This window comes from Streptomyces sp. RLA012, assembly GCF_056270325.1.
In genome coordinates this window covers 4642677-4698153 of record NZ_JBWDPA010000002.1, presented here as the reverse complement: position 1 = coordinate 4698153, position 55477 = coordinate 4642677, and the positions used below count along the sequence as shown (strand labels likewise).

Below are 55477 nucleotides of genomic sequence, written 5' to 3'. Positions count from 1 at the left end.
CAGCCCCGCGCCCCTACGGGGCGCGGGTCTTCCGGTGCCTTGAAAAAGGTGGCCGGATCTCCGACGGGTGACCGCCCGCTCGGACACTGACTCCGGTACCTGATACGGCCGGGGCAGACACCTAGGAGAAACACCATGCCGAAGCCCACCAAGGGTGCCCGTCTGGGCGGCAGTGCCGCGCACGAGAAGCTGCTTCTCGCGAACCTCGCGAAGTCGCTCTTCGAGCACGGCCGCATCACCACCACCGAGGCGAAGGCCCGTCGCCTGCGCCCGTACGCGGAGCGTCTGGTCACCAAGGCGAAGAAGGGTGACCTTCACAACCGCCGTCAGGTGCTCTCGGTGATCACGGACAAGAGCATCGTGCACACGCTCTTCACGGAGATCGGCCCGCGCTACGAGAACCGCCCGGGTGGCTACACCCGTATCACCAAGATCGGTAACCGCCGTGGCGACAACGCGCCCATGGCCGTCATCGAGCTGGTGGAGGCCCTGACCGTGGCCCAGGAGGCCACCGGTGAGGCCGAGGCGGCGACCAAGCGTGCCGTCAAGGAAGACGTCCTCAAGAAGGACGAGGCCGTCGAGGCCCCGGCCGCCGAAGAGGTCGTCGAGGACGCGAAGCCGGCCGAGGCCGAGGACGAGTCCAAGGACGCCTGAGGCACTGCCCGGCTGTGAGCGGGTCCGTCCCTTCGGGGGCGGGCCCGCTTTCGCGTTCTGAGGAGGATCAGGTGTGGGAGAGGATCTAGGGGTGAGTGACGAAGCACGGCCCGGGTTCGTACGGGTGCGGATGGATCTGTCGTACGACGGGACCGAGTTCTCCGGATGGGCCAAGCAGGCCGGGGGACGGCGGACCGTACAGGGGGAGATCGAGGACGCCCTCAGGACCGTCACGCGGTCGAAGGACACCACGTACGAGCTGACCGTCGCCGGGCGGACCGATGCCGGGGTGCACGCGCGCGGCCAGGTGGCGCATGTCGATCTGCCCGTCGAGCTGTGGGCCGAGCACGAGGAGAAGCTCCTCAAGCGGCTGGCCGGGCGGCTGCCCAAGGACGTACGGATCTGGTCCCTCGCCGAGGCACCCGCGGGCTTCGACGCGCGTTTCTCGGCGATCTGGCGGCGTTACGCCTACCGCGTCACCGACAGCCCCGGGGGAGTGGATCCCCTGCTGCGCAATCATGTCCTGTGGCACGACTGGCCGTTGGACGTGGACGCCATGAACGAGGCCGCCCGGCGGCTTGTCGGCGAGCACGACTTCGCCGCCTACTGCAAGAAGCGCGAGGGGGCCACGACCATCCGTACCCTCCAGGAACTGAGCCTCGCGCGCGGGGCGGACGGGGTCATCACCGCCACCGTCCGCGCGGACGCCTTCTGCCACAACATGGTGCGCTCGCTCATCGGCGCGCTGCTGTTCGTGGGGGACGGGCACCGGGGACCCGACTGGCCGGGGAAGGTGCTCGCGGTCGGCGTACGGGATTCGGCCGTTCACGTCGTACGGCCGCACGGGCTGACCCTGGAGGAAGTCGGTTACCCGGCCGACGAGTTGCTCGCCGCCCGCAACAAGGAGGCGCGGAACAGGCGGACGCTCCCCGCGGCGGGCTGCTGCTGACCGCATGTCGGCCAGCAGCTTGCCGGTGGGTGCCGGGCGGTGCCGGCGGTTACTGGGCGGCCGCCGCCGACGCCTGGGCCTCGCCGCGGCGGCGGATCTGGCGGAAGGCGAACTCGGCCAGGTCGTCGCCGGTCGTGAAGACCGTGGCGTCCTTCGTCGTCACGTCCTTGCCGTTGGTGAATCCGGCGAGCGTGAAGTAGGCGTAACGGCCGTAGGAGTTGGTGGTCGAGCGGCAGATCGACGTACGGCAGAAGGTGGCGACACTCTGGTCGGTCAGCGAGGTGATGATGCTCTTGCTGTCCGCCTCGCTCTTCGCCTTGGCCGCCTGGGCCTCGGTGTCGAAGATCGCGACGCCGACGGTCACCGCCACGCCGTCCTTGCTGTAGGTGACGCGCATCAGCCGGGTGCAGTCGTTCTTGGTGAGGACCTTGGGGAGCGTGCCCTGCACGGCCGTCGCACAGTTCCCCGTGGAGGCCGTCGGACCCTTGCGGTAGACGTGGTCACCCATCGTCAGCTGCGAGCCCGGGAAGAGGATGTCCGGGCTGATCGGCGCGGTGTCCTTCTTCACACTGGATATGAAGTCCATCGGATCCAGCGGGGGCGGCGCCGAGGTCGGCGCGAACGACGGCACCGACGCGCTGGTGTCGCTCGGGATGTCCGCGGTGGCGGGCAGCTTGCTGGGCGCGTTGGCGGCCTGGCTGTCGCCGTTCGCCGACACCAAGGCCATGGCGACGGCAGTGCCGACCGCCAGTGTGGCCACCGCGGCGCCGCCGATCACCAGCAGCCTGCGCCGCCGGTTGCGCGTCTCGGACGCTTCCGCGAGCGCCGCCCAGTCCGGAGACTGGTTCGGCCGACCCCAATCGGGTTGCTGAGAACCAGGCTTCCAGGGATCCCACGGGGGTTCCCCCTGCCCACCCTGCCCATAACTCATGGGCCGCATCTTAGACGGGGAGCGGGGGGTGGTGTTCCGCAAGGGAGGGCACTTGAGCCCCTAGCGTGACCTGAGTGCGCACGGCAAAACTGACATCTCCGGGTGGTTGGTGCGTCACGCTCCCGGTCATGTGCGGGCCGGTCCCCGTCCCGGCGGTCTTTCAGAGGACTGCTTTATCCTGTGTGTACTGACTGGCTGCTTGCGTGGCCCTGCGTGCCGAGGCATCCGGGGCGCGAACCCACGTTTTGACCCATCCAGGGCGACGCGGGTAGGCTTGCAGTTCGTTATGTGTATTGGCTTGCTCATTCTCACGTGAGGGGCCCTTACACCGGTCCACCGGGGCCGATGACCAGCGACCAGCACTCGGTATGCGTCACCGAGGTGCGGTCAGGGCTGTCGTGATCGTCCGTGGTGGCCATGTCAGGACCCACTCACTGAAGAAGCGAAGGCTACGACCGTGCGTACGTACAGCCCCAAGCCCGGCGACATCACTCGCCAGTGGTACGTCATCGACGCCCAGGATGTCGTCCTGGGTCGTCTGGCGACCACTGCCGCGAACATCCTGCGGGGCAAGCACAAGCCGATCTACGCGCCCCACGTCGACGCTGGTGACTTCGTCATCATCATCAACGCCGACAAGGTGCACCTCTCCGGCAACAAGCGGACCCAGAAGCTGGCGTACCGCCACTCGGGCTACCCCGGTGGTCTGCGCTCCGTCCGCTACGACGAGCTGCTTGCCAAGAACCCCGAGAAGGCCATCGAGAAGGCCATCAAGGGCATGATCCCCAAGAACACCCTGGGCCGTCAGGTGCTCTCGAAGCTGAAGGTCTACGCGGGCGAGAACCACCCGCACGCCGCTCAGCAGCCGGTCCCGTTCGAGATCACCCAGGTCGCGCAGTAGTTCCGGCCACCACCCCCTAAGACAGAAAAGAATCTGAGGAGAATCGTGGCCGAGACCACCGTTGAGCAGCCGGTCGAAGAGACTGAGCTCGTCGACATCGAGAACTACACCACCGAGTCCGAGGTCCCCGTCGAGGGCGAGTACACCTCGGAGTCGCTGGCGTCCCGCTTCGGCGACCCGCAGCCGGCCGCCGGCCTGGGCCGTCGCAAGAACGCCATCGCCCGCGTCCGGATCGTCCCGGGCACCGGCAAGTGGAAGATCAACGGTCGCACCCTTGAGGACTACTTCCCCAACAAGGTGCACCAGCAGGAAGTCAACGAGCCCTTCAAGGTGCTCGAACTGGACAACCGCTACGACGTCGTCGCCCGCATCTCCGGCGGCGGTGTCTCCGGTCAGGCCGGTGCGCTCCGTCTCGGTGTCGCCCGTGCGCTGAACGAGGCGGACGTGGACAACAACCGCCCGGCCCTGAAGAAGGCCGGCTTCCTCAAGCGCGACGACCGTGCGGTCGAGCGCAAGAAGGCCGGTCTCAAGAAGGCCCGTAAGGCCCCGCAGTACAGCAAGCGTTAATCGCTCGCTGCTGCACATTCGTACGACCGTTCGCCCCGGCGGCACGCTGTGTGCCGCCGGGGCGTTCGTTTATCACAGCTCAGGGCGTATAACGGCACAAGGCGCTCAAAGGCTTGCATGATCGGATGACTTCCGAAAACTGAGCTTCATCAGGAGGACACCAGTGGGACGACTCTTCGGCACGGACGGCGTGCGCGGTGTCGCCAACGCGGATCTGACGGCCGAGCTCGCGCTCGGCCTCTCCGTAGCGGCGGCCCATGTGCTGGCCGAGGCGGGTACGTTCGCGGGCCACCGGCCGGTGGCAGTGGTCGGGCGGGACCCGCGCGCGTCCGGGGAGTTCCTGGAGGCCGCCGTGGTCGCGGGCCTGGCCAGCGCGGGCGTGGACGTCCTGCGCGTCGGTGTGCTGCCCACCCCCGCGGTGGCGTACCTCACCGGTGCGCTGGGCGCCGACCTCGGCGTGATGCTCTCGGCCAGCCACAACGCCATGCCGGACAACGGCGTGAAGTTCCTCGCGCGCGGCGGGCACAAGCTCGACGACGAGCTGGAGGACAGGATCGAGGCCGTCTACGAGGAGCACCGCACCGGCGCTCCCTGGGACCGGCCCACCGGCGCCGGCGTCGGCCGGGTGCGCTCGTACGACGAGGGATTCGACCAGTACGTCGCCCATCTCGTCGGCGTGCTCCCGAACCGCATCGACGGGCTGAAGATCGTCCTCGACGAGGCGCACGGTGCCGCCTCCCTGGTGTCGCCGCAGGCCTTCTCGCGGGCCGGCGCCGAGATCATCACGATCGGCGCGGAGCCCGACGGCCTCAACATCAACGACGGCTGCGGCTCCACCCACCTCGGCCTCCTGAAGGCCGCCGTCATCGAGCACGGCGCCGACCTCGGCATCGCGCACGACGGCGACGCCGACCGCTGCCTCGCCGTGGACCACACGGGTGCCGAGGTGGACGGCGACCAGATCATGGCCGTGCTCGCGCTGGCGATGCGGGAGCGTTCCGCACTGCGCTCCGACACCGTTGTCGCGACCGTCATGTCCAATCTGGGCTTCAAGCTGGCCATGGAGCGCGAAGGGGTCTCGCTCGTCCAGACCGCGGTCGGCGACCGCTACGTCCTGGAGGAGATGAAGGAGCACGGCTACGCGCTCGGCGGCGAGCAGTCCGGGCACGTGATCATCCTCGATCACGCCACCACCGGCGACGGCACGCTGACCGGTCTGCTGCTGGCGGCCCGGGTCGCCCAGACCGGCCGTACGCTCCAGGACCTCGCGTCCGTCATGGAGCGGCTGCCGCAGGTCCTCATCAACGTCCCCGACGTCGACCGCACACGGGTGAACAGCTCCACCGAGCTGGCGGCCGCGGTCACCGAGGCCGAGCTGGAGCTCGGTTCCACCGGCCGGGTGCTGCTGCGCCCCTCCGGCACCGAGCCGCTGGTCCGGGTCATGGTCGAGGCCGCCGACATCGACCATGCGCGGTCGGTGGCGGGGCGGCTCGCGGACGCGGTGAAGTCGGCACTGGGTTAATCGAGCGAGTTCGGCGCTGGGTGAATCGAGCGAGTTCGGCGCTGGGTTAATCAAGCGAGTTCGGCGCTGGGCTGATCAAGCGAGTTCAAGCGAGTTCAGAGGTCGTACGTTCGCGCTGCCTCGCCCAGAACCACTTCTGGGCGAGCAGCGTGAGTGTGCCGGAGAGCACGATGCCGCCGAGGTTGGCCAGCAGCTGCCAGCTGGAGCCCCATGTCTGGGAGTAGTCCGTGTAGCTGAAGGCCACCGCGGCGTTCGCGGCCGCCGGGACCGTCGTCACCGAGATCGCCACGCCGATCAGCGCGCCCGACTTGGCCGAGGTGAGCGACAGGGTGCCCGCGATGCCCGCCAGGAACGCCACGACGAAGGACATCCAGTCGGGTTTCCAGATGAAGGCCGTGTTCGGCCGGGCCGCCTGCACCATCGACTTCTCGAACAGCCCCAGCGCCTCCATCAGCCAGCTGAAGCCCACCGTCAGTACCATCGCCACCGCGAACCCGGCGAGCAGCGCCCACAGGGACCGCCACACCAGCTGCGGGGCGCGTCGCACCAGCGCCGTGGAGATCCCCGCGAGCGGCCCGAACTCCGGGCCCACCGCCATCGCGCCCACGATCAGGATCGCGTTGTCGAGCATCACACCGCAGGCCGCCAGCATCGTCGCGACCGTCAGCAGCGCCACATAGGTGACGGAGAGCGTCGACTCCTCGTGCGAGGCCTCCGCCAGGTGCTCCCACAGCACCGCGTCCGCGCCCTCGCCCGGTGCCTCTTCCTCCGCCTTGTCGGCGCGCTTCGACAGCGACAGGTCGATGTTCTCGACGGCGATCGACCCGGTCCGGTCGAGCTCCATCTCCCGCAGTGCGCCGATCAGTTCGTCGCCCGCCTCGCGTGCGACGTCGCACATCACGACGTCTCCGGGCGGGTTGCGGGCGGCGCCGGGGAAGACGACGAGATGCGTGGTGCCGACGGTCCTCTCCACCAGCCGTACGACGTCGTCGGTACGGTCGGCGGGGGTGATGAGGCGTAGATGCAGCATGCGGCGCAGGGTATCCGCGCCGGATGACGGCATCGTGGTTGGTGGTTGGTGGCCGGCGGCCCGTGGCCGGCAGCTCGCGGCTACAGCTTGCGCAGGCTCAGGCGCTGCACCTTGTGGTCCGGGCCCTTGCGGACGACGAGGGTGGCGCGGCCCCGGGTGGGGGCCACGTTCTCCAGCAGGTTGGTCTTGTTGATGAGGCGCCAGGTCGTGCGCGCGTAGTCGAGCGCTTCCTCCTCGGAGACCTGGGTGTACTTGCGGAAGTACGAGGAGGGGTCCTGGAAGGCGGTCTGGCGGAGCTTCCTGAACCGGTTGAGGTACCAGTGCTCGATGTCCTCGGTGCGGGCGTCGACGTACACGCTGAAGTCGAAGTAGTCCGCGAGAGCGACGCGGGTGCGGCCGTCCTTGCCGGGCAGGGCGGGCTGCAGCACGTTCAGCCCTTCGACGATGAGGATGTCCGGGCGGCGGACCGTGAGCAGTTGCCCGGGGACGATGTCGTAGATCAGATGGGAGTAGACGGGTGCGGTGACCTCGTCCTTGCCCGCCTTGATGTCGGCGACGAACCGGGTGAGGGCACGGCGGTCGTACGACTCGGGGAAACCCTTGCGCGACATCAGGCCACGCTTCTCCAACTCCTTGGTGGGGAGCAGGAAGCCGTCTGTAGTCACCAGTTCGACGTGTGGGTGTTCGGGCCAGCGGGAGAGCAGGGCCTGCAGGAGCCGGGCCACGGTGGACTTGCCGACGGCCACCGAGCCGGCGACGCCTATGACGAACGGGGTGCCGGCCTGGGAGCCCTTCTCGCCGAGGAAGGTGTTCAGCGCCCCGCGCAGCCCGTCCGTGGCGCCGACGTACAGGTTGAGCAGTCTGGACAGCGGCAGGTAAATGTCCCGTACCTCGTCGAGGTCGATGACATCGCCCAGACCACGCAGCTTCTCGACCTCCTCGGCGTTCAGCGGGAGCGGCGTCTTTTCGCGCAGCGCGCTCCACTCGGCACGGGTGAGGTCGACGTAGGGAGTCGCCTCCGGCTTGGACCGGTGGGCGCTCCGCGGCAACGAGGAGACCGAAGAGATCACAGTCCATTGTTACGGGAGTGTGGACGGGATGGGGGGTGGGGTCGGTCACGCCGCACTGGCGACGGGCCGGGACGGAGCGTGACGCCACTACGGAGTCGTTCTCCAGACCCTCGGGAAGGTGGGCTCGGCTGTCCTCATGAAACAGGAACGTGCCGCGGGGGGTGAGGACCCCTGCCCCGAGCCGGTCCGCGAGCTCGGCGATGACGCCTCGGATCTCGCCCAGGGCCGGCCGGTCGACCCCGATGATGTTGTCGAAGACGGACAGTTCGGCCTCTCCGCCGTCGGCGGTACGGAGCGGCGGCGTCCAGGGCCTGGACCTCGTCGGAGAACGCGGTGAGTGCCTTGCCGACGGGGGCGAAGTTCGCCGCTGCCCAGGCGCATCCGCTCGCGTGGCCGTGGTAGCGGGCGAGGGCGTCTCCGAGGACCAGGATGGCCGAATGTCGGCCCGGCCAGAATTTCCGAATTCGGGCACGAAGTGCCGGGTTCGGGCGGCTCCTGGCGCCTAGGCTGCGGCGCATGTGCGGAATCGTGGGATACGTGGGGTCGCAGTCGGCGCTTGATGTGGTGATGGCCGGACTGAAGCGACTGGAGTACCGGGGGTACGACTCGGCGGGTGTCGCCGTGCCGGCGGACGGCGGGCTCGCTGCCGCGAAGCGGGCCGGGAAGCTGGTCAACCTGGAGAAGGAGCTGGTTGACCGGCCGTTGCCGACGGGTACCACGGGGATCGGGCACACCAGGTGGGCCACGCACGGAGGTCCCACGGACGCGAACGCGCATCCGCATCTCGACAACGCGGGCCGCGTCGCCGTCGTGCACAACGGGATCATCGAGAACTTCGCGCTCCTGCGTGCCGAGTTGACCGAGCGCGGGCACGACCTGGCCTCCGAGACGGACACCGAGGTGGTCGCGCATCTGCTCGCCGAGGAGTTCTCGGCGAGCGACGACCTCGCGGAGGCGATGCGGCTCGTGTGCCGACGCCTTGAGGGCGCGTTCACGCTCGTCGCGGTGCACGCCGACGAGCCCGATGTGGTCGTGGGCGCGCGGCGCAACTCGCCGCTCGTGGTGGGCGTCGGAGAAGGCGAGGCCTTTCTCGCCTCGGACGTCGCCGCGTTCATCGCCCATACGCGGTCGGCGATCGAGCTGGGTCAGGACCAGGTGGTGGAGCTGCGCCGGGACGGGGTGACGGTCACCGGCTTCGACGGCCGGCCCGCCGACGTGCGTTCGTATCACGTGGACTGGGACGCCTCGGCGGCCGAAAAGGGCGGGTACGACTACTTCATGCTCAAGGAGATCGCCGAGCAGCCCAAGGCGGTCGCCGACACGCTCCTGGGCCGGATCGACGCGGCCGGTTCGCTCACGCTGGACGAGGTGCGCATCCCCGTCCACGAGCTGCGCGAGGTCGACAAGGTCGTCATCGTCGCGTGCGGGACCGCCTTCCACGCCGGGCTGATCGCCAAGTACGCCATCGAGCACTGGACGCGGATCCCGTGCGAGGTGGAGCTGGCGAGCGAGTTCCGTTACCGGGACCCGATCCTGGGCGCGCGCTCCCTGGTCATCGCCATCTCGCAGTCCGGCGAAACCATGGACACGCTGATGGCGCTGAGACACGCCCGCGAGCAGGGCTCCAAGGTGCTGGCGATCTGCAACACCAACGGCTCGACGATCCCCCGCGAGTCGGACGCCGTGCTGTACACGCACGCCGGTCCGGAAGTCGCCGTCGCGTCCACCAAGGCGTTCCTGACGCAGTTGGTCGCCTGCTATCTGGTCGCGCTCTATCTGGGCCAGGTGCGCGGCACCAAGTGGGGTGACGAGATCCAGGCCGTCATCCGGGACCTGTCCCGTATCTCCGCCGAGGTCGACCGGGTCCTGGAGACCATGGAGCCGGTACGCGAGCTGGCGCGGTCGCTCGCCGAGAAGGACACGGTGCTGTTCCTGGGCCGGCACGTCGGCTATCCGGTCGCGCTGGAGGGTGCGCTCAAGCTCAAGGAGCTGGCGTACATGCACGCCGAGGGCTTCGCGGCGGGCGAGTTGAAGCACGGGCCGATCGCACTGATCGAGGACGATCTGCCGGTGGTCGTGGTCGTGCCCTCCCCACGCGGCCGGTCCGTCCTCCACGACAAGATCGTCTCCAACATCCAGGAGATCCGGGCGAGGGGTGCGCGCACGATCGTGATCGCGGAGGAGGGGGACGAGGCGGTCGTTCCGTACGCCGACCATCTCATCCGGATCCCTGTGACGCCGACGCTGTTGCAGCCGCTGGTGGCCACGGTTCCGTTGCAGGTGTTCGCCTGTGAGCTGGCCACGGCGCGGGGGAACGAGGTGGATCAGCCGCGGAACCTGGCGAAGTCGGTCACGGTGGAGTGAGCCGTCTTCAGGGCTTCGACGAAGGGGGTGAAGGCTCCGGTCGGGAAGGTGAGGGTGCGGTCGGCTGGGGCCTTGGAGTCGCGGATGGCTGTGTGGGTGGGTGAGCTCGCGATTTCCACGCAGTCGTTTCCGTCACCGCCGTCGGAGTAGGACGACTTCCGCCAGTTGTCGGGGGTGGTCATGGGGTGCCTTCGCGGAACCTGGCGAAGTCGGTGCGCAGGGCTTCGATGAAGGGGGCGAAGGCTCCGGTCGGGAACGTGAGGGTGGCCCTGGAAGGGGTCTTGGAGTCGCGGATGGCTATGTGGGTGTGGCGCCTGGCGATCTGCACGCAGGCGTCGCCCTGGCCACCGCCGGAAAAGGACGACTTCTGCCAGGCGTCGGGGGTCGTCATGTCCTTACAGCTCCTTGGTCAGCCGGTGGATGAAGTCACGCGAATGCTCGGCTTCGAGTGACACCGCACCTACCCTACGGAAGAGCGTTCGATAGCGGCTGAGTTGGGCTTCGGCGTCGATGAACACGGGACCGTTAGGCCCGTCGCGCACCACGGTGTCCAGCGTGGAGACGGGGCCACCCGCGTACACCATGGAGCTTCCGGCTCCTCCGAAGCCATCCAGGTCGAAGGGAATGACGCGCACGGTGATGTGGTCGGCTTCGGAGAGTTTCAGGATGCGGGCGAGCTGAGCCCGTGCCGTGGCACGGTCGCCGGCTCTGATACGCAGAGCCGCCTCATGGATCAGGGTCTCGTACGGGATCGGGTCGGGGCGCTCGATGATGACCTTGCGCTTCATCCGGTGTTCCACCCAGCGCTCCACCTCGCTCTCCGGGAACTCCGGGTTCACGTAGGAGAAGAGCGCCCGGGCGTACTCCTCGGTCTGTAGTAGGCCCGGGACGTGCAGGAAGTCCACGTCCCACCGGTAACTGGCGTGGTGTTCCAGCTCCGACAGATCCAGGAACTGCGTTGGCAGGAACCCCCGGTAATCCTCCCACCAGCCACGCGTCCGGTCGGTCGCCATGGCCACCAAGGCATCGATCAACTCGACGTCCGAGCAGGCGTAGTTGGCCGCCAGGCGGCGTAGCCGCTTCTCGCTCACACCTGCGAGGGCCGCCTCGATCTGGCTGATCTGCGGGGCGCTTACGCCGAGCAGGGTTGCTGCCTCTCGGGCCGTGAGGCCTGCCGAGTCGCGGAGCCTGCGTAGCTCGACCGCCAGGCGCAGCTGGCGTGCCGTTGGCTCGCTCCTCAGTGTCATCGACAGCTCCTCTCAACGCGCCCGCAAGCGCGACTCGTTCGGGGTCAGGCTACGCGACTCGCTTGCGAAATCTAAATAGTTAAGTCTACCGTCGGTGATGTGACGCACACGCTGCGAAACCCGGGGGCGCCGGAAGCGCACCGCTCCGTCCTGCCATGACGGCTGCGGCACGGCCACCGCCCGGTCCGCTCAACTCCCCTTCCCTCGAACGGAGTTCACCCATGTCCGAAACCTCCGCCGAACCCTGGGAGTACATGATGTACATCCCCCACGACCTCCGCGCCGTCACCGTCAGTCGCCGTACCGTCCGGCTGATCCTCACTCTGCACGGCCTGATCCGCCTCACCGACGTCGCGGAGCTGATCGCGGCCGAGCTGGTCTCCAATGCCGTACGGCATACGAAGGGGCAGGCGGCGCTGCGGGTGCAGTGGCGGGCGGGGGTCCTGCGTATCGGCGCGTGGGACGCGGACCCGCGGCCGCCGGAGGCGTCCCTGTCGTGGGACCGGCTCGTCGACGCGGAGGAGGGGCGGGGCCTCGCGCTGGTCCGGGCCTGCGCCGACGCGTGGTCGTGGCAGCCGCTGACCAGGCACGGGCAGTGACGTGTGGTGCGAGCTGGTGGCGGCCTAGGATCACCGGGACCGTACGGGTATGCGAATGCAGGGTGGGGAACATGGGTGTTCTGGTGCTGGCCGGTCTCCTGGTGCTTGTCATCGGTGGGTGCGTGTGTGTGGTGTGGGCGTCGCGCGGCGGGCCCCGCTGGGTCCGGGGCGTGGCGCTCGTGACGCTGACGCTGGGCGAGCTGGTCCGCAGTTCCGCGAAGAAGCAGCGCCGGAGCGTGAACCGGAGCGGCGGTGACGGCGACAGCTAGTGGCTCGTGCCCACCGGTGTCCGTAGGGCGGAGGCGAGGAGGGCCAGTTTGTCGGCGGTGTCGGTGCCGGGGTCCGGGTGGTAGACGATGAGCATCTGGCCCGCCGTGCCGCCGATGCCCAGCCTTTCCCGGTTCAGCCGTAGGCCGCCGACCTGGGGGTGGTCGATGTGCTTGGGTGCGCCTTCGCACGCCTCCACGTCGTGGCGGGCCCAGAGCCGACTGAAGAGAGGGCTGGCGAGGGACAGCTCGCCGACGAGCTCGATGAACCGGGGGTCGTCCGTGTCGGCGCCGACGGACTCGCGGAAGCCGGCGACCATGCCCATGGCGGCGTTCTGCCAGTCCGGGTGGAGGGCCTGCTCGGCGGGGTCGAGGAACACGTCCCGCAGGCAGACAAGTCCCATCTGGCCGGCCCCGAGGCAGGGCTCGACACGCACGTCGACGACGTCGTCGGGCTGATCATCGAGGACGGTGTGGGAATTGGCGACCGGTCACGACTGCATGATCACCGCACCGGCCGACCTCGCCGACCTGCTGCTCAAGCTCGGCTGACCCGCTCACCCGGCGCGGCACCATGGACTTTCGGAATGCCTTCGTCACCCTCGCCGCTGTGGTGCCGCTGCGACGCGTAGGCCGGTGTCTCTTATTCTCGGACACGTACTTTCGAATTCAAGAGGAGCAGAGCCATGGGACAGAACGTCTTCTTCGAGGTGTCCGCGGACGGGGAGCCGCTCGGCCGGATCGAGTTCAAGCTGTACGACGACGTGGTACCGGAGACGGCCCGCAACTTCCGTGAGCTGGCCACCGGCCAGAACGGGTTCGGCTACAAGGGCTCGCCCTTCCACCGCGTCATTCCGGACTTCATGCTGCAGGGCGGTGACTTCACCAACCAGAACGGCACCGGTGGCAAGAGCATCTACGGTACGAAGTTCGCGGACGAGAACTTCAAGCTCAAGCACACCAAGCCGGGTCTGCTGAGCATGGCCAACGCCGGCCCGAACACCAACGGCTCCCAGTTCTTCATCACCACGATCGTCACCGACTGGCTCGACGGCAAGCACGTCGTCTTCGGTGAGGTCGTCGAGGGCATGGACGTCGTCAGGGCCGTCGAGAAGCTCGGCAGCCGTTCCGGTGACACGGCCAAGAAGATCGTCATCGAGGACTCCGGCACCGTCTGAGAGACCCGGGCCCGCGCGGCGGGCCCGGACCGCTGTGGCCCGCATCGACCTCGGATGCTGTTGGCAAATCCGCCGCAGGGAACACTCTCCCCGGAAACCGTGAGCACTAAACCGATCTAGTGTTCACGGTTTCCGGCACACATGCCACGGAGCCGACGTGGCCGACCGGGTTGGCCAACAGCATCCGACCTCGGTGCGGGCCGCAGTCGAACGACCCGAGGTCCCGGGCCTGACGGCGTCGGCGACCGTCAGGCCCCTAAGGTGCTGGGCATGAGCATCATCGGGGTCGGTATCGACGTGGCCGAGATCGACCGGTTCCGCGCGTCGCTGGAGCGTACGCCGGGGCTGGCCCAACGGCTTTTCCTGGACCAGGAGTTGCACCTGCCGAGCGGGGAGCGCCGGGGCATCGCGTCGCTGGCCGCGCGCTTCGCCGCGAAGGAGGCGGTCGCCAAGGCGCTGGGCGCCCCGGCGGGCATGCACTGGGTGGACGCGGAGGTCTACGTCGAGGACAGCGGCCGGCCGCGGCTGCGGGTGACGGGGACGGTGGCGGCGCGGGCGGCCGAACTGGGCGTCCGCTCGTGGCATGTGTCGCTGAGCCATGACGCGGGGGTGGCCTCGGCGGTGGTGGTGGCGGAGGGGTAGCGCCCCGCCCCTGGAGGCGCGGGCGGCTGGTCCCGGCCGGCCGGGGCGCGGCCGGGGCGGCGCCGAAAGCGTCCGTACGGGAGACTCGATCCATGCGTACTGCGTACAGCGTGGAGACCGTAAGGACTGCGGAGCGGGAGCTGATGGCGCGGCTGCCCGAGGGAGCGCTGATGCAGCGTGCGGCCGCCGGACTGGCCGCCGCCTGCGCGGAGTTGCTGGGGCGGGTCTACGGCGGCCGGGTCGTACTGCTGGTCGGCAGCGGGGACAACGGCGGGGACGCCCTGTACGCCGGGGCGCGGCTCGCCCGGCGCGGGGCGGGCGTCACCGCGGTGCTGCTCGCACCCGAACGGACGCATGGCGCGGGCCTGGCCGCGCTGCGGCGGGCCGGCGGCACGGTGGCCGGGTCCGGTGCGGCCGAGGAGTTGATCCTGCGGGCCGACCTCGTCGTGGACGGGATCGTCGGGATCGGGGGCAAGGGCGGGCTGCGGCCCGAGGCGGTGCCGCCGGCCGGGTACGCCGCCGCCTCCCGGGCGGCCGTGGTCGCCGTGGACCTGCCGAGCGGGATCGAGGCCGATACGGGCGAGGTCCGCGGCGCCGCCGTCCGCGCCGATCTGACGGTGACCTTCGGGACGCACAAACCCGGGCTGCTCATCGACCCGGGGCGCGAGTACGCCGGTTCCGTACGCCTCGTCGACATCGGGCTCGACCTGCCCGACGAGGCCGAACTGGAGGCTCTGCAGCACGCGGACGTGGCGGCGCGGCTGCCGGTGCCGGGGGCGGAGAGCGACAAGTACCGGCGGGGGGTCGTCGGGATCGCGGCCGGGTCCGCGCGGTATCCCGGGGCCGCCGTGCTCGCCGTGTCCGGGGCGTTGCGGGGTGGGGCGGGGGCGGTGCGGTACGTCGGGCCCGCGGCGGATGCCGTGATCTCCCGCTTTCCCGAGACGCTCGTGTCGGACCGGGGGCCCGCGCGGGCCGGGCGGGTCCAGGCGTGGGTGGTGGGGCCCGGGGTCGGGGACGACGTGTCGATGGTGGCGGAGGTGCTCGGGGCGGACGTGCCGGTGCTGGTGGACGCGGACGGGCTGCGGCTCGCGGACCGGGCCGCCGTACGGGACCGCACCGCGCCCACGTTGATGACTCCGCATGCCGGGGAGGCGGCGGCGTTGCTCGGGGTTTCGCGGGAGTCGGTGGAGGGGGCTCGGCTGGCGTCGGTGCGGGAGCTGGCGCTTCGTTATGGGGCGACCGTGCTGCTGAAGGGGTCCACGACGCTGGTCGCCGATCCGGGGGGTGGGGCGGTGCGGGTGAATCCGACGGGGACGGCGTGGCTGGCCACGGCGGGGAGTGGGGACGTGTTGTCGGGGCTGGCGGGGTCGTTGCTGGCGGCGGGGGTGTCGGCGTTGGATGCGGGGAGTGTGGGTGCGTATCTGCATGGGCTGGCGGGGAGGTTTGCGGCGGGTGGGGCGCCCTTGGGGGCGCATGATGTCGCGGCGGCGGTTCCGGAGGCTTGGCGGGATGTACGCGATGCGCTGAGCTGAGCCCCGGGTTCCTCGCCCCCGCCGCCCCTACCCGTCCCATCCCTACCTGGGGGCTCCGCCCCCAGACCCCCCGGGTGGGTTCTTCGGCTGCGGGCCGGTGGGGGCTGGGCGCGCAGTTCCCCGCGCCCCTTGAGTCGGGGCTGCGCCCCGGACCCCCGCGCCCCTGAGGCCGGGGCTGCGTTGCCCATTACGGGGGACTCCGTCCGCGCGGCTCACCGGTGGGCGTCTTGGTGTTGCGTATCGCTGGTCGCATGATGATGAGCAGACGAACGAGATGCCGGAGCGTGGGGGTGCTCCTCGCGCTGCTGGTGGTGCCCGTGGAGGGTGCGGTGGCGGATGCCGGGCCGCCGGCGCCCGGGCCGGGCCGTGAGCTGGTGCCCGGCGTGGCACCGGGCCTGCATCAGCCCTGGCAGGTGGACACGCCGGACCAGATGCTGCCGCCGAGGGTGTACCGGCCGAGCGCGGGCGAGGACGCCGTCGAACCGAAGGACGCCCCGGCGGGGACGTACGCGCTCATCGAGTACGTACCCCTCAGCGACGCCGCCGCCGGCCGGACCGTGGCGTGCAGCAAGCAGACCGGGCCGTACCAGAAGCAGGTCGAGCGTTGGCTGAAGCTGAAGGTGGACGGGAAGCAGTCGGCGGCCGACTGCGCCGCCGTCCGGGCGTTCCAGACCAAGCAGAAGATCAAGCCGAACATCGGCTTCGCGGGCCCCGTCACCTGGGCCACGATGCAGCTGCTGTCCGCCAGGAAGAACCCGAACGCGGCCGGTAAGTGCCCCGTCCGCTCGTACCGCGTCGCCTGCGTGGATCTGAACCGTCAGCTCACCTGGGTGCAGAAGGGGAAGAAGGTGCTGTGGGGACCGGTGCCGATGCGCAGCGGGCGGGCCGGGTACCGGACCAGGACCGGCTGGTTCAAGGTCTACTGGAAGCACAAGAACCACTGGTCGACGCTCTACAACAACGCAATGCCGTACAGCCAGTTCTTCAGCGGTGGACAGGCCTTCCACGCCATCTACGGCAGCGTCTACGACCCGAACGGCTCGTGGGGCTGTGTCAATCTGCGCCTCGCCGACGCCCGCAGTCTGTGGAGCGTCACCAAGACGAACGACCGGGTGTACGTGTGGGGTCGCAGGTCCGGCACCTGACCGTCCTCCGGGGGCTCTCGGGCCCCTCTGAGACACTGGGGGCGCGATGAACGAGACAGCACCCCTGCGCGCCCGCGCAGAGATCGACCTGGCCGCCCTGCGAGCCAACGTGCGGACCCTGCGCGCCCACGCGCCGTCCGCGGCCCTGATGGCCGTGGTCAAGGCCGACGCATACGGCCACGGGGCCCTCCCGTGTGCCCGCGCGGCCCTGGCGGCGGGCGCCACCTGGCTCGGCACCGCCACCCCCGAGGAGGCCCTCGCCCTGCGCGCGGCGGGCCTGACCGACCACCGGATCATGTGCTGGCTGTGGACGCCGGGCGGCCCGTGGCGGGAGGCCGTCGAGGCCGACCTCGACGTGTCGGTGAGCGGGATGTGGGCCTTGCGGGAGGTCACCGCGGCGGCCGGGGCGGCCGGGGCGGTGGCCCGGGTACAGCTCAAGGCCGACACCGGGCTCGGGCGCGGCGGCAGCCAGCCCACCGACTGGCCCGAACTCGTGCGCGAGGCGCTGCGCGCCGAGGCCCGGGGGCTGGTCTCCGTCACCGGACTCTGGTCGCACCTCGCCTGCGCCGACGAACCCGGGCATCCCTCCGTCCAGGCCCAACTGCGCCGCTTCCGCGAGATGGTGTCGTACGCCGAGGAGCAGGGCGTGCGCCCCGAGGTGCGGCACATCGCCAACTCGGCGGCCACGCTGACCCTCCCCGAGAGCCACTTCGACCTCGTACGGACGGGGATCGCGGTCTACGGCATCTCGCCCAGCCCCGAGATCGGCGCCCCGGCCGACTTCGGACTGCGCCCCGTGATGACACTGAGCGCGTCCCTCGCGCTGGTGAAGCACGTGCCGGGCGGTCACGGCGTCAGTTACGGGCACCACTACGTCACTCCGGGCCCCACCACCCTCGGCCTGGTCCCCGTCGGGTACGCGGACGGCATCCCGCGCCACGCCTCCGGCACCGGGCCGGTCCTGGTGGGGGGCAAATGGCGGACGGTCGCGGGCCGGGTCGCGATGGACCAGTTCGTGGTCGATCTCGGCGGGGACGAGCCGGCGCCCGGTTCGGAGGCGATCCTGTTCGGTCCGGGCGACCGGGGCGAGCCGACCGCCGAGGACTGGGCACGGGCCGCGGGCACGATCGCGTATGAAATCGTCACCCGGATCGGAACCCGAGTGCCGCGCGTACACGTGAACAAGGAACAAGACGGGTAACCCGCAAGGAGTACAAGGGGTGCCCCGCGCAGGACAACAGGGCAACAGGACATAGTTGCCCCGTCAGAGGTACTTACGGCACCACTTTCAGCACGACCGGCACCACCCGAGGCACGACCCTCAGCACGACTTTCTGAAGTGAACGACACCCCGGCGAAGAGGAGCGGTACGTGAGCGAGAGCAGCGCGGAGGCCGTCACGGACGTCGCCGCGGCGGCCGTCGCCTCCGCCGCCGGGAACTGGCGCAAGGCCGGTATCGCCGGTGTGGCCATAGGCGTGGTCGCCGCGGGCGCCGCCGCCGGAGTCGCCATAGAGCGGCTCACGGTCGGCCGCGGCATGCGCAACAGGGCCCGTCTCGCGCTCGACTCGACGGGCCCGTTCGGCTCGCTGCGCGGCACCCCCGGCAAGGCGTACGCCGACGACGGCACCGAGTTGTACTACGAGGTGGACGACATCGAGCAGGATGTGACGTTCACCCCACGCCGGCGGCGGCTCTTCGGGCGCAAGGTTCCGGCCCCCGTCACCGTCGTCTTCAGCCACGGGTACTGCCTCAACCAGGACTCCTGGCACTTCCAGCGTGCCGCCCTGCGCGGTGTGGTGCGCACGGTGCACTGGGACCAGCGCAGCCACGGCCGCTCCGGGCGCGGGGTCGCCCAGACGAAGGACGGGACGCCGGTCTCCATCGACCAGCTCGGTCAGGACCTGAAGGCCGTCATCGACGCGGCCGTGCCCGCGGGGCCGATCGTGCTGGTCGGGCATTCGATGGGCGGGATGACCGTCATGGCGCTGGCCGACCAGTACCCGGACCTCGTCCGGGACCGGGTCGTCGCCGTCGCGCTCGTCGGTACGTCGTCGGGGCGGCTCGGCGAGGTCAACTTCGGGCTGCCGGTCGCGGGCGTCAACGTCGTGCGGCGCGTGCTGCCCGGCGTACTGAAGGCGCTCGGTCAGCAGGCCGCCCTGGTGGAGCGGGGGCGGCGGGCCACGGCCGACCTGTTCGCGGGGATCATCAAGCGGTACTCGTTCGCGTCCCGGGACGTCGACCCGGCCGTCGCGCGGTTCGCCGAACGGATGATCGAGGGCACCCCGATCGACGTGGTCGCCGAGTTCTACCCGGCGTTCACCGAGCACGACAAGACCGAGGCGCTGGCGTATTTCGCCGAGCTGCCGGTCCTCGTGCTGGCCGGGGTCGGGGACATGGTGACGCCGAGCGAGCACAGCGAGGCGATCGCCGACGCGTTGCCGGGCGCAGAGTTGGTACTGGTACCGGACGCGGGGCACCTTGTGATGCTGGAGCACCCGATAGTCGTCACCGACCGCCTCGCTGATCTGCTCGCCCGCACCGGGGCGATGCCCACCACGGCTACCGTGGGTGGCTGTGACTCCGCCTCCTCCTGACAGAGGTGGCTTCCAGCCTTCGGCTGCGGTCCAGCCCGAACCGGCCCCTCGCGGGGCGTGATCAGACTACTACCGCAAGTGAGTGATGATGGAAGAACTCGCGACATCGCACACCTCGACGCCCGGTGGCGTGCCGGTCCGGATCACCGTCAACTCGCCCGAGCAGATGCGGGAGTTGGGCCTTCACCTGGCCAAACTGCTGCGCGCGGGCGATCTCGTGATGCTGAACGGAGAGCTCGGCGCGGGCAAGACGACACTGACCCGCGGACTCGGCGAGGGGCTCGGCGTGCGCGGGGCGGTCACCTCCCCGACGTTCGTGATCGCCCGTGTGCACCCCTCCCTCGGCGAGGGTCCGCCGCTCGTGCACGTGGACGCGTACCGCCTGGGCGGCGGGCTCGACGAGATGGAGGACCTCGATCTCGACGTCTCGCTCTCCGACTCGGTGATCGTCGTGGAATGGGGCGAGGGCAAGGTCGAGGAGCTGACCGACGACCGCCTGCACATCGTCATCCACCGGGCCGTCGGCGACACCACCGACGAGGTACGGCACGTCACGCTGACCGGGCTCGGGGAGCGCTGGGCGACGGCGGACCTGGGCGTGCTCGCGGCCTGACTCCGCCTTTGAACGTTCCGACAAGTCGTCGGCAAGATGTTGCGTTCGGCATCCCGGGCGTGGTCACATGGACATCAGTCCGTAGTTAGGTCTACCTAACCACGAGTGCCCCCGGAGCCCCAGGAGGCGTCCATGTCGGCTTCAGAACGTGACGTGCCGGTGCAGCAGCCGTGTGTGGCGGACGGGGTGGCCGGGGCGGCCGGGGTGGCTGGGATGGCCGGGGTGTCGATGCGGGATCTGTTGGCGTCGTGTGCCGCCGCCGACGCGGTGTCCCGGCCGCCGATGGCGCCCGCGCCGGAGGCGCCGCGGGCGGTGGAGCGGCCTCGCAGGGCCGCGTGAGCGCTCCGCTGGAGGGGTGGTTCTTCGGCTGCGGGCCGGTGGGGGCTTGTCGCGCAGTTCCCCGCGCCCCTGAAGGGGCGCTCCTGCGCGGGTCCGCCGTTCACTGAACGACGTCAGCACTGAATGACCGGCGACGGTTACTGGATGACGACTACCTTTACGCCGATCGTCGCGAAGTTCCACATCGCGGTGCCGTCCGTGCGGGACTCGCGGATGCCGCCCAGCTTCTTGGCGGAGTCGGGGGAGGCCGTGGAACCGTCCATGGCGGCGCTGAAGCCGATCGCCACGCCGTCGACGACGGTGAAGCGGACGACGTGCTCGACCTGGGCGCCGTCCGATCCGGTGACGGCCTTCGAACGCGAGGTGACGCCGTAGGTACCGACGGCCGGGTCCACTGTGCCGGGGGTGACCCTGAAGGTGCGCTCGGCCTTGTTGGTCTCCGTGACCAGCCACACGCGGTCGTCGTCGACCGAGTACACGACCCGCTCGCCCCTGCCGGAGTCGGCGGGCAGCGCCACCGGGTTGTTCTTGTCCCGGGGAGCCTTCTTGGTGGGGGCCTTGGGGGACGCGCTCGCGAAGGGCTTGCCCAGGGTGTCCGGTACGTTCGCGGACGCCTGGTAGGCGAGGAAGCCGACCACCGCGACGGCCGCCGCGGTGAGCCCGGCCACGAATCCCGAGCTGCTCCTAGCCACCTTGTGTACCCGCCTCTCGTGCCGCGCGTGTGTCCTTTACGTCCTTTGTGGTGACGGTAGCAGCAGCCGCCCCGCAGACCGGGGCGGCCGTGCGTCGCGCTCGGGCGCCGTAGGCTGTTTGCGTGCTCTTGCTCGCTCTGGATACCGCCACCCCCGCCGTGACCGTCGCCCTGCACGACGGCACGTCCGTCATCGCCTCGTCGAGCCAGGTGGACGCGCGCCGGCACGGAGAGCTGCTGCTGCCGGCCGTCGACCGGGTGCTCACCGAGGCAGGCCTCAAGCTGGACGCCGTCACCGGCGTCGTCGTGGGCGTCGGCCCCGGCCCGTACACCGGGCTGCGTGTCGGCCTCATGACCGCCGACACCTTCGGTCTCGCGCTCGGCGTGCCCGTGTACGGCCTGTGCACCCTCGACGGGCTCGCGTACGCCGTGGACGGTGCTCACGTGGAGGGGCCCTTCGTCGTCGCGACGGACGCCCGGCGCAAGGAGGTGTACTGGGCCCGGTACGACGACCCCCGCACCCGTGTCTCGGAGCCGGCCGTCGACCGGCCCGCCGAGATCGCCGAGGCCGTGGCGGGACTGCCCGCCTTCGGCGCGGGCGCGCTGCTGTATCCCGACACCTTCCCGGACGCCCGCGCGCCCGAGCACGTCTCGGCGGCCGCGCTCGCCTCCCTGGCGGCCGAGAAGCTGGCCGCGGGCGAGGAACTGGAAGCACCCCGGCCGCTCTATCTGCGCCGCCCGGACGCCCAGGTACCCAAGAACTACAAGGTGGTCACCCCGAAGTGACCGTCGAGCTGCGCGAGATGCGCTGGTGGGACATCGATTCCGTACTGGAGCTGGAGAAGGACCTCTTCCCCGAGGACGCCTGGTCGCGGGGGATGTTCTGGTCCGAGCTGGCCCACGCGCGCGGGCCCGAGGCGACGCGCCGGTATGTGGTCGCGACCGAGGGCGGCCGGCTCGTCGGGTACGCCGGGCTCGCCTCCTCCGGCGACCTGGGCGACGTACAGACGATCGCCGTACGCCGTGAACAGTGGAGCACCGGCCTCGGCTCCCGGCTGCTGGCCGAGCTGCTGCGGGCCGCGACCGCGTTCGAGTGCGCCGAGGTACTGCTGGAGTGCCGTGTGGACAACGTCCGCGCGCAGAAGCTGTACGAGCGCTTCGGCTTCGAGCCCATCGGGTTCCGCCGCGGCTACTACCAGCCGGGCAACATCGACGCCCTGGTCATGCGCCTCACCGACCCTTCCGCATCCGTACAAGGAACCGAACAAGGAACCGAGAACAATGGCTGACGAACCGCTTGTCCTGGGTATCGAGACCTCCTGCGACGAGACGGGCGTCGGCATCGTCCGCGGCACCACCCTGCTCGCGGACGCGATCGCGTCCAGCGTCGACGAGCACGCCCGGTTCGGCGGCGTGGTGCCGGAGGTCGCCTCCCGTGCCCATCTGGAGGCGATGGTGCCGACCATCGGCCGGGCGCTGAAGGAGGCGGGCGTCAAGGCCTCCGACCTGGACGGCATCGCGGTCACCGCGGGTCCCGGGCTCGCCGGCGCGCTGCTCGTCGGCGTGTCGGCGGCGAAGGCGTACGCCTACGCGCTGGGCAAGCCGCTGTACGGCGTCAACCACCTCGCCTCCCACATCTGTGTGGACCAGCTGGAGCACGGCCCGCTGCCCGAGCCGACGATGGCGCTGCTCGTCTCCGGCGGCCACTCGTCCCTGCTGCTCTCGACCGACATCACCTCCGACGTACGGCCCATGGGCGCGACCATCGACGACGCCGCCGGCGAGGCCTTCGACAAGATCGCGCGGGTGCTCAACCTCGGCTTCCCCGGCGGTCCGGTCATCGACCGGTACGCGAAGGAGGGCGATCCGTCCGCGATCGCCTTCCCGCGCGGGCTCACCGGGCCGCGCGATGCGGCGTACGACTTCTCCTTCTCCGGTCTGAAGACCTCGGTGGCCCGTTGGATCGAGGCCAGGCGGGCCGCGGGGGAGGAGGTGCCGGTGCGCGATGTGGCCGCGTCCTTCCAGGAGGCGGTGGTGGACGTGCTGACCCGCAAGGCCGTACGGGCCTGCAAGGACCAGGGCGTCGACCACCTCATGATCGGTGGCGGAGTGGCCGCGAACTCCCGGCTGCGCGTGCTCGCGCAGGAGCGCTGCGAGGCCGCCGGGATCCGGCTGCGGGTGCCGCGGCCGAAGCTGTGCACGGACAACGGGGCGATGGTGGCCGCGCTGGGCGCGGAGATGGTCTCCCGGAACCGGGCCGCCTCCGACTGGGACCTCTCGGCCGACTCCTCGCTGCCGGTGACGGACCCGCATGTGCCCGGTCGTGCGCAGGCATCCGGCCATGATCATGTGCATGAGGTCTCGAAGGAGAACCTGTACTCGTGACCGTCGCGCTGATGTGGGAGGCGCGGGCCGTCACCGGGCGGGGCGGGGAACTGCTCGCCTGGGTGCGGGCGCAGGAACTGTCCGCGGAGCCGCTGCGGCGGGAGGTGCTGCGCGCCCCGCAGGACCGGGTGCTCGTCATCACCTGGTGGGACGCGTCGTACGACGCCGAACTGCCCGAACTGCCGGAGCCGGACGGGCAGCTGGTGACCCGGACGGTCCATCGGTGGCGGTTCGAGTCGGTCTCCTGACGCCTTCGTTTCCGGCCGGGCTTCACGCCGACCTCATTTTTCCGGAAGACTCCTGCAAGGTTTCGCGCGCTTGGACATGTCGACGGAGGTGGGCGCAGTGGCCCGGGAGAGCATCAAGAACAAGGTGACGATCACCGAGATCGCCCGGCAGGCCGGCGTCTCGGTGCCCACCGTGTCGCGTGTCGTCAACGGCCGTTCCGATGTGTCGCCGGAGACCCGGGCCCGTATCGAGGACCTGCTGCGGCAGCACGGCTACCGGCGCAGGCCGTCCGCGCCGGGTGACCGGGCGGCCCTGATCGACCTGGTCTTCAACGACCTCGACAGCCCCTGGGCCGTGGAGATCATCCGGGGTGTCGAGGAGGTCGCGCACGCGTCGGGCGTGGGCACGGTGGTCTCCGCCATCCACGGGGCGTCGGGCTCCGCGCGGCAGTGGATGACCAATCTGCGCGCCCGGGCCTCGGACGGCGTGATCCTGGTGACCTCCGTCCTCGAACCCCGGCTGCACGAGGAGTTGCGGCGGCTCGGGGTGCCGCTGGTCGCGGTGGATCCGGCGGGGTCCCCGACCCTGGACGTGCCGACCGTCGGCGCCGCCAACTGGGCGGGCGGGATGGCGGCGACGGAGCATCTGCTCGGCCTTGGCCATCGCCGGATCGGCTTCGTCGCCGGGCCGGTGCGGCTGCTGTGCTCGCGGGCGCGGCTGGACGGGTACCGGGCGGCCCTGGAGGCGGCGGGGGTCGCGGTCGACGACGCGCTGATCGTGCCGGGGGACTTCTATCACCAGGCGGGCTTCGACGGCTGCAACACGCTGCTCGACCTGGCGGAACCGCCGACCGCGCTGTTCGCGGCGAGTGATCAGATGGCGCTCGGGGCCATCGAGGCCCTGCGGCGGCGGGGGCTGCGGGTTCCGGAGGACATGAGCGTCGTCGGGTTCGACGACCTGCCGGAGGTCCGGTGGTCGGCGCCGCCGCTCACGACGGTGCGGCAGCCGCTCGCGGACATGGGGAAGCTGGCCACGCGGACGGTGCTTCGGCTGGCGCTGGGCGAGGACCCGGTTTCTCCTCGGGTTGAGTTGGCGACTGAGTTGGTCGTGCGGGCGAGTACGGCGCGGCGGGGTTGAGGGTCCGCGCCTCAGGGGCGGGGTGTTCGAGGGCGGTTCGGCGGCTGCGGGTGGTTCGTGGCCGGTCGCGCAGTTCCCCGCGCCCCTGAAAGCCGGGCGCGGCTGCCGTCACCCCCCTGATCGCGATAACTCCCAGATTTGTCAGGAGCGTTGACATACCTGTCCCCTGGCCGTAATTTCCGTGCGCACTCAGCCGATAATTATCGGCACCCTTCCGGAAGGTGTGCGATGCGAGCGTTGGGCAACACCTACACCTCTCTCTCCCGCCGAAGGCTCCTGGCGGCCTCCGCGGCGACCGGACTGGGGGCGGCCGCCCTGAGCGCGTGCGGCTCCTCCGACAGCGGGAACAGCTCGGGCAAGACCACGGTCGAGTGGTGGAACATCACCACCACCGACCCGGCGAAGAAGCTGTGGGCCCAGCGCGCCAAGGACTTCGAGGCCGCGCATCCGGACGTGAAGATCAAGATCGTCACGCTGGAGAACGAGGCGTACAAGTCGAAGATGACCGCGCTGACCACCTCGGGAAAGCTGCCGGACATCTTCCACACCTGGGGCGGCGGTGTGCTCAAGCAGCAGATCGACGCGGGCCTGGTCGAGGACCTGACCGACAAGGTCGCCTCCTGGACGAAGGACTATGTGCCCGCCTCGCTGGCGGCCTACCAGTTCGACAAGAAGACGTACGCCGTCCCGTTCGACATCGGCATGGTCGGCTTCTGGTACAACAAGGCGCTCTTCAAGCAGGCCGAAATCGCCGCCCCGCCCACCACCTGGTCCGGCTATCTCGACGCCGTCAGGGCCCTGAAGAGCGCCGGGATCACCCCCATCGCGCTGGCCGGCAAGGAGAAGTGGCCCGGTATGTACTACTGGGCGTACCTGTCGATGCGCGTCGCCGGGCTCGAAGCGATGCAGAAGGCCGCCACCGACGCCGACTTCACCGGCGAGGGGTTCGTCACGGCCGGTCAGCACCTCAAGGACCTCGTCGACCTGGAGCCCTTCCAGAAGGGCGTCCTCGGCGCCGCCTACTCCGACCCCAACGGCCAGGCGGCCCTGATGGGCAACGGCAAGGCAGCCATGGAACTGATGGGCCAGTGGGCCCCGTCCGTCGAGAAGTCGTCAGGCAAGGGACTCGGCGCCGACCTCGGCTTCTTCTCCTTCCCCTCCGTGGAGGGCGGAAAGGGCGCGCTCACCGAGGTGTTCGGCGGGGGCGGCGGCCACGCGGTGCGCAAGGGAGCGCCGGACGCGGCCGTGGAGTTCCTGAAGTTCTTCGCCGAGAAGGAGTTCGCCGAGACGCTGGTCAAGGACACGGGCCTGATACCGGTGTCCAAGGGCGCGGCCGGCGCCCTGACCGACCCCAACCTCACCGCCGTCGCGGACGCCCTGAACAACGCCACCGGCTTCCAGCTCTATCTCGACCAGGCGTACGCCCCCGCCGTCGGCCAGGAGATCAACGACAGCGTCGCCGCGCTCATCGCCGGGTCCAAGTCCCCGCAGCAGGTGACGCGTTCGGTGACCCAGGTCGCCAAGAGCGAGAAGAGCTAGCGGCCGGCGATGACGCACTCGACTTCGACCCCGACCGCGTCGACGTATGTGCCCGATCTCGGCAAGTCGACCGGTGCGACGGCCGTTTCACCGGGCGGGGGGCCCCGCCGTCCCGCCCTGCGGCGCGTGCGCGACTGGTTCGCGGCCTTCGTCTTCACCATCCCGGCGCTCGCCCTGTTCGGGATGCTCGTCCTCGTGCCGATGGGCTACGCCTTCTACATCAGCTTCTTCAACTGGGGCGGATTCGGCTCGCCCACCGACTCCGTGGGGTTCGACAACTACACCCGGCTCTTCCACGACCCGGTGTTCCTCGGGGACCTGTGGCGCGGCTTCCTGCTCGTCGCCTTCTCCCTCGTCCTCCAGCTGCCGTTCGCGCTCGCCATGGCCGTGCTGCTCAACCAGAAGCTGCGCGGCCGGGCCGTCTACCGGATGCTGTTCTTCGCGCCGTACATCCTGTCCGAGGTCATCACCGGCGTGCTGTTCAGCATGATCTTCTCGCCGGGCGAGGGGCTCGCCGACAAGGTCCTCGGCGCGGTCGGGCTCGACGGCCCGGGCGGGCTCTGGTTCGCGGGCCAGAACACCGTCCTGCCCACCCTCTTCCTGGTCATGACCTGGAAGTACTTCGGCTTCCACATGATGCTCTACCTGGCAGGACTCCAGGGCATCCCGGCGGAGCTGCACGAGGCGGCACGCATCGACGGCGCAGGCAGCTGGCAGCGCTTCCGCCATGTCACGCTCCCGCTGCTCGCGCCGACCCTGCGGATCAGCGTGTTCCTTTCCGTGATCGGCGCCATCCAGCTCTTCGACCTGGTGTGGGTGATCTCCGCGGGCGGTCCCGACCACCACTCGGAGACCATGGTCATCAGCATGTTCCAGTACGGCTTCAAGCGCTACCAGATGGGCTACGCCAGCGCGATCAGCGTGGCGATGTTCCTGATCAGCCTCGTCTTCGCCCTCGCCTACCAGCGTTTCGTGCTGCGCCGCGACACCGAAGGAGCCATCACCACCATGCGAGCAGGCCGATGAGCGCGGTCGTGAAGAACACGGTCGGGGACAACACGGTCCCGAAGAACACGGTCCCGAAGAGTGTCGTACGCCGTCGCAGGCTGCGCACGCTGCCCGTGTACGTGATCCTGTGGCTGGTCGGCGCGGTCATGGTGACCCCACTGCTGTACGCCCTGGTGTCCGGCTTCAAGTCCACCGACCAGCTCTCCAGCAACACCTTCGGCCTTCCCCACCCCTGGGTGACCTCGAACTACACCTCGCTGCTCGGCTCGGGACCGTTCTGGCGGTCCGTCGGCAGCAGCACCCTCATCGCGGTCGCCACCGCCCTGCTGACCGTGGGGGCGTCGGCGCTCGCCGCCTACGCGCTCGCCCGGTTCGCCTTCCGGGGCAGGGAAGTGCTCTTCACCGTCTTCACGATGGGGCTGATGTTCCCCTTCGCGGTGGCGATCCTGCCGCTGTTCATCCTGCTGCGCACCTTCGGACTGCTGGACAACCCCTGGGGCGTGATCCTGCCCCAGGCCGCGTTCGGCCTGCCCATGACGATCGTCATCCTGCGCGGCTTCTTCCGGGAGATCCCCGGCGAACTGGAGGAGGCCGCCACCCTCGACGGCTGCTCCTCGTTCGGCTTCTTCTGGCGCATCCTGCTGCCGCTGGCCCGCCCGGCCCTCGGCACCGTCTCCGTCCTCGCCATCGTGGGCAGCTGGAACAACTTCCTGCTCCCCCTGCTCGTCTTCAGCGAACCCACCTGGTGGACGGTCCCCGTCGGCATCCAGCAGTTCCAGGGCCAGTACGCCTCCGATCTGGCCCGCATCTTCGCCTACCTGGTCCTCGCCATGGCGCCCGCCCTGGCCTTCTACGCGGTCGCCGAACGGCAGCTGATCGGCGGCATCACGCTCGGCGCGACCAAGGGCTGAGCACCAGCCCCTTCAGATGCCCCTGTGGATGTGAGGAGTTACATGACCGACCCCTGGCAGGACCCGGCTCTGCCCGCAGGCGTCCGCGCCGCCGATCTGCTCGCCCGTATGACCACGGAAGAGAAGGTCGCCCAGCTCTACAGCGTCTGGCCCGGCTCGAACCAGACCCCGGGCGGGGACAAGGCGCCGCTGCAGCACGCCCTGTCCGAGGACATCGACCTGACGCGACTGCTCCCGCACGGGCTCGGCCAGCTGACCCGCCCCTTCGGCACCGCGCCGGTCGACCCGGCCGAGGGCGCCGCCCGTCTCGCCTCCCTCCAGGAACGCATCCGCTCCGCGAACCGCTTCCGGCTGCCCGCGCTCGCCCACGAGGAGTGCCTCACCGGGTTCACCGCCTGGCGGGCGACGGTCTTCCCGACCCCGCTCGCCTGGGGCGCCAGCTTCGACCCGGCCCTGGTGAAGGAGATGGCGGCGGCGATCGGCGCCTCGATGCGCTCGGTCGGCGTCCACCAGGGCCTCGCCCCCGTCCTCGACGTCGTACGCGACCCCCGCTGGGGCCGTACGGAGGAGTCCATCGGCGAGGACCCCTACCTCGTGGCGACCGTCGGCACCGCCTACGTCCAGGGACTGGAGTCGGCGGGCGTCGTCGCCACGCTCAAGCACCTCGCCGGGTACTCCGCCTCCCGCGGCGCCCGCAACCACGCGCCCGCCTCGCTCGGCCCGCGTGAACTCGCGGACGTCATCCTGCCGCCGTTCGAGATGGCCGTACGGGAGGGCGGGGCGCGCTCGGTGATGGCCTCGTACAACGACCTCGACGGACTGCCCGCCCACGCGCACCGCCGACTGCTCACCGAACTCCTGCGGGAGGACTGGCAGTTCACCGGCACGGTCGTCTCCGACTACTTCGGGGTGTCCTTCCTGGAGACCGCGCACGGGCTCACCGACTCCCCGGCGGGGGCGGCCGCGCTCGCGCTCGCGGCGGGCGTGGACGTCGAACTGCCCGCCGTGCGCTGCTACGGCTCCGGGCCGCTCGACGAGGAGTTCGTGGACCGGGCCGCGCTGCGGGTGCTGACGCAGAAGTGCGAACTGGGCCTGCTGGATCCGGACTGGGCGGCGCCGTCCGCCGACTCCGGACCCGTCGATCTCGATCCGCCGCACATGCGGGCGCTGGCCCGGCAGCTGGCCGAGGAGTCGGTCGTCCTGCTGGCCAACGGCGGTACGTTGCCGCTGGCGCCCGGAGTGCGGCGGGTCGCCGTGCTCGGTCCGCTCGCCGACGATCCCGCGGCCATGCTCGGCTGCTACACCTTCCCCCGCCATGTCCTCCTCGACCACCCCGAGGTCGAGATGGGGGTGGACGTGCCGACGCTGCTGGAGGCGCTGCGCGCCGAGCTGCCGGACGTGGAGTTCACCGACGATCCGGTGGCGGCGGAGGTGTGCGTGGTCGCGGTCGGCGACCGCTCGGGGCTGTTCGGGCGGGGCACCTCGGGCGAGGGCTGCGACGCGGCCGATCTCGAACTGCCCGAGGGGCAGGGGGAGTTGGTGGACAAGGCGCTGGCCTCCGGGACACCGGTCGTGCTGGTGCTGCTCTCGGGGCGGCCGTACGCGCTCGGGCGCTGGGCGGACCGGTGCGCGGCGGTGGTGCAGGCGTTCTTCGCGGGACAGGAGGGGGGTCCCGCGGTGGCCGGGGTGCTGTCCGGGCGGGTGAACCCGTCCGGGCGGCTTCCGGTGAGCGTGCCGCGCGACCGGGCCGGGCAGCCGTGGACGTATCTCGCCCCGCCGCTCGGACAACGCGGCGAGGCCAGCAACCTCGACCCGACACCGCTGTTCCCCTTCGGGCACGGGCTGTCGTACACGACGTACGACTGGCAGGCGCCGTCGGTCGACGACGCCGCGTTCCCGACGGACGGCGAGACGACCCTGCGGCTGACCGTCCGCAACACGGGGGAGCGGGCCGGCACCGAGGTCGTGCAGCTCTATCTCCACGACCCGGTCGGCAAGGTGGCCCGCCCGGTGGCCCGGCTGGTGGGCTACGCGCGGGTGCCGCTGGAGGCGGGAGCGTCGGCGGAGGTGCACTTCACGGTCCCGGCGGACCTGGCCGCGTACACCGGCCCGGACGGCGACCGGATCGTCGAACCGGGCGCGCTGGAACTGCGGTTGGGGGCGTCCAGCGCCGAGGGCGAGGTGCGGTATGCGGTGCCGGTGACACTGACCGGGCCCGAGCGGGTGGTGGGGCGGGAGCGGCGGATGCGGTGCGAGGTGCGGGTGAAGTAGCCGCCTTTCCTGCCGACGCTTCCTGCTGACCCTTCCGACTGACGCTTCCCGCTGACGAAGGAGCTGTTCCTCCCCGCTGACGCCGAATATTTCCTGCCAGTTTTCGAATGTTGCGGACCTCGCCGAGGTCGGAGAGGGGTCGCCGAGCGGGCACCCGGGGATACCATCGCGCGCATGACTCCCTCGAAGCCCGTGGAAAAGCGGACGGCGGACCGGTTGTCGGGGACCGCGACCCTCGCCGAGATCGCCCGCGAGGCCGGCGTCTCCGCTCCGACTGTTTCGAAGGTGCTCAACGGCCGGGCCGACGTCGCCCCGGCCACCCGCACCCGGGTCGAGGAGCTGCTGCGCGCGTACGGCTACCGGCGCCGCCGGGCCGAGGCGACCCGCTCGCCCCTCGTCGACCTCGTCTTCCACGAGCTGGAGAGCGCCTGGGCGATGGAGGTCATCCGGGGTGTCGAGAACGTGGCACGGGACCAGGGACTGAGCGTCGTGCTGTCCGAGAGCGCGGGGCGGCTGACCCCCGGGCGGACCTGGGCCGACCAGGTCGCCGCCCGTCGCCCGCACGGTGTGATCCTCGTCCTGTCCCGGCTGGACGAGTCCCAGCGCGCGCTGCTGACCAGCAGGTCCATCCCGTTCGTGGTGATGGACCCGGCGGGCGACCCCGGCGACGACGTACCGTCCATCGGCGCCACCAACTGGCACGGCGGGCTGGCCGCGACCCGCCATCTCGTCGACCTGGGCCACCGGCGGATCGGCGCGATCAGCGGGCCCTCGCGGATGATGTGCAGCCGTGCCCGGGTCGACGGATACCGGGCGGCGCTGGAGACGGCCGGGCTGCCGGTGGACCCGGAGCTGATCACGGTCGGGAACTTCCACCACGAGGACGGCTACCGGCTGGGCCTGGACCTGCTGCGCCGCCCCGACCGCCCGACCGCCGTCTTCACCGGCAACGACCTCCAGGCGCTCGGCCTGTACGAGGCCGCCCGCGAGCTGGGGCTGCGCATCCCGGAGGACCTGAGCGTGGTGGGGTTCGACGATCTGCCGGTGGCGCGCTGGGTCGGGCCGCCGCTGACGACCGTACGACAGCCGCTGACGGAGATGGCGGAGGCGGCGGCCAGGCTGGTGCTGGAGCTGGGGCGCGAGGAGCGGCCGGCGGCGGGAACCAGGGTGGAGCTGGCGACGAGTCTGGTGGTGCGCAGCAGCACGGGGGCGCCTCCGGCATAGGGAACGGATTGCTGTTCCTGTTATTGACGAGTGGGGCGCACGGCCCGACACTCTCCGAAGTCAATCGGTTGCACGACCGAAACTTTCGGAGGCACCCGCAATGAGAACCTCCCGAACCTCCCGAACTTCCTTACGTGCGCGCCTCACGGCGCTCCTCACCGGCGGCGCGGTGGTGGGCGCCCTGCTCGCGGTCGCAACGACCGCCCACGCGGCCGACACCCCGCTGCGCGACCTCGCCGCCGCCAAGGGCAAGGTCATCGGCACCGCCGTCACCGGGTCCAAGCTGACGGGGACGTACGGCGACATCGCCGGGGCCCAGTTCAACTCGCTCACCCCCGGCAACGCCATGAAGTGGGGGACCGTCGAGCCCACCCGGGGCACCTACAACTGGGCCGAGGCCGACCAGATCGTCGCCTTCGCGCAGGCCCACAACCAGCAGGTGCGCGGGCACACCCTGGTCTGGCACAGCCAGAACCCGAGCTGGCTGACGAGCGGCACCTGGACGTCCGCCCAGCTCAGCGCGCTGCTCCAGGACCACATCAGCACCGAGGTCACCCGCTACAAGGGCAAGCTGGCCGCCTGGGACGTGGTGAACGAGCCCTTCAACGAGGACGGCACCTACCGCTCCACCCTCTGGTACAACGGCCTCGGCTCCGACTACATCGCCCAGGCCCTGACCTGGGCGCGCGCGGCCGACCCGAGCGCCAAGCTCTACATCAACGACTACAACGTCGAGGGTGTGGGCGCCAAGAGCACCGCCCTCTACAACCTGGTCAAGTCGCTGAAGGAGCGCGGCGTCCCGATCGACGGGGTCGGTCTCCAGGCCCACCTCATCCTCGGCCAGGTGCCGTCCACGCTCCAGCAGAACATCCAGCGCTTCGCCGACCTCGGCGTCGACGTGGCGATCACCGAGCTGGACATCCGTATGCAACTCCCGTCCGACAGCGCGAAGCTGACGCAGCAGGCCGCCGACTACAAGGCGGTGTTCGACGCGTGCGTGGCGGTGTCCCGGTGCTACGGCGTCACCGTCTGGGGCTTCACCGACTCCGACTCCTGGATCCCGGACGTCTTCTCGGGCTACGGCGCGGCGACCCCGTACGACGAGAACTACCTGCCGAAACCGGCGTACTACGCGATCGCGGGCTCGCTGGGCGGCACCTCGACGCCACCGCCCACGGGTGCCTGCACGGCGACGTACGGCGTCCAGAGCCAGTGGAACACGGGGTTCACGGGGCAGGTGCGGATCGCCTGTTCCGGGGCCGCGCTGTCGTCCTGGAGGGTGAGCTGGAGCTACGGCGCGGGTCAGCGGATCACCCAGGCCTGGAACGCCGACTGCACCCAGTCCGGTGCGGCGGTGACGTGCGCGAACGCCTCCTACAACGGAACGGTACCGAACGGCGGATCAGTGACGTTCGGGTTCAACGCGTCATGGAGCGGGAGCAATCCGGTGCCCACGGTGACCCTGGGCTGAGGGTGGCGTGAGAAGTCTGAGATTTTCCGAAGGAAACCCCAGAAGAGGTTCCTGCTCGTAATAATTCGGACTTACGTTCCTCCGCGTGACTGCAGAAGAGGAGCGCGGGGGCGGACGTGGGGCCGGGCGCGGGGACGGGAACGGGGTCGAGAGCGGAGACGGGAGCGAGGGCGCCGCGAGACGTACCGGACGGCGGAGAGGTCTGCTGAAAGCCGCCGGCATCACGCTCGCCGGCGTCCTCGTGCTCTCCGTGGCGGGGGCGGGCTGGGTCTACTCACATCTGAACGACAACATCAAGAGCGTGGACATCAACAGCGCACTGGGCGACGACCGTCCGGCGAAGGCGGTGTCGGCCCCGTCGGCGTCCGCCTCCGCGTCCGCCGCCCCGCTGCCGAGCGGCGCCCTGAACATCCTGGTCCTCGGCTCCGACTCGCGCAGCGGGGAGGCGAACGCCGCGCTCGGGGGCGGTGACAGCTCGGGTGCCCGCTCCGACACGGCGATGGTCGTCCACATCGACGAGGGCCGCACCGAGGCGACGGTGGTGAGCATCCCCCGGGACACCCTGGTGACCCGTCCGTCGTGCCCGACCCCGTCCGGCGGGACGACCTCGGTGGCGTACGAGGCGATGTTCAACAGCGCGTACGCGGTGGGCGGTCCGGTCTGCGCGGTGAAGACCGTCGAGTCCCTCACCGACGTCCGCATGGACCACTATCTGGAGATCGACTTCTCGGGCTTCGCGAAGCTGGTGAACGCGCTCGGCGGTGTCACCGTGACGACGGACCAGGACATCGACGACGACCAGAGTCATCTGCATCTGAAGGCGGGCACGCACCACCTGAACGGCACCCAGGCGCTGGCGCTGGCCCGTACCCGGCACGGCATAGGCGACGGCAGCGACCTCGGCCGCATAGGCCTGCAGCAGAACCTCGTGAAGGCGCTGCTGGAACAGATGGCGTCGACGTCCCTGCTGACCGACCCCGCCAAGCTCTACCAGGTCGCCGACGCGGTCACCGGCAGCCTCACCACGGACACGGGTCTCGACTCGCTGGGCGAACTGATGAAGCTCGGCCAGAGTCTGAAGTCCCTCTCCTCCGACCAGGTCAGGACGATCACCATGCCGGTGGTGACGGCTCCGTCGAACCCCAACCGGGTGGTGGCCGAGGAGCCGGAGGCGGGCGACCTGTGGGCCTCGCTCAAGTGAGCGGGTCGACCCGGTCGCCCCGCTCGACTCCGCCGACCCGGTACGTCAACAGGTAGCGCCAGTAGAGGAGTTGGCGGACGCGGGAGCCGGGCAGCAGCCGGTCCGCTTCGCTCCGGACGTCCGCCAGTGCCATCCGCGGCTCGCGCACCGGCGCCCGGATCGGCACAGCCGAGTTCCCGCGCAGCCGCTCACCCACGGACACCCCCGCCCGTGCCACGGCATTGGCGGGCACGGCCGCGAGGTCCCACCAGGTGATCCCCGCGTAGCAGCCCAGCACCAGCAGCACGCCGCCGGGCGCGAGCGCGTCACGGAACCTGGTCACCGTGCCGAACGGCATGTGGTGCAGGCTCGCCAGACAGGTGATGACGTCGTAGTGCCCCTTCGGCAGCCCGGCGGAGGCGGCGTCCGTGTGCCGGAACCGGGGGCCACCGCCGATCCGCCGCGCCGCGGCGATCACCTCGGCCGACGGATCGACGGCGTCGACCTCATAGCCCCGCGCCGCGAGCCGCCGCGCGAAACCCCCGGTGCCACAGCCGACGTCGAGGGCGATGTGCCCGTGCTTCGGCACCTTCCGCAGCAGCATCCGGTGGTAGTGGTCGTTGTGGTCGAAGGGCATACGGGAACCTGCCCACCCGGACCCCGGGTCAGCCCCGCGCTTCCGCGAGCACGTCTGCGCCCCGTTCGCCGGGACTTGAGCTTCGGGGGTCGGGATTCGAGACGCTTTTGTATGGATTGGGTGGGAGGCCCTACCCACCCACCCTCCCTGTCCGGCGGCCCAAGTGCCGCCCCGGCCAGGGGTGATGACTTTTCGTGATCGGGTCGCGGCGGAGCGTGGCGGACGTGTAGCGTGCGCCGGGAAAGCATCGACCCCCGTGGGTGTTCACAGCACCGCGCGGGGGTCTGACCACCGAGACCGAAAGAAGAGTTTCGACTCATGGCTGTCGCCCAGCTTAGTGCTGCCCCGCGCCCCTCCGCCCATCCCCTGGCCAATCCGGGCTACGGAAAACGGTCGGCGCCGGATCAAACCCCCCGTACGGGTCGCGACTTCGCGCATCTGCCCACCCGCGAGGCATCGATCGCGACGTACATCGACCGGCTCGCCGACGAGTCGGACCTCTCCATCAAGACCCTCGCCAAGCACCTCCCGTACGGCCAGTGCGCCCTCGCCACCGCCCTCAACAACCTGTCCGCGGCGGGCCATCTGCGCCGCGTACGCCGCCCCGTCACCGTCGACGGCTGCCCCCGCTGGGTCTGGCACACCTTCTTCTCGCGCACCGCGCACGACGACGCCTGGTGGAACGCCTTCCTCGCCGGGCGGACGCCGGTGACCGAGCAGCCCGTGGCGCAGGTGGCGCGCTCGACGGCGTACGGCGCGCTGGCCCGGCTCGGCCGTATCGACGCCAGGCTGACGCTGTCGGCGGGGGAGTGCGCGGCGCTGGAGGAGGAGGCCGCCGAGTGGTTCGCGCGGGGCGCGGGTGAGGCACAGCTCTTCCAGGCGCTGACGGCGGGGCTCCCGGAGCACGTGGCACACGCGTACGCCTTCGTACGCGCCCGGCTCCTCGCCAAACTGCCCCCGCCGCCTGAGCCGCGGCCACAGTCACCGGCGCCCCGGTACGAGGTGGTGTGCACGGCGTGCGGGGAGCCGGGCGGGGACGGTGACGAGCTGCGGGGCGGGTTGTGCGGGGGGTGCTGGGGCGGGCGGCCGACCCTCGCGGCCGATGAGGTGCGCGCCCATGCCGGACGGCTGCGCGCCGTCCTGCGTACCGGGACCCGCGTGGAGAAAACGGAGAAGGGAGCAGGCACATGACGACCTTGCAGCACGGTCCGCCCGTGACCGGGGCAGGATGGAGGGGAGGAGGCGACGCCATGACCCCCAGCACTGCCGACCGGCCCCAGATGCTCGTCGAGGAATTCGAGGAGCTCGCCTGCAACGCGCCCGAGCTTGTGCGGCTGGAGTTCATCAACGGAAAGGTCGTGGTCAAGCCCGTGCCGGACGGCAATCACGGCGAGATCGTCGCCTGGCTTCTCAAGCGATGCATGCAGCACCGGCCTGAGCTGTTCCTCTATCCGGAACAAGGGCTGAAGGTGGAGGCCTACCGCAAGGGGCGAGCCAAGCCGGACGGGGTCTTGGCGCCCGAGGAGTATTTCACCGGAATGGGCGAGTGGGCCGAGCCCGCGGGCGTCCTGATGGTCGTCGAGGTCACCTCGCACGACCGGGACGCCGACCGGCGTGACCGGATCGAGAAGCCCGACGGATACGCGGCCGCCGGCATCCCCGTCTACCTCCTCGTCGACCGGGACACGGACAGCGTGACCGTGCACTGCGACCCCGAGGGCGGCGTCTACCGCTCGCTCACCACCCGGGCGTTCGGAGCGGTGATCGAGCTGCCGGATCCGGTCGGGTTCACGCTGGAGACGCAGAAGCTCAAGGACTTCGCCGGCTGAGCCGTAGCCGCCTCACCCCGCCGGGAGAAAAAAATCCAGAGAAATCCGGGGACGGTGTCGAAACCGGTGTCTCCCGTTCGACGCACGGGTGAGAGGCAGGGAGAAGCTCCGCCTCCGAGGCACCACGGACACGAGGAGTCACCATGCCGCGCTATCTGTCGCTGGTCCAGATCGACGAGAGCACCGCGCCCGCCGAGGGCCCCAGCCCCGAGCTGATGCAGCGGATGGGCGAGCTGATCGAGGAGATCACCAAGGCGGGGGTCATGCTCGACACCGCCGGTCTGACGCCGTCCGCCCAGGGCAAGCGGGTGCACTGGGCGGGCGGGGAACTGTCCGTCACCGACGGGCCCTTCACCGAGTCCAAGGAGGTCGTCGGCGGCTACGCGCTCATGCAGTGCAAGGACATGGCCGAGGCCCTGGAGTGGACCAAGCGGTTCCTGAAGGTGCACGAGGAGCACTGGACGGTGACCTGCGAGGTGCGGGAGATCGCGGAGGGCTAGGACCTGTGAACAACGACAACGCTGCGGGTCAATACACCTAGCGGCTCCTTGGCCCACGGCCGCCGCGGGTGTCTGATGGTGGGCTGTGGAAGAGCAACAGCCCGCCGTCACACCCATCGCACCCGTCGCACCCATCGCACCCGTCGCACCTGTCACGCCCATCGCGTCCGGGGCCACCCGAGGTGCCGTCGAAGCCGGCGAGGCAGCCGAAGCCGTCGAAGCCGTCGAGACGATCTTCCGCATCGAGTCGCCCCGCATCATCGCCGCCGTCTCCCGCATCGTCCGCGACGTCGGCATCGCCGAGGAGCTCGCGCAGGACGCCCTGGTCGCGGCGCTGGAGCAGTGGCCGCGGGACGGCGTCCCGGACAACCCGGGCGCCTGGCTGACGACCACGGCCAGACGTCGTGGAATCGATCTCGTACGCCGCCGGGAGCAGTACGCGCGCAAGCTGGAGGAGGTGGGGCGGGACCTTTCGGTGACCGCCCCTCACCACCTCGACGAACCCTCCGACCCGGACGACATCGACGACGACCTGCTGCGGCTCGTCTTCACCGCTTGTCACCCCGCCCTGTCCGCCGAGGCCCGGATCGCCCTCACGCTGCGCCTGCTCGGCGGTCTGACCACCCCCGAGATCGCCCGCGCCTTTCTCGTCCCGGAGGCGACCGTCGCCCAGCGCATCGTGCGCGCGAAGCGGACCCTGGCGACGAAGAACGTGGCCTTCGAGGTGCCGTACGGCCCCGACCGCGCGGCCCGCCTCGGCTCCGTCCTCGACGTCATCTACCTGATCTTCAACGAGGGGTACGTCGCCACCGTCGGTGACGACTGGCTGCGCCCGGGCCTGTGCGAGGACGCCCTGCGGCTGGCCCGTGTGCTGTCGGGCCTGATGCCGAAGGAACCGGAGGTCCACGGCCTGACCTCGCTCCTGGAGTTCCAGACGTCCCGCGCCGCCACCCGCACCGGCCGCAACGGCGAGCCCGTGCTGCTCAAGGACCAGAACCGCGGCCGCTGGAACCGCATGCTCATCGCCCGCGGCATCACCGCCCTCGACCGCGCCGACGCCACCGCCACCGGCGCCCCGGGCCCGTACGTCCTCCAGGCGACCATCGCCGCCTGTCACGCGCTCGCCCACTCCTACGAGGAGACCGACTGGCCGAGGATCGCCACCCTGTACGCCCTGCTCGCCGCCCGCACCCCGTCGCCGGTCGTCGAGCTCAACCGGGCGGTCGCCGTGTCGATGGCGGAGGGGCCCGCCCCGGCCCTGGAGATCGTCGACGTCCTCGCCGCCGAATCCGCGCTGCGCGACTACCACCTGCTGCCCAGCGTGCGGGGGGATCTGCTGGCCCGGCTGGGGCGTACGGCGGAGGCGCACGAGGAGTTCGTACGGGCGGCCGGGCTGGCGCGGAACGGACGGGAGCGGGAGCTGCTGCTGGCCAGGGCGCGCGAGTGCCGTTCGTGACACGGACGAGCACACCCGCGGACTCGTAGCAGCACCTTCGCGGTGCGGACGAACGACGGTCGGCCGGGCACAGTGGCGAGGCCCGGCCGGGTCGGCGCCGACCCGCACCTGGACCCGCTCAAGACGCTCCACCGGCAGGAGCAGGAGCAGGAGCAGGAGCAGGAGCAGGAGCAGCGGCCGGGCGCGCGGGGGCACCGACGAGCATGGTCGGCGCCCCCGCGACCCGCGTCATGAACACCGTCGCCGAGTGGGGCCCCTGCGCCTTGGGCAGCACCTTGCGCCGCAGTTCCTCCGGCTCGACCGCCGACCCCCGCTTCTTCACCGTCAGCACCCCGACCTCCCGCTCCCGCAGCAGCGCCTTCAACTTCTTCACGTTGAAGGGGAGTCGGTCGGTGATCTCGTACGCGGAGGCGTACGGGGTGGGCCGCAGTGTGTCGGCCGTGACATACGCGATCGTCTCGTCGACCAGGCCGCCGCCGAGGTCCTCGGCCACCTCCGCGACCAGATGGGCGCGGATGACGGCGCCGTCGGGCTCGTACAGATAGCGCCCGACCGGCCGCACCGCCGGGTCGGGGAGGCCGCGGCCGCGCAGTTCGCGCGGGCCGGGCAGCAGGGTGGCCCGCACCAGGCCCGGCTCGGTGCCGAACCAGAGCACGGCCTCCTTCACGTCCCCGCCGTCCGAGATCCACTCGGCCTCCGCCTCGGCGGGGATCGCCTCGTGGGGGATGCCCGGGGCGATCTTCAGGGCGGCGAGCGGGGCCTTCAGAGCCGTCGCGATCGCCCAGGAGAGCGGGGGCGAGTACGCCTCCGGGTCGAAGATCCGGCCCCGGCCGCCGCGTCGCGCCGGATCGACGAAGACCGCGTCGTACGCGGCCGTGTCCACCTCCTTGACATCCGCCTCGCGCACCTCGATCAGACCGGCGAGCCCGAGCGCCTCGGCGTTCGCGCGGGCCACCGCCACCGTCAGCGGGTCGCGGTCGACGGCGAGGACCCGGATCCCGGCGCGGGCCAGCGCGATCGCGTCGCCGCCGATCCCGGAGCACAGATCGGCGACCGAGCGGACGCCCAGGGTGCGCAGACGCTCGGCGCGGTGGGTGGCCACGGTCGTCCGGGTCGACTGCTCGACCCCGTTCGCCGTGAAGAACATCCGCCGCGCGTCCTCGGCGCCGAACTTCGCCACCGCCCGCTGCCGCAGCCGCGCCTGCCCGAGCGCCGCCGAGACCAGATCGGCCGGATGGTCGCGGCGCAGCCGGGTGGCGACGGCCAGCTCCTGGGCCGGTTCGGTGCCGCGCACCTCGTCGAGCAGGGCACGGCCCTCGGGGGTGAGCAGGGAGGCGAAGGAGACGTCGTTCACCGCCTCATTGTCGGCCAGGGCGGGGGTGTGTGGGCCACTCGGTGGACGGTGCGCCCCCGGTCGCGGTGTCGGAGCCCCGTACGGGTGGTGGCCTGCAAGGATCCGACACCATGCGATCAGTACGACAAACTTATAAAAACAACGCAAAGAGGGCGGGCGTATGGGGCGGAGTCGCCGTCCTCGCCCTCACCGCCCTCGTGTCCGGCTGCGGCGACGAGGAGGCCGACACCGCGCACCCGGCCCCCGGGCAGCAGGCAGCGCACACGCCCGCGGCCGGTGCCCGCGACTCGTACGCCACCAGACTCCGCGAGGAACGCGCCGCGCGGGTCGCCGCGGCCGAGCACTGGGGGCTCGCCGAGGTCCCGCTGTCCGCGCCGCCGGCCCCGGCCAGAAAGCCGGTCATCACGCCCCGCGAAGGCTTCGAGGTCACCGACCAGGAGGAGCTCGGCCTACCGCCGGTCTTCACCACCGTCCCGACCAGGAACAAGGTCGTCTTCCTCACCATCGACGACGGCTCCGAGAAGGACCCGACGTTCCTCCGGATGATGAACGACCTCAAGATCCCGTACACCGCCTTCCTGAGCAACTACCTGGTCAAGGACGACTACGGGTACTTCCGCACGATGCGCGACCGGGGCGTCGGCCTCAACAACCACACCCTCACCCACCCCTATCTGCCCGGCCTGTCGTACGAGGAGCAGAGGCAAGAGATCTGCGGCATGCAGGACGTGATGGAGAAGCAGTTCGGCAAGCGCCCGAAGCTCTTCCGGCCGCCCTACGGCAACTACAACCGCGACACCCTCGTCGCCGCCAAGTCCTGCGGCATCAAGTACGCGCCCATCTGGGACGAGGAGGTCTTCGTCGACCACTGGGAGTACCGCGACTGGGACCAGGACCTGCACCCCGGCGACATCGTCCTCACCCACTTCCGCGGAAAGACGGACTGGGACGGCACCATGCCCGACATGATCCGCCGCTTCCTGAAGAAGGTCACCGACAAGGGGTACGCGGTGGCACGGCTGGAGGACTACCTGTGAGGACTCGGGTGCTGGTCGCCGGAGTCCTCACCACCGTGCTCCTGACCGGCTGCACCGGCTGTGCCCAGTCCGTCGACCCGATCGAACGGCTGGGCAAGAAGGCCGCGCAGGAGGTGCGCAGGCCCAAACCGCGGGGCCCGAGCCCGGCGACCTACCGCCACTGGGGCCTGGCCGCCCCGCTCGCCCCCGCACCGCAGTCGCCCGTCCGGCCCGGCCTGCGCGGCGCGGCGCCGGGGCTGGCACCCGTCGTGGACCGTGTGCCCACCCGCGACAAGGTGGTCTTCCTGACGTACGACGACGGTGCCGAGCGCGATCCGCGGTTCGTCGACATGGTCCGTGAACTGCGGCTGCCGGTCAGCATGTTTCTCACGGACAGTGTCGTCGGGCCGGGGTACGGGCACTTCGCCCAGCTGCGGACGGTCGGCGCGAGCGTGCAGAACCACACCCTTCACCACGCCTCGCTGCGCGGTCTGCCGTACGCCGGCCAGCGGGCCGAGATCTGCGGCCAGCAGGAGAAGCTCAAGGCCCGCTTCGGCATCCGCCCCCGGCTCTTCCGTCCCCCCTACGGCACCTACGACACCACCACGCTGCACGCCGCCGCCGACTGCGGGGTCACGGCCGTCGTCCTGGGCCGGACGGCCGACGCGCACCGCCTGCGGCCGGGCGACATCCTCTGCGACTTCGCCGAACCCAACCTCACGGAGGCGACGGTCAGACTCCTGCGCCGCATCCAGGCGGAGGGCTTCACACCGGCGCGTCTGGAGAACTACCTCTGAGATTCGGGTGATGACATTCGGCTGATGACATTCGGCTGGGGCCGGCACCCATCAGCCCGTCCGGCGCTTGAGGGCGAGGCCGTCCAGGCCGATGAAGGGGGGTCTGGGGGCGCAGCCCCCAGGGCGCGCCGACACCCGCGCCGGGTGCCCGGAACCCCACGCCACGCCGGAGGCCTTTGGCACTCCGCTTGACCGAGTGCTAATCGCGGTCATAGTCTCACTTCTGGCACTCCCCCCTGGAGAGTGCCAATAGCGACGGGCAGGTCCGGCACCCGCGACGACGGATCCACCTGGTCGCCACCTCAGACAGTTAACCCCGTGAGATCTCCGAAGGGGGAGGTCGGATCGTGACGACCACCAGCTCCAAGGTTGCCATCAAGCCGCTCGAGGACCGTGTAGTGGTCCAGCCGCTGGACGCCGAGCAGACCACGGCTTCCGGCCTGGTCATCCCGGACACCGCGAAGGAGAAGCCCCAGGAGGGCGTCGTCCTCGCCGTGGGCCCGGGACGCTTCGAGAACGGCGAGCGCCTGCCGCTCGACGTCAGCACCGGCGACATCGTGCTCTACAGCAAGTACGGCGGCACCGAAGTGAAGTACAACGGCGAGGAGTACCTCGTCCTCTCGGCTCGCGACGTGCTCGCGATCATCGAGAAGTAGTTCACCCGGCTTCACCTTGCTTCACCGCTTCACCCAGTTTTGCAGTGAACTGCGCCCCTGGCCCCCGCGACCATAACCAGCCGGGCGTCGGGGGCGCGGTTCGTTCACCCCAGTTTTCCGAGAGGGCTGAATCGCTCCCATGGCGAAGATCCTGAAGTTCGACGAGGACGCCCGTCGCGCCCTCGAGCGCGGCGTCAACAAGCTTGCCGACACGGTCAAGGTGACGATCGGCCCCAAGGGCCGCAACGTCGTCATCGACAAGAAGTTCGGCGCACCCACCATCACCAACGACGGTGTCACCATCGCCCGCGAGGTCGAGCTCGACGACCCGTACGAGAACCTCGGCGCCCAGCTGGTGAAGGAGGTGGCGACCAAGACCAACGACATCGCGGGTGACGGTACGACCACCGCCACCGTGCTGGCCCAGGCGCTCGTCCGCGAGGGCCTGAAGAACGTCGCCGCGGGTGCCTCCCCGGCGCTGCTGAAGAAGGGCATCGACGCGGCCGTCAGGGCGGTCTCCGACGAGCTCCTCGCCACCGCGCGCCCGATCGACGAGAAGTCCGACATCGCCGCCGTCGCCGCGCTGTCCGCCCAGGACCCGCAGGTCGGCGAGCTCATCGCCGAGGCGATGGACAAGGTCGGCAAGGACGGTGTCATCACCGTCGAGGAGTCCAACACCTTCGGTCTGGAGCTGGACTTCACCGAGGGCATGGCCTTCGACAAGGGCTACCTGTCGCCGTACATGGTGTCCGACCAGGAGCGTATGGAGGCCGTCCTCGACGACCCGTACATCCTCATCCACCAGGGCAAGATCAGCTCCATCCAGGACCTGCTGCCGCTGCTGGAGAAGGTCATCCAGTCCAACGCCTCCAAGCCGCTGCTGATCATCGCCGAGGACGTCGAGGGCGAGGCCCTGTCGACCCTGGTCGTGAACAAGATCCGCGGCACGTTCAACGCCGTCGCCGTGAAGGCCCCCGGCTTCGGTGACCGCCGCAAGGCCATGCTCGGCGACCTCGCCACCCTCACCGGTGGTCAGGTCATCGCCGAGGAGGTCGGCCTCAAGCTCGACCAGGTCGGTCTGGACGTGCTGGGCACCGCCCGCCGCGTGACCGTCACCAAGGACGACACCACCGTCGTCGACGGTGGCGGCGACCACGACGCCGTCGTGGGTCGCGTCAACCAGATCAAGGCCGAGATCGAGAACACCGACTCCGACTGGGACCGCGAGAAGCTCCAGGAGCGCCTCGCGAAGCTGGCCGGCGGCGTGTGCGTGATCAAGGTCGGCGCGGCCACCGAGGTCGAGCTCAAGGAGAAGAAGCACCGTCTGGAGGACGCCATCTCCGCGACCCGCGCCGCGGTCGAGGAGGGCATCGTCTCCGGTGGTGGCTCCGCGCTCGTCCACGCGGTGAAGATCCTGGAGGACAACCTCGGCAAGACCGGCGACGAGGCCACGGGCGTCGCGGTCGTCCGCAGGGCCGCCGTCGAGCCGCTGCGCTGGATCGCCGAGAACGCCGGCCTGGAGGGTTACGTCATCACCGCCAAGGTCGCCGAGCTCGACAAGGGCCAGGGCTTCAACGCCGCCACCGGCGAGTACGGCGACCTGGTCAAGGCCGGCGTCATCGACCCGGTCAAGGTCACCCGCTCCGCCCTGGAGAACGCCGCCTCCATCGCCTCCCTGCTCCTCACGACCGAGACCCTGGTCGTCGAGAAGCCGGCCGAGGAGGAGGCCGACGCCGGTCACGGCCACGGGCACTCCCACTGAGTCACGTACTCCGAAGAAGCCCCCGTTCCGCAAGGAACGGGGGCTTCTCCCGTACTCGGTACGACCGCGACGGCTTCAGCCGCTATGACGACGTATCACCGCTCCAGCCGGTACGACTCCGTACGACTGCCCCGATCGGTACGACCTGTACTGCCGCTCCAGTACCACCGCTCCAGTCGGTACGACCCGTACTCGTCCTACTGCTCCAGCGCGTCCAGCGCCCCGAGCTGCCCCATCAGCCCCAGCCGGTCGTACTGCCACCAGCCCTCGACGATCTTCCCGTCCTCCTGGCAGCGGAAGATGGTCACCCCGGTCATGGCGACCTGTTTCCCGGTCGCCGGGATCCCCATGAAGTCGCCCTTGTGGGTGCCGTTCCAGGTCCATCGGGTGCAGACCCGGTCGCCCTCGGTGAGCTGGTCCTCGACCATGAACGCGAAGTCGAACCCACCGCGCCACATCCCGATCTCGCGCAGCATCGCGTCGAGACCGATGGTGTCCTGCTCGTTGGCGGGATCGTGGTCGTGGTAGCCCTCCGTCATCAGGCCGTTGAGCGGTGGCAGTTCACCCCGCGTGCCCATCGTGTCGAACAACCTGCGGACGGTGGCCGCGTACAACCGCTCGTCGCGCACCACGTCCAGGTCGGTGAACGTCGGCATCTCGTCGCAGAGCGCCACCATCTCCCGGAAGACCGCGTCCGTCTCGGGGAGGTGCGAGTTCCGCATCGCCTCCTCGTAGGAGGGAAACTCCACGATCTCCACGAAGTGGGTCGCGTCGGACCGGTCCTTGCCGATCAGCTCGTGCGTCGCGGTCCGCTTGCCCCTGGTCTTCTCGACCCATGTGTCCATCAGCCGGTTCATCTCGTCGAACCGACTGGTCCTGCAGTCGATGAGCTGTACGAATGTCATGGCGTCGCCTCCGGCCCCTGGGTCCGGTTGAACACCCTCAGTTTCTCACCGGAGGGACGACACCACCCACCGCACGGCGGGCCTACTGGGGGCCGTACTTCCGGCCGGTCTTCGACGTGATCCCGCCCAGCAGCCCCCGCGGCGCCACCTTCACCAGGCCCATCAGCGCCTTGTAGCGGGGGTCGGGGATGGACAGCGACTTGCCGCGGGACAGGTCCGCGAGCGCCGCCGCGACCAGCTTGTCCGCGTCCAGCCACATCCAGTTCGGGATGTTGTCCGTGTCCATCCCGGCCCGCTCGTGGAACTCGGTGCGGACGAAACCGGGGGCGAGCGCCATCAGCCGTACACCGCTGCCCGCCAGGTCCTTCGCCGCGCCCTGCGTGAACTGCACGACCCACGCCTTGGACGCCCCGTACGTGCCGCGCGGCACGAACGCGGCCACCGAGGCGACATTGACCACCCCGCCCCGGCCGCGCTCCCGCATGGCCTCCGTCGCCGCCGACGTCAGCCGGAGCACCGCCTCGCAGTGCACCTTGAGCATGGTCAGCTCGTCGGCCATCGACACTTCCAGATAGCGGCCCTTGTTGCCGAAGCCCGCGTTGTTGATCAGCAGGTCGACCGGGTTCTTGCGGTCGGAGAGGCGGGCGGCCACCGCCTCGATGCCCTCGTCCGTCGCCAGGTCGGCGGTCAGCACCTCCGCCTCGATGCGGTGCAGGTCGTGCAGCTCGGTCGCCTGCTCGCGCAGCCGCCCGGTGTCGCGCGCGACCAGCACGAGGTTGTGCCCGTCAGCCGCCAGCCGCCGCGCGAAGGCGGCACCGATGCCCGCGGTCGATCCCGTAATCAGAGCCGTTGTCATGGCCCAAGGCTATTGAATCCTCTCCTCCTTGAAGGGAGGACATTCCTGGCTCACGCTGCCTGTGGGCCAGCGGCTCAACAGGTCTTCTGCGATCAACACCAGCCGGGTTGAAACCAGCCCGGATACAGAACAGGAACAAGGGGACGCCACATGCTTGGTTCTCGCGACGCGCCATCCAGGCTTCACGCTACCAGCAGGCCGGTCCGCCCCAGGGCCGAACCAGCCGCTAACCGCACTGTCGCGCCACGTACTTCTCCGCCGTCTTCAGCCACTCCGGGTGCAGCGCGTCGCCCGCCGCCAACAGCCTTGGCAGCAGTGTCCGTTCGGTCGTCGCGGCGAGGAAGGCGAGGGCGACCGTCACCTCGTGGTCGGGCCGGTACACGATCTCGATCGGGGCGCCCGCCCGGATCTCGCCCGGCTCGATCACCCGCAGATAGGCACCCGGCGCACCCTTCCGGGTGAACCGCTTCACCCAGTGCCGCTCGCCGATGTGCTCCTGGAACGTACGGCAGGGGATGCGCCCACAGGTGACTTCGAGGACCGCCTCGGAGCCGACGCGCCAGCGCTCGCCGATCAGCGCGCCGGACACGTCGAGCCCCTGGGTCGTGAGGTTCTCACCGAACGCGCCGTTCGCCAGCGTCCGGCCGAGCTCGCTCTCCCAGTCGTCGAGGTCCTCGCGGGCGACCGCGTACACCGCCTGGTCGTTCCCGCCGTGATGGCGCAGGTCGCACACCGTGTCTCCGGCCAGACCGCTCGCGCCGACCCCCTTGGGCCCGGGCGCCGCCACCCGCACCGGCCCGTCCACCGGCCGCTTGCCGATGCCGGTCACACCCTCGGGGTGGTCCGTGTAGGGGACGGCCCGCGGGCCGCCGATGTTCAAGGACAGAAGCTGCATGACAGCACGCTAGCGATACCGGGTCAAAGCGTCGACGCGATATTCGCTGCCGTATCCAAGATTCACTTATGCTCAAAAGGTGATCGAGGCCCGTCATCTCCGCGTCCTGCGTGCCGTCGCCGCCACCGGCTCCTTCTCGGCGGCGGGACGTGAACTGGGCTGCACCCAGCCCGCCGTCAGCCAGCAGATGAAGGCGCTCGAATCGTCCGTCGGCACTCCGCTGCTGATCCGCACCGGCCGCGAGATGCGCCTCACCCAGGCGGGTGAGGCGCTGGTCCGGCACGCGGCGGGCATCATCGCGGGTCTGACCGCCGCCGAGGAGGAGGTCGCCGCGATCGCCGGCCTGCGCGCGGGCCGGGTCCGGCTCGTCTCGTTCCCGAGCGGCAGTTCCACCCTCGTTCCCACGGCGCTCGCCGCCCTGCGCGCCGCGCACCCCGGCACCCGGGTCTCCCTGGAGGAGGCTGAGCCGCCCGAGTCCGTCGAGAAGCTCCGGGACGGGGACTGCGACATCGCGCTCGCGTTCCGTTACGAGGGCGCGGCGGGTGTCGAGGAGTGGGACGACCTCGTCGTACGGCCCCTGCTGCGGGACCGGCTCGTCGGGCTGGTCCCGGAGGGGCACCGGCTGGCCCGGGCCGGGTCGGTCGCGATCGCCGAACTCGCCGACGAGCCGTGGATCGCGGGCTGTCCGCGCTGCCGGGGACAACTGGTCGAGGTCTGCCGTGCCGCGGGTTTCGCGCCCCGCATCGATTTCGCCACCGACGACTACCCGGCCGTCGTCGGGCTGGTCGGGGCGGGCCTCGGGGTCGCGGTGCTGCCGGAGCTCGCCATCGAGTCCGTACGCCCCAAGGGTGCACGGACCGTGACCGTGGAGCCGCCGGTGCGGCGGGAGATCGTCGCGCTCACGCTGCCGGACCTGGCCCAGGTGCCGGCGGTGGCGGCGACGCTCGACCAGCTGGCACGGGCCGCGGCCCGCTGACGCCGCGACGAAGGGGCCGTCGACGCCGCAAGGAAGGGTCCGTCGAGGCCGCGAAGGAGGGTCCGTCGACGCCGTCAAAAGGGTCGACGCCGCCACAAAGCAGGGGCATGCGGGCGCGTGCTCGACTGTGGACCTGGGGCCCGATTGCGGACCTGGGGCCCGATTGCGGACCTGGGACCCGATTGCGGACCTGGGACCCGATTGCGGACTGGAATGCAGAAACGTTCCTTCAGTTGTTCGAAGCGGGATCGCCGCTCCCGGTGGTCGACGCCGCCACCAGCCGGTTGCGCGCCCGCCCCATGAGCTCTTCGCGCTCGTCCTCGGTCAGGCCGCCCCATACGCCGTACGGCTCGCGCACCGCCAGTGCGTGCGCCGCGCACTGGGCGCGTACCGGGCATCTCATGCAGACCTCTTTGGCCGAGTTCTCGCGAGCGCTCCGTGCCGCACCGCGCTCACCCTCCGGGTGGAAGAAGAGCGAGCTGTCGACCCCGCGGCAGGCCGCGAGGAGCTGCCAGTCCCAGAGGTCCGCGTTCGGACCGGGAAGGCGGGAGAAATCTGCCATTGCGTGTCCCCTTGTTGCCGTTCTGGGCTGCTCTGTGCCCACCGACCGTACATCTACGATCTAAGGAGATGAAAATATGACTCATTGCGAATCTAGCCGCAGACACCAACAAATGGGAAGAAAACAGGCTGAATGGGGCATACGTTGTGATGAAAGATTGAGGGTCCGTTGCGCATGTCTGCACCGTGTCCGCACCCTCACGTAGAGTGCCGAAGACGACCGACTGCCCCGTAACTCTTTCGAGTGACCATCGTTGAGAGTGCGGTGGCGGTCGAAGGAACAAGCGCTCGGGCAGACGGCAGTTTCCGTCGGCGAGTGTCGACCGCACAGGTGACGATTCGTACCAGCCTGGAGGCTCAAGGTGACGCGCATCAGCTGCGGAGGACGGTCATGACATCCGTCCTCGTCTGCGACGACTCCCCGCTTGCCCGAGAGGCGCTCCGCCGCGCGGTGGCGACCGTGCCCGGCGTCGAGCGCGTGACGACGGCGGCCAACGGCGAGGAAGTCCTCCGCCGCTGGGGTGCCGACCGCTCGGACCTGATTCTGATGGACGTACGCATGCCCGGTCTGGGCGGCGTCGAGACCGTTCGGCGGCTGCTGTCCGCCGACCCCGGTGCGCGCATCATCATGCTCACCGTGGCCGAGGACCTGGACGGGGTGGCACTCGCCGTCGCCGCCGGGGCCCGCGGCTATCTGCACAAGGACGCCTCCCGCGCCGAGCTGCGCGCGACCGTGACCCAGGCGCTCGCCGACCCCACCTGGCGGCTCGCCCCGCGCAGGCTGCGGTCGGCCGAGATGGGTGCGGCGCCGACGCTCACAGCGCGTGAGATCCAGGTGCTGGAAGGCATGAGCCACGGCCGCTCCAACGCAGAGATCGGCCGCGAGCTGTTCCTCTCCGAGGACACCGTGAAGACGCACGCCCGGCGGCTCTTCAAGAAGCTCGGCGCATCGGACCGCGCGCACGCAGTGGCGCTCGGTTTCCGATGGGGCCTGGTTCGTTAGGTGAGCCGCCGCGGGGCTACGACGAACCCCGCCTGCCGCATGGCGGGCGGGGCCGACAAGGGGGCCCGCCGAGTGCCCGCTGCTCGTTTCGCCGCGGATGCCGCATGCTTGAGGTGTGGAGTTCCTCGGGGACGAGTCGGTCGAGCGGAAGGGGAGGGCGCAGGAGATGAGTTCCGGCGCACCTGCTCATAACGCTTCGGTGCACAACTACGGACGCGGTGCCACGGACAAGACGACGCCAAGGCACCATGGACCGATGCGCGACGACGAGACGACGGTGATCGGTGCGCTCGTCCATCGCGCGGTCGACGGCGACGAGCAGGCCACGCACGACCTGCTCGCGCATGTACATCCCTTGGCGTTGCGCTACTGCCGCACCCGCCTCTCCCGACTTCCGGGCGATGCGCGGCACTTCGTCGAGGACCTGGCCCAGGAGGTCTGCGTAGCGGTGCTCCTCGCACTGCCGCGCTACAAGGACACCGGGCGCCCCTTCGAGGCGTTCGTGTTCGCCATCGCCGCGCACAAGGTCGCCGACCTGCAGCGCGCCGCGATGCGTCACCCCGGTTCGACGGCGGTTCCCTCGGACGAGATGCCCGAGCGCCCCGACGACTCGCTCGGCCCGGAGGAGCGCGCCCTCCTCAGCAGCGATGCCGAGTGGGCCAAGAAACTCCTGGCCAACCTCCCCGAGAACCAGCGCGAGCTGCTCCTGCTCCGCATCGCGGTGGGCCTCACGGCCGAGGAGACGGGCCAGATGCTGGGAATGTCACCGGGCGCGGTACGGGTGGCTCAACACCGGGCACTGAGCCGGTTGCGGGCCCTGGCGGAGCAGTAGGCGAGACATTCGACGGTCGTTGCTCGGGGGTACCGGATTCCCTCGGGCGGCGGCTTCGCCCGGAGACCGGGGCGGCCTTCCCCCGTCGTGAATCATCAGGGTGAGAACCGACACCATGGAGTCCCCCGCCGCCTCCGGAGCGCCCCCGACAACCCCCGGGGACCGGGGCTGTCGGCCCACAAATGAACGGCATCGCCACCTCGCCCGTACGAACCTACGAAGCCCGAGGGCGAGCCGCACCATGGAATGAGAGAGCCTTGCTTCCCGTTAGCATGGGCATCCGCACCGATCAAGGCCATTTGGGGAAGGTGTCATGACTGCCAACGTCGACGGAGTGCCCGCCAAATTCGCGACACTCGGGCTGACCTACGACGACGTGCTGCTGCTGCCGGGCGCGTCGGACATGGCGCCCGACGAGATCGACACCGCCTCGTACATCTCGAAGAACGTGCGGGTGAACATTCCGCTGCTCTCCGCGGCCATGGACAAGGTCACCGAGTCCCGGATGGCCATCGCGATGGCCCGCCAGGGCGGCGTCGGCGTACTGCACCGCAACCTGTCCATCGAGGACCAGGCCAACCAGGTCGACCTGGTGAAGCGCTCCGAGTCCGGCATGGTGACCGACCCGATCACCGTGCACCCGGACGCCACGCTCGGCGAGGCCGACGCGATCTGCGCCAAGTTCCGCATCTCCGGCGTGCCGGTCACCGACGGCGGCGGCAAGCTGCTCGGCATCGTCACCAACCGCGACATGGCCTTCGAGACCGACCGCTCGCGTCAGGTCCGCGAGGTCATGACGCCGATGCCCCTGGTCACCGGCAAGGTCGGCATCTCCGGCAGCGACGCCATGGAGCTGCTGCGCCGCCACAAGATCGAGAAGCTTCCGCTGGTCGACGACGCGGGCGTCCTCAAGGGCCTCATCACGGTCAAGGACTTCGTGAAGGCCGAGAAGTACCCGAACGCCGCCAAGGACGGCGAGGGCCGTCTCCTCGTCGGCGCGGCGGTCGGTGTGGCCGGTGACGCCTTCGAGCGCGCCCAGGCCCTCATCGAGGCGGGCGTCGACTTCATCGTCGTCGACACCGCGCACGGCCACTCCCGGCTGGTCGGCGACATGGTCGCCAAGATCAAGTCGAACTCCTCCGGCGTCGACGTCATCGGCGGCAACATCGCCACCCGCGACGGCGCCCAGGCCCTGATCGACGCGGGCGTCGACGGCATCAAGGTCGGGGTCGGCCCCGGCTCCATCTGTACCACCCGCGTCGTCGCCGGCATCGGCGTACCGCAGGTGACCGCCATCTACGAAGCGTCGCTCGCCGCCAAGGCGGCCGGCGTCCCGGTCATCGGCGACGGTGGCCTGCAGTACTCCGGCGACATCGCGAAGGCCCTGGTCGCGGGCGCCGACACGGTGATGCTCGGCTCGCTGCTCGCGGGCTGCGAGGAGTCCCCGGGCGAGCTGCTGTTCATCAACGGCAAGCAGTTCAAGTCGTACCGCGGCATGGGCTCCCTGGGCGCCATGCAGTCCCGTGGCGAGCAGCGCTCCTTCTCCAAGGACCGCTACTTCCAGGAGGGCGTCGCCTCCGACGAGAAGCTCGTCCCCGAAGGCATCGAGGGCCAGGTCCCCTACCGCGGTCCCCTGTCCGCGGTCGTCCACCAGCTGGTCGGCGGTCTGCGCCAGTCGATGTTCTACGTCGGCGGCCGCACCGTTCCCGAGCTCCAGGACAACGGCCGGTTCGTCCGGATCACCTCGGCGGGCCTCAAGGAGAGCCACCCGCACGACATCCAGATGACGGTCGAGGCGCCGAACTACAGCCGCAACAAGTAACTACAGCCGCGACAAGTAACTACAGCCGCAACAAGCAGTCGTACGACAAGCAGTCGTACGACGCCGAATTCGATGCACACTCGCGCATCAAGCGCGTGAATGTGTGCTTGAGGGCGGTCCCGGATGTTCCGGGGCCGCCCTTGTCGTATGCGTCGGGGATACTGGGAGGCGCAGAAGCGAAGAGGGAAAGGCCACACACGTGACTGAGATCGAGATCGGGCGCGGCAAGCGCGGCCGCCGGGCGTATGCCTTCGATGACATCGCCGTCGTCCCGAGCCGCCGTACGCGGGACCCGAAGGAGGTCTCGATCGCCTGGCAGATCGATGCCTACCGCTTCGAGCTGCCGTTCCTGGCCGCCCCGATGGACTCGGTCGTCTCCCCGGCCACCGCGATCCGCATCGGCGAGCTGGGAGGCCTGGGTGTACTGAACCTCGAAGGCCTGTGGACGAGGTACGAGGACCCGCAGCCGCTGCTCGACGAGATCGCCGAGCTGGACGCGGACACCGCGACCCGCCGCCTCCAGGAGATCTACGCCGCTCCCATCAAGGAGGAGCTGATCGGGCAGCGCATCAAGGAGGTGCGCGACTCGGGCGTCGTCACCGCCGCGGCCCTGTCGCCGCAGCGCACGGCCCAGTTCTCCAAGGCCGTCGTCGACGCGGGCGTGGACATCTTCGTCATCCGCGGTACGACGGTGTCGGCGGAGCATGTCTCCGGTGCCTCCGAACCGCTGAACCTGAAGCAGTTCATCTACGAGCTCGACGTCCCGGTGATCGTCGGCGGCTGCGCCACGTACACCGCGGCCCTGCACCTGATGCGCACGGGCGCGGCCGGTGTCCTGGTCGGCTTCGGCGGCGGCGCCGCGCACACCACGCGCAATGTGCTGGGCATCCAGGTCCCGATGGCCACGGCGGTGGCGGACGTCGCCGCCGCCCGCCGCGACTACATGGACGAGTCCGGCGGCCGCTATGTGCACGTCATCGCGGACGGTGGCGTCGGCTGGTCCGGCGACCTCCCGAAGGCCATCGCCTGCGGCGCCGACTCGGTGATGATGGGGTCCCCGCTGGCCCGCGCCACCGACGCGCCCGGCAAGGGCCACCACTGGGGCATGGAGGCGGTCAACGAGGAGCTGCCGCGTGGCAAGAAGGTCGACCTCGGCACCGTCGGCACCATCGAGGAGATTCTCGCCGGCCCCTCGCACATCCCCGACGGCTCCATGAACATCTTCGGCGCCCTCCGCCGCGCGATGGCCACCACCGGCTACAGCGAGCTCAAGGAGTTCCAGCGCGTCGAGGTGACGGTCGCGGACTCGCAGCACAAGCGGTGACGTCGCACTCGGCTTAGCCCGACGAAGGGGCCCGGTCATCCACGCGTGTGGATGACCGGGCCCCTTCGCATGTCCGAACCGAATCCGTCTGCGTACGGTGAAGTGCCGGAGGAGGTGGATCTTGCGGATCTACCGAAAGTGAGCGGCCACCCCCGCAAGGACCAGGGGTGGACACTCCGATCGCTTTCAGGAGCCTGCTGCAGTGGCCAAACTGCGGCGGGCTCCGCCTCTTCGTACGGTACCGGCGGAGAGCGCCGTACCCCATCAACCCCCGGGGCCCGGGCCGTACTGAGCGCCCCCTTCACAACCTGTGCGCCGCTCCCGTAGGCGTAGCCCCCCGTGTGTCCAGCAGCAGTTGCGCCTTCACCGACAGGCCCTGGAGGTCGTAGGTGCGGTGCTGCTGGAGCAGGATCGTCAGGTCGGCGTCGGCGGCGGCCTCGTAGAGGGAGTCGGCGCGCGGGACCGGGTGGCCGAGGACGCTCCAGGCCGGGACGTGCGGGTCGTGGTAGCTGACGGACGCGCCCAGCTCCAGCAGGCGCAGTGCGATCTCGTGGGCGGGCGTGCCCTGTTGGTCGGCGAGGTCGGCCTTGTAGGTGACGCCGAGCAGGAGCACGCGCGCGGCGCGGGCCGATTTCCCGTGCTCGTTGAGGAGCGTGGCGGCGCGCTGGACGACGTACCGCGGCATGTGGCCGTTGACCTGCTGGGCCAGTTCCACCATGCGCAGGGAGCGGGGTGCGTGGCCGGTCAGGTCCTGCGGGATGCCGTGCCCGCCGACTCCGGGCCCCGGCCGGAACGCCTGGAATCCGAACGGCTTGGTCTCGGCGCAGCGGATGACGTCCCACAGGTCGACGCCCAGGCTGTGGCAGAACACGGCCATCTCGTTGACCAGGGCGATGTTGACGTGCCGGTAGTTGGTCTCCAGGAGTTGCACGGTCTCCGCCTCGCGTGGCCCCCGCGCGCGTACGACCTTGTCGGTGAGGCGCCCGTAGAAGGCGGCGGCCGACTCGGTGCAGGCGGGGGTGAGGCCGCCGATCACCTTGGGGATGTTGGCGGGGGTGAAGTCGCGGTTGCCGGGGTCGACGCGGCTGGGCGAGTACGCGAGGTGGAAGTCGCGTCCCGCGCGCAGACCGGAGCCCTCTTCGAGGAGCGGGCGCAGGAAGTCCTCCGTGGTGCCGGGGTGCACCGGTGACTCCAGGATGACGGTGGTGTGGGGGCGCAGCCGCGCGGCGAGGGTGCGGGCCGCCGCGGCCACCTGACCCAGGTCGGGCGCGCCGTCCGGGGCCGGTGGGGTCGGGGCGCAGATGACGGCGGTGCGGACGCGGCCGAGCTCGGCCGGGTTGGTGGTCGGCCGGAAGCCCCCGGAGAGCATCCGGCGCAGTTCGGCGGGGGTCAGCGAGCCGCCTTCCGGACCGGTCTTGTAGCCGAGGGTGGGGATGCCGGCGGCGACGGCGGCCTGGGCCAGGGGCAGGCCGAGATGTCCGAGTCCGATGACGGCGAGATCTGCGGGCATGGCGTGGGCCGTCCTTCCCAGTAACCGAAGCGGGACAGGTGCGCAAGCCCTGTGGACAGAACGGGCGAGTGCAATGTCAGACTAGGAGTAAATATGACCGATTTGCGGGATTGGATCGGCGAGTTTCCGGAGTGTTGTCCACAGGCTGCGGGCGTGTGGTGGCCGATGACGGGTATCCCGGTCAGACTTTGGGGCAGGGGGACGTGAGCCGGGCGCCGCCGGACAGGCGAGGCCAGCGCGACAGACAGCGGGAGGCAGCGGTGAGGACAGCGACACTGGGGCCGGCGGAGCGCGCCGAGTCACTGGCGGGAATGGCCGAGCGCGAGCTGGATGTGCTGGTGGTGGGCGCGGGCGTGGTCGGTGCGGGCACGGCGCTCGACGCCGTGACGCGCGGCCTGTCCACGGGCCTGGTCGAGGCGCGCGACTGGGCTTCGGGCACCTCCAGCAGGTCCAGCAAGCTGATCCATGGCGGCCTGCGCTATCTCGAAATGCTCGACTTCGCACTCGTGCGCGAGGCATTGAAGGAGCGTGGACTCCTTCTCGAACGGCTGGCACCGCACCTGGTGAAGCCGGTGCCCTTCCTCTACCCGCTCCAGC

At 70.2% G+C, this 55477-nt stretch carries 56 protein-coding genes and 2 pseudogenes (1 of these 58 running past the window's edge); 43 read left to right on the top strand and 15 right to left on the bottom strand.

Going from position 1 to position 55477, the window contains the following annotated elements; translation table 11 throughout:
• Positions 1 to 135 precede the first annotated feature (135 nt).
• Entirely contained in the window at positions 136 to 654 is a 519-nt protein-coding gene (gene rplQ / locus RV986_RS21210) for a 50S ribosomal protein L17 (protein ID WP_475918926.1), read from the top strand.
• Positions 655 to 745: 91 nt separating this feature from the next.
• Positions 746 to 1603, top strand: coding sequence for a tRNA pseudouridine(38-40) synthase TruA (gene truA, locus RV986_RS21205; protein ID WP_475918925.1), 858 nt, complete (start codon positions 746 to 748; stop codon positions 1601 to 1603).
• 49 nt (positions 1604 to 1652) lie between these two features.
• Here the strand turns inward: truA and RV986_RS21200 are convergent, their stop codons facing one another.
• Positions 1653 to 2534 carry a hypothetical protein gene (locus RV986_RS21200; RefSeq protein WP_475918924.1) on the bottom strand — a complete coding sequence of 294 codons (882 nt, stop codon included), beginning with the start codon at positions 2532 to 2534 and terminating at the stop codon, positions 1653 to 1655.
• Positions 2535 to 2991: 457 nt separating this feature from the next.
• Between RV986_RS21200 and rplM the strand changes: the two genes are divergently transcribed.
• The 3 genes from rplM (at position 2992) to glmM (ending at position 5524) form a co-directional block, all read left to right on the top strand.
• Positions 2992 to 3435 (top strand): 50S ribosomal protein L13, encoded by a 444-nt coding sequence (rplM, locus tag RV986_RS21195; protein ID WP_475918923.1) that lies wholly within the window; start codon positions 2992 to 2994, stop codon positions 3433 to 3435.
• Positions 3436 to 3480: 45 nt separating this feature from the next.
• Positions 3481 to 4002, top strand: a complete 522-nt coding sequence (gene rpsI, locus RV986_RS21190) for a 30S ribosomal protein S9 (protein ID WP_475918922.1) — start codon at positions 3481 to 3483, stop codon at positions 4000 to 4002.
• A 163-nt stretch (positions 4003 to 4165) separates the two neighbouring features.
• Positions 4166 to 5524: a phosphoglucosamine mutase gene (gene glmM, locus RV986_RS21185; RefSeq protein WP_475918921.1), complete on the top strand. Its 1359-nt coding sequence runs from the start codon at positions 4166 to 4168 to the stop codon at positions 5522 to 5524.
• 85 nt (positions 5525 to 5609) lie between these two features.
• On the opposite strand, the gene RV986_RS21180 is transcribed toward glmM, so the two are convergent.
• Together RV986_RS21180 and coaA are read right to left on the bottom strand one after the other, a co-directional pair.
• Positions 5610 to 6554 carry a DUF389 domain-containing protein gene (locus tag RV986_RS21180; protein ID WP_475918920.1) on the bottom strand — a complete coding sequence of 315 codons (945 nt, stop codon included), beginning with the start codon at positions 6552 to 6554 and terminating at the stop codon, positions 5610 to 5612.
• An 80-nt stretch (positions 6555 to 6634) separates the two neighbouring features.
• The gene (coaA, locus tag RV986_RS21175; protein ID WP_475918919.1) at positions 6635 to 7624 is read right to left on the bottom strand and encodes a type I pantothenate kinase; all 990 of its coding nucleotides are present in this window, start codon (positions 7622 to 7624) and stop codon (positions 6635 to 6637) included.
• A 516-nt stretch (positions 7625 to 8140) separates the two neighbouring features.
• Between coaA and glmS the strand changes: the two genes are divergently transcribed.
• Positions 8141 to 9988: a glutamine--fructose-6-phosphate transaminase (isomerizing) gene (glmS, locus tag RV986_RS21170; protein WP_475918918.1), complete on the top strand. Its 1848-nt coding sequence runs from the start codon at positions 8141 to 8143 to the stop codon at positions 9986 to 9988.
• Here glmS and RV986_RS21165 read toward each other — a convergent pair.
• From RV986_RS21165 to RV986_RS21155, 3 genes are read right to left on the bottom strand one after another with little or no spacing between them, the layout of a single operon-like run.
• Positions 9949 to 10170, bottom strand: coding sequence for a DUF397 domain-containing protein (locus RV986_RS21165; RefSeq protein WP_475918917.1), 222 nt, complete (start codon positions 10168 to 10170; stop codon positions 9949 to 9951). The two genes, glmS and RV986_RS21165, sit on opposite strands and share 40 nt — an antisense overlap.
• Positions 10167 to 10379, bottom strand: a complete 213-nt coding sequence (locus RV986_RS21160; RefSeq protein ID WP_475918916.1) for a DUF397 domain-containing protein — start codon at positions 10377 to 10379, stop codon at positions 10167 to 10169. Before RV986_RS21160 ends, RV986_RS21165 begins: the two co-directional genes overlap by 4 nt.
• 4 nt (positions 10380 to 10383) lie before the next feature.
• Entirely contained in the window at positions 10384 to 11235 is an 852-nt protein-coding gene (locus tag RV986_RS21155) for a helix-turn-helix domain-containing protein (RefSeq protein ID WP_475918915.1), read from the bottom strand.
• A 221-nt stretch (positions 11236 to 11456) separates the two neighbouring features.
• On the opposite strand from RV986_RS21155, the pseudogene RV986_RS21150 reads away from it, so the two are divergent.
• Both RV986_RS21150 and RV986_RS21145 read left to right on the top strand, forming a co-directional pair.
• Positions 11457 to 11862, top strand: a pseudogene (locus RV986_RS21150) (ATP-binding protein).
• 43 nt (positions 11863 to 11905) lie between these two features.
• Positions 11906 to 12103: a hypothetical protein gene (locus RV986_RS21145; RefSeq protein ID WP_475918914.1), complete on the top strand. Its 198-nt coding sequence runs from the start codon at positions 11906 to 11908 to the stop codon at positions 12101 to 12103.
• On the opposite strand, the gene RV986_RS21140 is transcribed toward RV986_RS21145, so the two are convergent.
• Complete coding sequence (locus tag RV986_RS21140) at positions 12100 to 12504, bottom strand: MmyB family transcriptional regulator (protein WP_475918913.1); 405 nt, start codon at positions 12502 to 12504, stop codon at positions 12100 to 12102. The two genes, RV986_RS21145 and RV986_RS21140, sit on opposite strands and share 4 nt — an antisense overlap.
• A gap of 67 nt (positions 12505 to 12571) precedes the next feature.
• On the opposite strand from RV986_RS21140, the pseudogene RV986_RS21135 reads away from it, so the two are divergent.
• The 9 genes and pseudogenes from RV986_RS21135 to RV986_RS21095 all read left to right on the top strand — a co-directional run.
• Positions 12572 to 12652: pseudogene (locus RV986_RS21135) on the top strand (alpha/beta hydrolase); the annotation flags it as partial.
• A gap of 134 nt (positions 12653 to 12786) precedes the next feature.
• Positions 12787 to 13278, top strand: a complete 492-nt coding sequence (locus tag RV986_RS21130; protein ID WP_475918912.1) for a peptidylprolyl isomerase — start codon at positions 12787 to 12789, stop codon at positions 13276 to 13278.
• A 270-nt stretch (positions 13279 to 13548) separates the two neighbouring features.
• Entirely contained in the window at positions 13549 to 13920 is a 372-nt protein-coding gene (locus RV986_RS21125; RefSeq protein WP_475918911.1) for a holo-ACP synthase, read from the top strand.
• A 92-nt stretch (positions 13921 to 14012) separates the two neighbouring features.
• A complete protein-coding gene (locus RV986_RS21120) occupies positions 14013 to 15452 on the top strand; it encodes an NAD(P)H-hydrate dehydratase (protein WP_475918910.1) in 1440 nt (479 codons plus the stop codon).
• A 257-nt stretch (positions 15453 to 15709) separates the two neighbouring features.
• Positions 15710 to 16597: a L,D-transpeptidase family protein gene (locus RV986_RS21115; protein WP_475924367.1), complete on the top strand. Its 888-nt coding sequence runs from the start codon at positions 15710 to 15712 to the stop codon at positions 16595 to 16597.
• A 46-nt stretch (positions 16598 to 16643) separates the two neighbouring features.
• The gene (gene alr, locus RV986_RS21110; RefSeq protein ID WP_475918909.1) at positions 16644 to 17798 is read left to right on the top strand and encodes an alanine racemase; all 1155 of its coding nucleotides are present in this window, start codon (positions 16644 to 16646) and stop codon (positions 17796 to 17798) included.
• Positions 17799 to 17968: 170 nt separating this feature from the next.
• Positions 17969 to 19192 (top strand): alpha/beta fold hydrolase, encoded by a 1224-nt coding sequence (locus tag RV986_RS21105; RefSeq protein ID WP_475918908.1) that lies wholly within the window; start codon positions 17969 to 17971, stop codon positions 19190 to 19192.
• 88 nt (positions 19193 to 19280) lie between these two features.
• Positions 19281 to 19805, top strand: coding sequence for a tRNA (adenosine(37)-N6)-threonylcarbamoyltransferase complex ATPase subunit type 1 TsaE (gene tsaE, locus RV986_RS21100; RefSeq protein ID WP_475924366.1), 525 nt, complete (start codon positions 19281 to 19283; stop codon positions 19803 to 19805).
• 132 nt (positions 19806 to 19937) lie between these two features.
• On the top strand, positions 19938 to 20144 hold the full coding sequence (locus tag RV986_RS21095) for a hypothetical protein (RefSeq protein ID WP_475918907.1): 207 nt from the start codon (positions 19938 to 19940) through the stop codon (positions 20142 to 20144).
• A gap of 137 nt (positions 20145 to 20281) precedes the next feature.
• Here RV986_RS21095 and RV986_RS21090 read toward each other — a convergent pair whose 3' ends face one another.
• Complete coding sequence (locus tag RV986_RS21090) at positions 20282 to 20836, bottom strand: hypothetical protein (RefSeq protein ID WP_475918906.1); 555 nt, start codon at positions 20834 to 20836, stop codon at positions 20282 to 20284.
• Positions 20837 to 20958: 122 nt separating this feature from the next.
• On the opposite strand from RV986_RS21090, the gene tsaB reads away from it, so the two are divergent.
• The 12 genes from tsaB to RV986_RS21030 all read left to right on the top strand — a co-directional run bounded on the left by tsaB (position 20959) and on the right by RV986_RS21030 (position 34210).
• A complete protein-coding gene (tsaB, locus tag RV986_RS21085) occupies positions 20959 to 21621 on the top strand; it encodes a tRNA (adenosine(37)-N6)-threonylcarbamoyltransferase complex dimerization subunit type 1 TsaB (RefSeq protein WP_475918905.1) in 663 nt (220 codons plus the stop codon).
• Between the two features lie 17 nt (positions 21622 to 21638).
• Positions 21639 to 22124, top strand: coding sequence for a ribosomal protein S18-alanine N-acetyltransferase (gene rimI, locus RV986_RS21080; RefSeq protein ID WP_475924365.1), 486 nt, complete (start codon positions 21639 to 21641; stop codon positions 22122 to 22124).
• The gene (tsaD, locus tag RV986_RS21075) at positions 22117 to 23220 is read left to right on the top strand and encodes a tRNA (adenosine(37)-N6)-threonylcarbamoyltransferase complex transferase subunit TsaD (protein WP_475918904.1); all 1104 of its coding nucleotides are present in this window, start codon (positions 22117 to 22119) and stop codon (positions 23218 to 23220) included. The genes rimI and tsaD overlap by 8 nt, the downstream gene beginning before the upstream one ends.
• Positions 23217 to 23468 carry a hypothetical protein gene (locus RV986_RS21070; protein WP_475918903.1) on the top strand — a complete coding sequence of 84 codons (252 nt, stop codon included), beginning with the start codon at positions 23217 to 23219 and terminating at the stop codon, positions 23466 to 23468. The genes tsaD and RV986_RS21070 overlap by 4 nt, the downstream gene beginning before the upstream one ends.
• 76 nt (positions 23469 to 23544) lie before the next feature.
• The gene (locus tag RV986_RS21065) at positions 23545 to 24585 is read left to right on the top strand and encodes a LacI family DNA-binding transcriptional regulator (protein ID WP_475924364.1); all 1041 of its coding nucleotides are present in this window, start codon (positions 23545 to 23547) and stop codon (positions 24583 to 24585) included.
• 228 nt (positions 24586 to 24813) lie between these two features.
• Positions 24814 to 26124, top strand: coding sequence for an extracellular solute-binding protein (locus RV986_RS21060; protein WP_475918902.1), 1311 nt, complete (start codon positions 24814 to 24816; stop codon positions 26122 to 26124).
• A gap of 9 nt (positions 26125 to 26133) precedes the next feature.
• On the top strand, positions 26134 to 27150 hold the full coding sequence (locus RV986_RS21055) for a carbohydrate ABC transporter permease (RefSeq protein WP_475918901.1): 1017 nt from the start codon (positions 26134 to 26136) through the stop codon (positions 27148 to 27150).
• A 128-nt stretch (positions 27151 to 27278) separates the two neighbouring features.
• Entirely contained in the window at positions 27279 to 28043 is a 765-nt protein-coding gene (locus tag RV986_RS21050) for a carbohydrate ABC transporter permease (RefSeq protein ID WP_475924363.1), read from the top strand.
• Positions 28044 to 28085: 42 nt separating this feature from the next.
• Positions 28086 to 30314: a beta-xylosidase/alpha-l-arabinosidase gene (locus RV986_RS21045; protein ID WP_475918900.1), complete on the top strand. Its 2229-nt coding sequence runs from the start codon at positions 28086 to 28088 to the stop codon at positions 30312 to 30314.
• Between the two features lie 174 nt (positions 30315 to 30488).
• The gene (locus tag RV986_RS21040) at positions 30489 to 31538 is read left to right on the top strand and encodes a LacI family DNA-binding transcriptional regulator (protein WP_475918899.1); all 1050 of its coding nucleotides are present in this window, start codon (positions 30489 to 30491) and stop codon (positions 31536 to 31538) included.
• Positions 31539 to 31638: 100 nt separating this feature from the next.
• Positions 31639 to 33009: a glycoside hydrolase family 10 protein gene (locus RV986_RS21035; protein ID WP_475918898.1), complete on the top strand. Its 1371-nt coding sequence runs from the start codon at positions 31639 to 31641 to the stop codon at positions 33007 to 33009.
• Between the two features lie 202 nt (positions 33010 to 33211).
• Positions 33212 to 34210, top strand: coding sequence for an LCP family protein (locus RV986_RS21030; RefSeq protein ID WP_475924362.1), 999 nt, complete (start codon positions 33212 to 33214; stop codon positions 34208 to 34210).
• Here the strand turns inward: RV986_RS21030 and RV986_RS21025 are convergent.
• Positions 34203 to 34826, bottom strand: coding sequence for a class I SAM-dependent methyltransferase (locus RV986_RS21025; protein ID WP_475918897.1), 624 nt, complete (start codon positions 34824 to 34826; stop codon positions 34203 to 34205). The genes RV986_RS21030 and RV986_RS21025 overlap by 8 nt on opposite strands.
• A gap of 318 nt (positions 34827 to 35144) precedes the next feature.
• Here RV986_RS21025 and RV986_RS21020 point away from each other — a divergent pair, with 318 nt between their 5' ends.
• The 4 genes from RV986_RS21020 to RV986_RS21005 all read left to right on the top strand — a co-directional run bounded on the left by RV986_RS21020 (position 35145) and on the right by RV986_RS21005 (position 38611).
• Positions 35145 to 36017, top strand: coding sequence for a hypothetical protein (locus RV986_RS21020; RefSeq protein WP_475918896.1), 873 nt, complete (start codon positions 35145 to 35147; stop codon positions 36015 to 36017).
• A 59-nt stretch (positions 36018 to 36076) separates the two neighbouring features.
• Positions 36077 to 36655 (top strand): Uma2 family endonuclease, encoded by a 579-nt coding sequence (locus RV986_RS21015; protein ID WP_475918895.1) that lies wholly within the window; start codon positions 36077 to 36079, stop codon positions 36653 to 36655.
• A 143-nt stretch (positions 36656 to 36798) separates the two neighbouring features.
• Positions 36799 to 37155, top strand: coding sequence for a YciI family protein (locus RV986_RS21010; RefSeq protein WP_475918894.1), 357 nt, complete (start codon positions 36799 to 36801; stop codon positions 37153 to 37155).
• Positions 37156 to 37315: 160 nt separating this feature from the next.
• A complete protein-coding gene (locus RV986_RS21005) occupies positions 37316 to 38611 on the top strand; it encodes an RNA polymerase sigma factor (protein ID WP_475924361.1) in 1296 nt (431 codons plus the stop codon).
• 118 nt (positions 38612 to 38729) lie between these two features.
• On the opposite strand, the gene RV986_RS21000 is transcribed toward RV986_RS21005, so the two are convergent.
• Positions 38730 to 39965, bottom strand: a complete 1236-nt coding sequence (locus tag RV986_RS21000) for a THUMP-like domain-containing protein (protein ID WP_475918893.1) — start codon at positions 39963 to 39965, stop codon at positions 38730 to 38732.
• A gap of 110 nt (positions 39966 to 40075) precedes the next feature.
• Here RV986_RS21000 and RV986_RS20995 point away from each other — a divergent pair, with 110 nt between their 5' ends.
• The 4 genes from RV986_RS20995 (at position 40076) to groL (ending at position 44196) form a co-directional block, all read left to right on the top strand.
• On the top strand, positions 40076 to 41002 hold the full coding sequence (locus RV986_RS20995) for a polysaccharide deacetylase family protein (RefSeq protein ID WP_475918892.1): 927 nt from the start codon (positions 40076 to 40078) through the stop codon (positions 41000 to 41002).
• Complete coding sequence (locus tag RV986_RS20990) at positions 40999 to 41778, top strand: polysaccharide deacetylase family protein (RefSeq protein ID WP_475918891.1); 780 nt, start codon at positions 40999 to 41001, stop codon at positions 41776 to 41778. Before RV986_RS20995 ends, RV986_RS20990 begins: the two co-directional genes overlap by 4 nt.
• 347 nt (positions 41779 to 42125) lie before the next feature.
• A complete protein-coding gene (gene groES / locus RV986_RS20985; protein WP_060901476.1) occupies positions 42126 to 42434 on the top strand; it encodes a co-chaperone GroES in 309 nt (102 codons plus the stop codon).
• A gap of 139 nt (positions 42435 to 42573) precedes the next feature.
• Positions 42574 to 44196, top strand: coding sequence for a chaperonin GroEL (groL, locus tag RV986_RS20980; protein ID WP_475918890.1), 1623 nt, complete (start codon positions 42574 to 42576; stop codon positions 44194 to 44196).
• 197 nt (positions 44197 to 44393) lie between these two features.
• Here the strand turns inward: groL and RV986_RS20975 are convergent, their stop codons facing one another.
• The 3 genes from RV986_RS20975 to RV986_RS20965 all read right to left on the bottom strand — a co-directional run bounded on the left by RV986_RS20975 (position 44394) and on the right by RV986_RS20965 (position 46852).
• Positions 44394 to 45101: an ester cyclase gene (locus RV986_RS20975; protein WP_475918889.1), complete on the bottom strand. Its 708-nt coding sequence runs from the start codon at positions 45099 to 45101 to the stop codon at positions 44394 to 44396.
• Between the two features lie 82 nt (positions 45102 to 45183).
• Positions 45184 to 45957, bottom strand: coding sequence for an SDR family NAD(P)-dependent oxidoreductase (locus RV986_RS20970; RefSeq protein WP_475918888.1), 774 nt, complete (start codon positions 45955 to 45957; stop codon positions 45184 to 45186).
• 226 nt (positions 45958 to 46183) lie between these two features.
• Positions 46184 to 46852, bottom strand: coding sequence for an MOSC domain-containing protein (locus RV986_RS20965; protein ID WP_475918887.1), 669 nt, complete (start codon positions 46850 to 46852; stop codon positions 46184 to 46186).
• A 79-nt stretch (positions 46853 to 46931) separates the two neighbouring features.
• Here RV986_RS20965 and RV986_RS20960 point away from each other — a divergent pair, with 79 nt between their 5' ends.
• Positions 46932 to 47828 (top strand): LysR family transcriptional regulator, encoded by an 897-nt coding sequence (locus tag RV986_RS20960; RefSeq protein WP_475918886.1) that lies wholly within the window; start codon positions 46932 to 46934, stop codon positions 47826 to 47828.
• A 229-nt stretch (positions 47829 to 48057) separates the two neighbouring features.
• On the opposite strand, the gene RV986_RS20955 is transcribed toward RV986_RS20960, so the two are convergent.
• Entirely contained in the window at positions 48058 to 48390 is a 333-nt protein-coding gene (locus RV986_RS20955) for a WhiB family transcriptional regulator (protein ID WP_060901471.1), read from the bottom strand.
• A 390-nt stretch (positions 48391 to 48780) separates the two neighbouring features.
• Between RV986_RS20955 and RV986_RS20950 the strand changes: the two genes are divergently transcribed.
• The 4 genes from RV986_RS20950 to RV986_RS20935 all read left to right on the top strand — a co-directional run bounded on the left by RV986_RS20950 (position 48781) and on the right by RV986_RS20935 (position 53370).
• Positions 48781 to 49392: a response regulator transcription factor gene (locus RV986_RS20950; RefSeq protein ID WP_003948568.1), complete on the top strand. Its 612-nt coding sequence runs from the start codon at positions 48781 to 48783 to the stop codon at positions 49390 to 49392.
• Positions 49393 to 49648: 256 nt separating this feature from the next.
• On the top strand, positions 49649 to 50224 hold the full coding sequence (locus RV986_RS20945; protein WP_060901477.1) for a sigma-70 family RNA polymerase sigma factor: 576 nt from the start codon (positions 49649 to 49651) through the stop codon (positions 50222 to 50224).
• A 313-nt stretch (positions 50225 to 50537) separates the two neighbouring features.
• Positions 50538 to 52046, top strand: a complete 1509-nt coding sequence (guaB, locus tag RV986_RS20940; protein ID WP_475918885.1) for an IMP dehydrogenase — start codon at positions 50538 to 50540, stop codon at positions 52044 to 52046.
• A gap of 199 nt (positions 52047 to 52245) precedes the next feature.
• Complete coding sequence (locus RV986_RS20935) at positions 52246 to 53370, top strand: GuaB3 family IMP dehydrogenase-related protein (protein WP_475918884.1); 1125 nt, start codon at positions 52246 to 52248, stop codon at positions 53368 to 53370.
• A 301-nt stretch (positions 53371 to 53671) separates the two neighbouring features.
• Here the strand turns inward: RV986_RS20935 and RV986_RS20930 are convergent, their stop codons facing one another.
• Positions 53672 to 54880 (bottom strand): nucleotide sugar dehydrogenase, encoded by a 1209-nt coding sequence (locus RV986_RS20930; RefSeq protein WP_475918883.1) that lies wholly within the window; start codon positions 54878 to 54880, stop codon positions 53672 to 53674.
• Between the two features lie 260 nt (positions 54881 to 55140).
• Here RV986_RS20930 and RV986_RS20925 point away from each other — a divergent pair, with 260 nt between their 5' ends.
• On the top strand, positions 55141 to 55477 hold the start of the coding sequence (locus RV986_RS20925) for a glycerol-3-phosphate dehydrogenase/oxidase (RefSeq protein WP_475918882.1). 1370 nt of this gene lie beyond the right edge of the window; only the first 337 of its 1707 coding nucleotides appear in the window; it begins with the start codon at positions 55141 to 55143; its stop codon lies beyond the right edge, outside the window.

Coding starts and splice junctions, on each gene's coding strand:
- tsaD (WP_475918904.1), top strand. CDS start 22,117: ATGGCTGACGAACCGCTTGTCCTGGGTATCGAGACCTCCTGCGACGAG.
- RV986_RS21145 (WP_475918914.1), top strand. CDS start 11,906: ATGGGTGTTCTGGTGCTGGCCGGTCTCCTGGTGCTTGTCATCGGTGGG.
- RV986_RS21020 (WP_475918896.1), top strand. CDS start 35,145: ATGGCTGTCGCCCAGCTTAGTGCTGCCCCGCGCCCCTCCGCCCATCCC.
- RV986_RS21095 (WP_475918907.1), top strand. CDS start 19,938: ATGTCGGCTTCAGAACGTGACGTGCCGGTGCAGCAGCCGTGTGTGGCG.
- RV986_RS21025 (WP_475918897.1), bottom strand. CDS start 34,826: ATGCCCTTCGACCACAACGACCACTACCACCGGATGCTGCTGCGGAAG.
- RV986_RS20930 (WP_475918883.1), bottom strand. CDS start 54,880: ATGCCCGCAGATCTCGCCGTCATCGGACTCGGACATCTCGGCCTGCCC.
- alr (WP_475918909.1), top strand. CDS start 16,644: ATGAACGAGACAGCACCCCTGCGCGCCCGCGCAGAGATCGACCTGGCC.
- RV986_RS21160 (WP_475918916.1), bottom strand. CDS start 10,379: ATGACGACCCCCGACGCCTGGCAGAAGTCGTCCTTTTCCGGCGGTGGC.
- rimI (WP_475924365.1), top strand. CDS start 21,639: ATGCGCTGGTGGGACATCGATTCCGTACTGGAGCTGGAGAAGGACCTC.
- RV986_RS21180 (WP_475918920.1), bottom strand. CDS start 6,554: ATGCTGCATCTACGCCTCATCACCCCCGCCGACCGTACCGACGACGTC.
- RV986_RS20970 (WP_475918888.1), bottom strand. CDS start 45,957: ATGACAACGGCTCTGATTACGGGATCGACCGCGGGCATCGGTGCCGCC.
- RV986_RS21010 (WP_475918894.1), top strand. CDS start 36,799: ATGCCGCGCTATCTGTCGCTGGTCCAGATCGACGAGAGCACCGCGCCC.
- RV986_RS21060 (WP_475918902.1), top strand. CDS start 24,814: ATGCGAGCGTTGGGCAACACCTACACCTCTCTCTCCCGCCGAAGGCTC.
- RV986_RS21015 (WP_475918895.1), top strand. CDS start 36,077: ATGACCCCCAGCACTGCCGACCGGCCCCAGATGCTCGTCGAGGAATTC.
- RV986_RS21045 (WP_475918900.1), top strand. CDS start 28,086: ATGACCGACCCCTGGCAGGACCCGGCTCTGCCCGCAGGCGTCCGCGCC.
- RV986_RS21040 (WP_475918899.1), top strand. CDS start 30,489: ATGACTCCCTCGAAGCCCGTGGAAAAGCGGACGGCGGACCGGTTGTCG.
- RV986_RS21115 (WP_475924367.1), top strand. CDS start 15,710: ATGAGCAGACGAACGAGATGCCGGAGCGTGGGGGTGCTCCTCGCGCTG.
- groL (WP_475918890.1), top strand. CDS start 42,574: ATGGCGAAGATCCTGAAGTTCGACGAGGACGCCCGTCGCGCCCTCGAG.
- RV986_RS21200 (WP_475918924.1), bottom strand. CDS start 2,534: ATGAGTTATGGGCAGGGTGGGCAGGGGGAACCCCCGTGGGATCCCTGG.
- RV986_RS20950 (WP_003948568.1), top strand. CDS start 48,781: ATGACATCCGTCCTCGTCTGCGACGACTCCCCGCTTGCCCGAGAGGCG.
- RV986_RS20945 (WP_060901477.1), top strand. CDS start 49,649: ATGCGCGACGACGAGACGACGGTGATCGGTGCGCTCGTCCATCGCGCG.
- RV986_RS21140 (WP_475918913.1), bottom strand. CDS start 12,504: ATGGGACTTGTCTGCCTGCGGGACGTGTTCCTCGACCCCGCCGAGCAG.
- rplQ (WP_475918926.1), top strand. CDS start 136: ATGCCGAAGCCCACCAAGGGTGCCCGTCTGGGCGGCAGTGCCGCGCAC.
- RV986_RS21065 (WP_475924364.1), top strand. CDS start 23,545: ATGTCGACGGAGGTGGGCGCAGTGGCCCGGGAGAGCATCAAGAACAAG.
- tsaE (WP_475924366.1), top strand. CDS start 19,281: ATGGAAGAACTCGCGACATCGCACACCTCGACGCCCGGTGGCGTGCCG.
- RV986_RS21055 (WP_475918901.1), top strand. CDS start 26,134: ATGACGCACTCGACTTCGACCCCGACCGCGTCGACGTATGTGCCCGAT.
- RV986_RS21130 (WP_475918912.1), top strand. CDS start 12,787: ATGGGACAGAACGTCTTCTTCGAGGTGTCCGCGGACGGGGAGCCGCTC.
- RV986_RS21120 (WP_475918910.1), top strand. CDS start 14,013: ATGCGTACTGCGTACAGCGTGGAGACCGTAAGGACTGCGGAGCGGGAG.
- guaB (WP_475918885.1), top strand. CDS start 50,538: ATGACTGCCAACGTCGACGGAGTGCCCGCCAAATTCGCGACACTCGGG.
- RV986_RS21165 (WP_475918917.1), bottom strand. CDS start 10,170: ATGACCACCCCCGACAACTGGCGGAAGTCGTCCTACTCCGACGGCGGT.
- RV986_RS21050 (WP_475924363.1), top strand. CDS start 27,279: ATGGTGACCCCACTGCTGTACGCCCTGGTGTCCGGCTTCAAGTCCACC.
- RV986_RS21155 (WP_475918915.1), bottom strand. CDS start 11,235: ATGACACTGAGGAGCGAGCCAACGGCACGCCAGCTGCGCCTGGCGGTC.
- glmS (WP_475918918.1), top strand. CDS start 8,141: ATGTGCGGAATCGTGGGATACGTGGGGTCGCAGTCGGCGCTTGATGTG.
- RV986_RS21125 (WP_475918911.1), top strand. CDS start 13,549: ATGAGCATCATCGGGGTCGGTATCGACGTGGCCGAGATCGACCGGTTC.
- RV986_RS21035 (WP_475918898.1), top strand. CDS start 31,639: ATGAGAACCTCCCGAACCTCCCGAACTTCCTTACGTGCGCGCCTCACG.
- RV986_RS20955 (WP_060901471.1), bottom strand. CDS start 48,390: ATGGCAGATTTCTCCCGCCTTCCCGGTCCGAACGCGGACCTCTGGGAC.
- RV986_RS20975 (WP_475918889.1), bottom strand. CDS start 45,101: ATGACATTCGTACAGCTCATCGACTGCAGGACCAGTCGGTTCGACGAG.
- RV986_RS20965 (WP_475918887.1), bottom strand. CDS start 46,852: ATGCAGCTTCTGTCCTTGAACATCGGCGGCCCGCGGGCCGTCCCCTAC.
- RV986_RS20995 (WP_475918892.1), top strand. CDS start 40,076: ATGCGATCAGTACGACAAACTTATAAAAACAACGCAAAGAGGGCGGGC.